At 35.9% G+C, this 57,671-nt stretch carries 50 protein-coding genes (1 of these 50 only partly in view); 32 read left to right on the top strand and 18 right to left on the bottom strand.

Going from position 1 to position 57,671, the window contains the following annotated elements; translation table 11 throughout:
- Positions 1-235, bottom strand: the 5' portion of a protein-coding gene (locus KM149_RS09455; RefSeq protein WP_050331488.1) for an NAD(P)/FAD-dependent oxidoreductase. 830 nt of this gene lie to the left of the window's left edge; only the first 235 of its 1,065 coding nucleotides appear in the window; its start codon is at positions 233-235; the stop codon falls past the left edge of the window.
- Positions 236-516: 281 nt separating this feature from the next.
- On the opposite strand from KM149_RS09455, the gene KM149_RS09450 reads away from it, so the two are divergent.
- The 7 genes from KM149_RS09450 (at position 517) to KM149_RS09420 (ending at position 7,283) form a co-directional block, all read left to right on the top strand.
- On the top strand, positions 517-753 hold the full coding sequence (locus KM149_RS09450; protein ID WP_016424600.1) for a YuzB family protein: 237 nt from the start codon (positions 517-519) through the stop codon (positions 751-753).
- A 13-nt stretch (positions 754-766) separates the two neighbouring features.
- Positions 767-1,126: a HesB/IscA family protein gene (locus KM149_RS09445; protein WP_016424601.1), complete on the top strand. Its 360-nt coding sequence runs from the start codon at positions 767-769 to the stop codon at positions 1,124-1,126.
- Between the two features lie 205 nt (positions 1,127-1,331).
- The gene (locus KM149_RS09440) at positions 1,332-1,574 is read left to right on the top strand and encodes a DUF3923 family protein (protein WP_214972519.1); all 243 of its coding nucleotides are present in this window, start codon (positions 1,332-1,334) and stop codon (positions 1,572-1,574) included.
- Positions 1,575-2,101: 527 nt separating this feature from the next.
- The gene (locus KM149_RS09435; protein WP_214972522.1) at positions 2,102-3,304 is read left to right on the top strand and encodes an NAD(P)/FAD-dependent oxidoreductase; all 1,203 of its coding nucleotides are present in this window, start codon (positions 2,102-2,104) and stop codon (positions 3,302-3,304) included.
- A 356-nt stretch (positions 3,305-3,660) separates the two neighbouring features.
- The gene (locus KM149_RS09430; RefSeq protein WP_082704420.1) at positions 3,661-5,154 is read left to right on the top strand and encodes a M17 family metallopeptidase; all 1,494 of its coding nucleotides are present in this window, start codon (positions 3,661-3,663) and stop codon (positions 5,152-5,154) included.
- 404 nt (positions 5,155-5,558) lie between these two features.
- A complete protein-coding gene (locus KM149_RS09425; protein WP_103356173.1) occupies positions 5,559-6,872 on the top strand; it encodes a Na+/H+ antiporter family protein in 1,314 nt (437 codons plus the stop codon).
- 24 nt (positions 6,873-6,896) lie between these two features.
- Positions 6,897-7,283 carry a PaaI family thioesterase gene (locus KM149_RS09420; RefSeq protein ID WP_050331484.1) on the top strand — a complete coding sequence of 129 codons (387 nt, stop codon included), beginning with the start codon at positions 6,897-6,899 and terminating at the stop codon, positions 7,281-7,283.
- Positions 7,284-7,480: 197 nt separating this feature from the next.
- Here the strand turns inward: KM149_RS09420 and KM149_RS09415 are convergent, their stop codons facing one another.
- The 8 genes from KM149_RS09415 to kapB form a co-directional block, all read right to left on the bottom strand.
- On the bottom strand, positions 7,481-7,837 hold the full coding sequence (locus KM149_RS09415) for a Na+/H+ antiporter subunit G1 (protein ID WP_016424606.1): 357 nt from the start codon (positions 7,835-7,837) through the stop codon (positions 7,481-7,483).
- Positions 7,815-8,108 (bottom strand): Na(+)/H(+) antiporter subunit F1, encoded by a 294-nt coding sequence (locus KM149_RS09410; protein WP_016424607.1) that lies wholly within the window; start codon positions 8,106-8,108, stop codon positions 7,815-7,817. Before KM149_RS09410 ends, KM149_RS09415 begins: the two co-directional genes overlap by 23 nt.
- Positions 8,108-8,587, bottom strand: a complete 480-nt coding sequence (locus tag KM149_RS09405; RefSeq protein ID WP_050331482.1) for a Na+/H+ antiporter subunit E — start codon at positions 8,585-8,587, stop codon at positions 8,108-8,110. The genes KM149_RS09410 and KM149_RS09405 overlap by 1 nt, the downstream gene beginning before the upstream one ends.
- Before the next feature lies 1 nt (position 8,588).
- Positions 8,589-10,088 carry a Na+/H+ antiporter subunit D gene (locus KM149_RS09400; RefSeq protein WP_050331481.1) on the bottom strand — a complete coding sequence of 500 codons (1,500 nt, stop codon included), beginning with the start codon at positions 10,086-10,088 and terminating at the stop codon, positions 8,589-8,591.
- Positions 10,078-10,425 (bottom strand): Na+/H+ antiporter Mnh1 subunit C, encoded by a 348-nt coding sequence (gene mnhC1, locus KM149_RS09395; protein WP_016424610.1) that lies wholly within the window; start codon positions 10,423-10,425, stop codon positions 10,078-10,080. Before mnhC1 ends, KM149_RS09400 begins: the two co-directional genes overlap by 11 nt.
- Positions 10,425-10,853 carry a Na(+)/H(+) antiporter subunit B gene (locus KM149_RS09390; protein WP_037559074.1) on the bottom strand — a complete coding sequence of 143 codons (429 nt, stop codon included), beginning with the start codon at positions 10,851-10,853 and terminating at the stop codon, positions 10,425-10,427. Before KM149_RS09390 ends, mnhC1 begins: the two co-directional genes overlap by 1 nt.
- The gene (locus KM149_RS09385) at positions 10,834-13,251 is read right to left on the bottom strand and encodes a Na+/H+ antiporter subunit A (RefSeq protein ID WP_241415323.1); all 2,418 of its coding nucleotides are present in this window, start codon (positions 13,249-13,251) and stop codon (positions 10,834-10,836) included. Before KM149_RS09385 ends, KM149_RS09390 begins: the two co-directional genes overlap by 20 nt.
- A 128-nt stretch (positions 13,252-13,379) precedes the next feature.
- A complete protein-coding gene (gene kapB, locus KM149_RS09380) occupies positions 13,380-13,760 on the bottom strand; it encodes a sporulation phosphorelay system protein KapB (protein ID WP_214972527.1) in 381 nt (126 codons plus the stop codon).
- A gap of 72 nt (positions 13,761-13,832) precedes the next feature.
- Here kapB and KM149_RS09375 point away from each other — a divergent pair, with 72 nt between their 5' ends.
- The 4 genes from KM149_RS09375 (at position 13,833) to KM149_RS09360 (ending at position 16,345) form a co-directional block, all read left to right on the top strand.
- Positions 13,833-14,426, top strand: coding sequence for a peptidylprolyl isomerase (locus KM149_RS09375; protein ID WP_016424614.1), 594 nt, complete (start codon positions 13,833-13,835; stop codon positions 14,424-14,426).
- Between the two features lie 3 nt (positions 14,427-14,429).
- Positions 14,430-14,606 (top strand): hypothetical protein, encoded by a 177-nt coding sequence (locus KM149_RS09370; RefSeq protein ID WP_241415322.1) that lies wholly within the window; start codon positions 14,430-14,432, stop codon positions 14,604-14,606.
- A gap of 282 nt (positions 14,607-14,888) precedes the next feature.
- Positions 14,889-16,079 carry a formamidase gene (gene fmdA, locus KM149_RS09365; protein WP_214971826.1) on the top strand — a complete coding sequence of 397 codons (1,191 nt, stop codon included), beginning with the start codon at positions 14,889-14,891 and terminating at the stop codon, positions 16,077-16,079.
- Positions 16,079-16,345, top strand: a complete 267-nt coding sequence (locus KM149_RS09360; protein WP_050331477.1) for an FmdB family zinc ribbon protein — start codon at positions 16,079-16,081, stop codon at positions 16,343-16,345. Before fmdA ends, KM149_RS09360 begins: the two co-directional genes overlap by 1 nt.
- Before the next feature lie 71 nt (positions 16,346-16,416).
- Here the strand turns inward: KM149_RS09360 and KM149_RS09355 are convergent, their stop codons facing one another.
- Both KM149_RS09355 and ygs read right to left on the bottom strand, forming a co-directional pair.
- Positions 16,417-16,617, bottom strand: a complete 201-nt coding sequence (locus KM149_RS09355) for a cold-shock protein (protein WP_060830184.1) — start codon at positions 16,615-16,617, stop codon at positions 16,417-16,419.
- A gap of 363 nt (positions 16,618-16,980) precedes the next feature.
- Positions 16,981-17,370, bottom strand: coding sequence for a S1 domain-containing post-transcriptional regulator Ygs (ygs, locus tag KM149_RS09350; protein WP_016424619.1), 390 nt, complete (start codon positions 17,368-17,370; stop codon positions 16,981-16,983).
- Positions 17,371-17,797: 427 nt separating this feature from the next.
- Between ygs and pruA the strand changes: the two genes are divergently transcribed.
- From pruA to KM149_RS09335, 3 genes are all read left to right on the top strand, one after another.
- Positions 17,798-19,342: an L-glutamate gamma-semialdehyde dehydrogenase gene (pruA, locus tag KM149_RS09345; protein WP_016424620.1), complete on the top strand. Its 1,545-nt coding sequence runs from the start codon at positions 17,798-17,800 to the stop codon at positions 19,340-19,342.
- A gap of 174 nt (positions 19,343-19,516) precedes the next feature.
- Positions 19,517-20,716 carry an ornithine--oxo-acid transaminase gene (locus tag KM149_RS09340; protein WP_050331474.1) on the top strand — a complete coding sequence of 400 codons (1,200 nt, stop codon included), beginning with the start codon at positions 19,517-19,519 and terminating at the stop codon, positions 20,714-20,716.
- 109 nt (positions 20,717-20,825) lie between these two features.
- A complete protein-coding gene (locus KM149_RS09335; protein ID WP_016424622.1) occupies positions 20,826-22,070 on the top strand; it encodes a Glu/Leu/Phe/Val family dehydrogenase in 1,245 nt (414 codons plus the stop codon).
- 282 nt (positions 22,071-22,352) lie between these two features.
- Here the strand turns inward: KM149_RS09335 and KM149_RS09330 are convergent, their stop codons facing one another.
- The 3 genes from KM149_RS09330 to KM149_RS09320 all read right to left on the bottom strand — a co-directional run bounded on the left by KM149_RS09330 (position 22,353) and on the right by KM149_RS09320 (position 26,211).
- The gene (locus tag KM149_RS09330) at positions 22,353-23,321 is read right to left on the bottom strand and encodes a glycerophosphodiester phosphodiesterase (protein ID WP_241415321.1); all 969 of its coding nucleotides are present in this window, start codon (positions 23,319-23,321) and stop codon (positions 22,353-22,355) included.
- Between the two features lie 309 nt (positions 23,322-23,630).
- On the bottom strand, positions 23,631-25,016 hold the full coding sequence (argH, locus tag KM149_RS09325; RefSeq protein WP_182280566.1) for an argininosuccinate lyase: 1,386 nt from the start codon (positions 25,014-25,016) through the stop codon (positions 23,631-23,633).
- Complete coding sequence (locus KM149_RS09320) at positions 25,009-26,211, bottom strand: argininosuccinate synthase (RefSeq protein ID WP_050331471.1); 1,203 nt, start codon at positions 26,209-26,211, stop codon at positions 25,009-25,011. The genes argH and KM149_RS09320 overlap by 8 nt, the downstream gene beginning before the upstream one ends.
- A gap of 193 nt (positions 26,212-26,404) precedes the next feature.
- Between KM149_RS09320 and KM149_RS09315 the strand changes: the two genes are divergently transcribed.
- The 7 genes from KM149_RS09315 (at position 26,405) to KM149_RS09285 (ending at position 38,388) form a co-directional block, all read left to right on the top strand.
- Positions 26,405-27,736: a glucose-6-phosphate isomerase gene (locus KM149_RS09315; protein WP_165546121.1), complete on the top strand. Its 1,332-nt coding sequence runs from the start codon at positions 26,405-26,407 to the stop codon at positions 27,734-27,736.
- 367 nt (positions 27,737-28,103) lie between these two features.
- Positions 28,104-28,634 (top strand): signal peptidase I, encoded by a 531-nt coding sequence (gene lepB, locus KM149_RS09310; protein ID WP_165546122.1) that lies wholly within the window; start codon positions 28,104-28,106, stop codon positions 28,632-28,634.
- 3 nt (positions 28,635-28,637) lie between these two features.
- Complete coding sequence (gene lepB / locus KM149_RS09305) at positions 28,638-29,219, top strand: signal peptidase I (RefSeq protein ID WP_214971830.1); 582 nt, start codon at positions 28,638-28,640, stop codon at positions 29,217-29,219.
- 332 nt (positions 29,220-29,551) lie between these two features.
- Positions 29,552-33,010 carry a helicase-exonuclease AddAB subunit AddB gene (gene addB / locus KM149_RS09300; protein ID WP_214971833.1) on the top strand — a complete coding sequence of 1,153 codons (3,459 nt, stop codon included), beginning with the start codon at positions 29,552-29,554 and terminating at the stop codon, positions 33,008-33,010.
- Entirely contained in the window at positions 33,007-36,651 is a 3,645-nt protein-coding gene (addA, locus tag KM149_RS09295; protein WP_241415320.1) for a helicase-exonuclease AddAB subunit AddA, read from the top strand. Before addB ends, addA begins: the two co-directional genes overlap by 4 nt.
- A gap of 83 nt (positions 36,652-36,734) precedes the next feature.
- The gene (locus tag KM149_RS09290) at positions 36,735-37,646 is read left to right on the top strand and encodes a fumarylacetoacetate hydrolase family protein (protein WP_050331466.1); all 912 of its coding nucleotides are present in this window, start codon (positions 36,735-36,737) and stop codon (positions 37,644-37,646) included.
- Positions 37,647-37,998: 352 nt separating this feature from the next.
- Positions 37,999-38,388: a YisL family protein gene (locus tag KM149_RS09285; protein WP_016424632.1), complete on the top strand. Its 390-nt coding sequence runs from the start codon at positions 37,999-38,001 to the stop codon at positions 38,386-38,388.
- Between the two features lie 250 nt (positions 38,389-38,638).
- On the opposite strand, the gene KM149_RS09280 is transcribed toward KM149_RS09285, so the two are convergent.
- Entirely contained in the window at positions 38,639-39,964 is a 1,326-nt protein-coding gene (locus KM149_RS09280) for a CoA-disulfide reductase (protein WP_182280569.1), read from the bottom strand.
- A 39-nt stretch (positions 39,965-40,003) separates the two neighbouring features.
- Complete coding sequence (locus KM149_RS09275) at positions 40,004-40,825, bottom strand: Cof-type HAD-IIB family hydrolase (RefSeq protein WP_214971839.1); 822 nt, start codon at positions 40,823-40,825, stop codon at positions 40,004-40,006.
- A gap of 114 nt (positions 40,826-40,939) precedes the next feature.
- Between KM149_RS09275 and KM149_RS09270 the strand changes: the two genes are divergently transcribed.
- From KM149_RS09270 to KM149_RS09255, 4 genes are all read left to right on the top strand, one after another.
- Complete coding sequence (locus KM149_RS09270; protein WP_016424635.1) at positions 40,940-41,248, top strand: metal-sulfur cluster assembly factor; 309 nt, start codon at positions 40,940-40,942, stop codon at positions 41,246-41,248.
- A 772-nt stretch (positions 41,249-42,020) separates the two neighbouring features.
- Complete coding sequence (locus KM149_RS09265) at positions 42,021-43,859, top strand: acyltransferase family protein (RefSeq protein ID WP_165545907.1); 1,839 nt, start codon at positions 42,021-42,023, stop codon at positions 43,857-43,859.
- 296 nt (positions 43,860-44,155) lie between these two features.
- Positions 44,156-46,774 (top strand): ATP-dependent chaperone ClpB, encoded by a 2,619-nt coding sequence (gene clpB, locus KM149_RS09260; protein ID WP_214971841.1) that lies wholly within the window; start codon positions 44,156-44,158, stop codon positions 46,772-46,774.
- A gap of 228 nt (positions 46,775-47,002) precedes the next feature.
- A complete protein-coding gene (locus KM149_RS09255) occupies positions 47,003-47,899 on the top strand; it encodes a 5'-nucleotidase, lipoprotein e(P4) family (protein ID WP_214971843.1) in 897 nt (298 codons plus the stop codon).
- Between the two features lie 272 nt (positions 47,900-48,171).
- Here KM149_RS09255 and KM149_RS09250 read toward each other — a convergent pair whose 3' ends face one another.
- A complete protein-coding gene (locus tag KM149_RS09250) occupies positions 48,172-48,354 on the bottom strand; it encodes a DUF2929 family protein (RefSeq protein ID WP_050331461.1) in 183 nt (60 codons plus the stop codon).
- 149 nt (positions 48,355-48,503) lie between these two features.
- On the opposite strand from KM149_RS09250, the gene KM149_RS09245 reads away from it, so the two are divergent.
- Both KM149_RS09245 and fabF read left to right on the top strand, forming a co-directional pair.
- The gene (locus KM149_RS09245) at positions 48,504-49,445 is read left to right on the top strand and encodes a beta-ketoacyl-ACP synthase III (RefSeq protein ID WP_050331460.1); all 942 of its coding nucleotides are present in this window, start codon (positions 48,504-48,506) and stop codon (positions 49,443-49,445) included.
- Positions 49,446-49,462: 17 nt separating this feature from the next.
- On the top strand, positions 49,463-50,707 hold the full coding sequence (fabF, locus tag KM149_RS09240) for a beta-ketoacyl-ACP synthase II (RefSeq protein ID WP_060830170.1): 1,245 nt from the start codon (positions 49,463-49,465) through the stop codon (positions 50,705-50,707).
- A gap of 577 nt (positions 50,708-51,284) precedes the next feature.
- On the opposite strand, the gene KM149_RS09235 is transcribed toward fabF, so the two are convergent.
- The gene (locus KM149_RS09235) at positions 51,285-51,662 is read right to left on the bottom strand and encodes a DUF3899 domain-containing protein (RefSeq protein WP_214971845.1); all 378 of its coding nucleotides are present in this window, start codon (positions 51,660-51,662) and stop codon (positions 51,285-51,287) included.
- 248 nt (positions 51,663-51,910) lie between these two features.
- On the opposite strand from KM149_RS09235, the gene opp3b reads away from it, so the two are divergent.
- Genes opp3b through KM149_RS09210 form a run of 5 tightly spaced genes read left to right on the top strand, consistent with a single transcriptional unit; the run spans position 51,911 to position 57,611 of the window.
- A complete protein-coding gene (opp3b, locus tag KM149_RS09230) occupies positions 51,911-52,837 on the top strand; it encodes an oligopeptide ABC transporter permease (protein WP_214971847.1) in 927 nt (308 codons plus the stop codon).
- Positions 52,837-53,898, top strand: coding sequence for an oligopeptide ABC transporter permease (gene opp3C / locus KM149_RS09225; RefSeq protein ID WP_165545872.1), 1,062 nt, complete (start codon positions 52,837-52,839; stop codon positions 53,896-53,898). The genes opp3b and opp3C overlap by 1 nt, the downstream gene beginning before the upstream one ends.
- Before the next feature lie 14 nt (positions 53,899-53,912).
- Positions 53,913-54,986: an ABC transporter ATP-binding protein gene (locus KM149_RS09220; RefSeq protein WP_165545873.1), complete on the top strand. Its 1,074-nt coding sequence runs from the start codon at positions 53,913-53,915 to the stop codon at positions 54,984-54,986.
- Positions 54,986-55,927, top strand: a complete 942-nt coding sequence (locus KM149_RS09215) for an ABC transporter ATP-binding protein (RefSeq protein WP_165545874.1) — start codon at positions 54,986-54,988, stop codon at positions 55,925-55,927. The genes KM149_RS09220 and KM149_RS09215 overlap by 1 nt, the downstream gene beginning before the upstream one ends.
- 52 nt (positions 55,928-55,979) lie before the next feature.
- On the top strand, positions 55,980-57,611 hold the full coding sequence (locus KM149_RS09210; protein WP_165545908.1) for a peptide ABC transporter substrate-binding protein: 1,632 nt from the start codon (positions 55,980-55,982) through the stop codon (positions 57,609-57,611).
- Positions 57,612-57,671: the final 60 nt, after the last annotated feature.

The following is a 57,671-nucleotide window of genomic DNA, read 5'->3' as shown; positions in this document are numbered from 1 at the left end:
TATCTGTAATTTCGCCATAGACTGTATTGGTTCTGTCGTGATGTGGAAAATTAACACGTACCTCTTTGTCAGACTTTGATCCAGCTGCTAATGCATAGAACTCGGTTTTAAGTCCGTGGTAAGGCATGCGGTCGATTAACGTAATATGATAATCTTCTGGAAGCGCATCAGGTAGAATTTTAGACATGATACGCATATTACCGTAACCGCCACCTAACAAAACTAAATTCTTCATTTTTGAATACCCCTTTAGAGATGAAATTTACTATTCACACATTAAACATTTACCCCTTATGATCAATGCGGATAGTTGCATAAAATCCTACTTTCTTAATACTAATTATATCTTTTTTTCGAAAACCATACAAACATACTCAAAGTAAAATAATTGTAAAATTTCAATTATATATTGATTGTATTCAATAGAAACAGGATGAGGGAAGATGAGCGACTCCATAGAAGAAAAGGTTAAAGTTTGTTATAATGACATCACTAAAAAATAGAAGAGGGTGTAAAATGAATCCGATTGTCGAATTCTGTATTTCCAATATGGCAAGAGGCTCAGAATCAGTGTATCAAACGTTAGAGAACGATCCGAATGTTGACGTTCTTGATTATGGATGTTTACAAAATTGTGGCATTTGTTCATCTGGTCTTTATGCGCTCGTCAATGGAGATATGGTAGAGGGTGACACACCTGATGATTTATTACAGAATATATATGCACATATAGAAGAAACATGGATTTTTTAAGGGAGGCTTTGCTATGGCTACAGTAAATTTAACAGAAGCAGCAGCTTATGAAGTGAAAGATATGTTGGAACAAAATGATATGCCAGAAGGTTATTTAAAAGTTAAAGTTCAAGGGGGCGGTTGTACAGGCCTCACATATGGAATGACTGCTGAACCAGAACCAGGCGAAAATGATGAAGTTTTAGAATTTTTTGGGCTAAAAGTCCTTGTGGATAAAGCGGATGCCCCAATATTGAATGGCACAACAATCGACTTCAAACAATCATTAATGGGCGGTGGCTTCCAAATTGATAATCCGAATGCTATTGCTTCATGTGGCTGTGGAAGCTCATTCAGAACAGCACAAGTTGCAGGCACACCTGAGGATTGTTAATCAGGAGTTTTTGAGAATGTGATTATAGTAGTAGGTATCGAGTTTGTCTTTTAACAAATCCGATACCTACTTTTTTAGTTGTCATTTATAAATACTTATACTTTCGTTTATACTGTAGCTAAAAAGTCTCATTTAAGTGAGATTATGTATTGTACATTTGTGCACTTATAATATGTAATATAGGAAAACTAAAGGGGTTGGAACTATGAAAGCCTCATGGATAGCTTGGTGGGCGGTAAATGCTTTTTTGTTAATTATATTTTTTATAGGAAGTATTTTTATTTGGACAAGAGAAGTTGATGGGTCTGGTGCAATTCAAACCTTTGATACAAAATTAGTAGCATTTCTAGTTTTGTTAGTTGCTTTTTTGTTTCCGTTATTTATACAAATTACGTGGCTTATTATTAACATTGTAGTTATTTTAATTAATAAAAAAACTTTAAAATGAATATTAAGTTGTTCATGCATGATCAGTTTGTCAATATTTATAATGAAAATCCTGCTGACCATAACTTTTTCATTATATAAATCGTTTTTACTTTCTGATTTTAAGCTTTCTGGTAAGAAAAGGTTTTGTGGAAAAAAGTGAGTCATAGCTAATGTTAAACCACAACTTGATAATTTTCCGTGTTTTTGGTACTTATTACGAACAATTAAAATAACAAATGGTCAGGGCTAAAATTTTTGATGTTTCAGCGCTTTTAAGGATATCTCATACATACTAAAAAGGCCATTTGTATCGTTTATAATTGAATTTTTGACGAAAAGATATAGAAGATGAGAAAATAGAATAGTATATTAAACAACAAAGTCGGAAGCTGTTACAATCTTATGACATATTAACTTGAATTCAATTCTAAAAAACTATACACTTATTAATGACATTATTTTTACAATTGATATACTGTAAAATTTCGAGGGTATACAGTATATACAAATCATTAGATTATATTATGAAAGAATAGGTGAATACAAATGGCAGAAAGCAAAAAAGTACTCGTTTTAGGTGCTGGTTATGCTGGCTTACAAACTGTGGCTAAACTTCAAAAGCAATTATCTGAACAAGATGCACAAATCACATTAATCAACAAAAATGACTACCACTATGAGTCAACTTGGTTACATGAAGCTTCAGCTGGTACGATCAGCTATGAAGATGCATTATATCCAATTCAAAGCGTGTTGAAAAAACATGTTGATTTTGTGTGCGCTGAAGTGACTAAGATTGATCGCAATGCAAAAAAAGTTGAAACAACACATGGTATTTTTGAATATGATATTTTAGTCGTAGCATTAGGTTTTGAATCAGAAACTTTTGGCATTTCTGGTATGAAAGAACATGCTTTCCAAATCGAAAACGTGCATACGTCACGTCAAATTTCTCGCCATATTGAAGACCAATTTGCGAATTATGCCGCTTCAAAAACAAAAGACGATAAAGATTTAGCTATCCTTGTTGGAGGCGCTGGCTTTACAGGTATCGAATTTTTAGGTGAATTAACTGATCGTATTCCAGAATTAGCGAATAAATATGGTGTAGATTCAAGTAAGGTTAAAATGACTTGTGTTGAAGCCGCACCAAAAATGTTACCAATGTTCTCTGATGATCTTGTGAGCTATGCTGTGAGCTACTTAGAAGAACGTGGCGTTGAATTTAAAGTTGGTACACCGATTGTAGCAGCGAATGAAAAAGGATTCGTTGTAAAAGTAAACGATGAAGAACAACAACTTGAAGCGAATACAGTGGTATGGGCTGCAGGTGTAAGAGGTAGCCATTTAATGGAAAAATCATTCGAAGGTGTAAAACGTGGTCGCATCGTAACAAAACAAGATTTAACAATCGAAGGTTACGACGATATCTTTGTTATTGGTGATGTCTCTGCATTTATTCCTGAAGGCGAAGAACGTCCATTACCAACAACAGCACAACTTGCAATGCAACAAGGTGAAAAAACAGCAACAAACGTTGCTAAAATATTGAAAGGTGAATCTACTGAGCCATTTGTATACCATGATCGTGGTACAGTATGTTCATTAGGTCATCGTGACGGTGTAGGTGTTGTATTTGGTCGCGAAATCACTGGTAAAAAAGCTGCATTCTTAAAACGTGTGATTGATACACGTGCTATTTTCAAATTAGGTGGTATCGGATTAGCATACAAAAAAGGTAAATTTTAATAGATTGAGTTGAAATCAAACTGTTTAAATGCTAAAACAAACACAACTTACCTGTCTCTTTCATGGTATCAGTGGCTCATAGATATTTTTTCATCAGTCAGATTAAGTGATGCGCTAAGTTGCTAAGTTGTCATAAGCTTATCATCACCGGTAACGACACAATTATATTTAAAACAATGACAATGAATATATTGTTTGATGAAGCATAAAAAAGTATATGCAAATGAGAGCAGAAGTCCTTTGCCTATACAAAGACTAAAATAGTCAGCCACATGGGGGCGGGAGTTAGGAATCTTAATCAATGATAGGATTTCTTTTCCGCCCCCCTATTTACATACTTGAAAGGAGTGAATGTAGTGGGAACACAAAATACAGCGCATGCGACAGTTATTGTTGCAGGAATCCCAGAACATTTAAATCAATATTTTGATGAAGTAAAGCAAGAACAATCACTTTTTGATGCATTAAGTGATTTGAAAGCGAGTCATATTATCAGTTCTCAACGCGGTGAGGTTGCTTCAACTGCGGTATCGATTGATAATGAAGTACGCCATTTGATTACTGTTGGGTTAGGGAATATCAATCAAATGGAAGAAAAAGATTATTTAAAAATTTGGGGTAATTTATTCCAATACTTACAAAAGAAATCTATCTCTAAAATAGAGCTTAAAGCGAATACGTTTTTAGCAAAATCTTTAGAACCTAGTACCGTTTTTAATTTAATGGGAGTACAAAGCGAGCAATCAATTTATCAATTTGATGATTATAAATCTGATAAGAAACCTGCTTTCCGTATAAAAATGACATCGACTGATCAGTATTTGCAAGATGAAAAGAAAGCGATTGAAGCGGGTCAAAAATTAGGACGTGCCATTAATAAAGCGCGCGATTTAGGTAATATTCCGCCTAATATTATGACACCTCAATACTTAGCTGAAACAGTGGAACAATACTTTAAAGATTCGGCTGTTAAAGTCGACATTAAAGATGAGCAAGCTATTCAACAAGAAGGATTTGGTTTAGTTCATGCTGTCGGTAAAGGTTCAATTAATCCACCTAGAGTCATCACTTTAGAATATTATGGTGACCCTGACAATTCAGACCAAGTGGTCGCACTAGTCGGTAAAGGGATTACTTATGATTCAGGTGGTTATACCATTAAGACACGTACAACAATGCCGACGATGAAGTTTGACATGTGTGGTGCAGCAAATGTCATTGGTATGATTGAAGCGGCAAAAGAGCTTAAACTAAAAGTCAATATCGTCGCAGTCGTTGCAGCTGCAGAAAATATGGTAGCGAACAATGCAATGAAACCAGATGATGTATTTACTGCATTAAGTGGAGAAACGGTTGAAATTCCAAACACAGACGCAGAAGGGCGACTTGTTTTAGCGGATGCGACATTCTTTGTGAATCAATACCAACCACAAATCATTTTAGATTTTGCGACTTTAACAGGTGCAGCGATTGCAGCACTAGGTGAAGATAAAGCTGCAGTATTTAAAAAGAATGTTGATCCTAAAGCATTAGAAGAAGTACTTCAATCAGCACAACGATATGAAGAGCTTGTTTTTGAACTGCCTATTACTGAAACTGAACGTAAAAAGTTAAAATCTTCAGATGTTGCTGACTTAACGAACCATGTGAATTCACCAGGTGGCGCCTTATTTGCAGCTGCTTTTGTGACACACTTTAGTGGTGAAACACCACACTTACACTTCGATATTGCAGGGCCTGCGACAACCGAAAAAGCATCACATAGAGGACCTAAAGGACCAACAGGTTACATGATTCCAACTGTTGTGGATTGGTTAAAAACGAAATACGGAACAATTGATAGTGAATAAATCTAAGTAAAGATTATTGAGGAAAACGATTAGGTTTGAGACATGATGACCTGATGTATATTGGTACGTTATCAAACACGAGTCATCACGTATATCTTATCCGAAAAAGCTTTAATTCACATATTAATAGACATGAGAGCGAGAAGATATCTAAATATATAAGATATCTCTTCTTGCTCTCTTTGTTGTTTGAAATATTTATCACTGCTTAATCTTATAAATGACTGAAAAAGGCTTTACTTATAGATCAGCTATATTAAGTTTTAATGGCTTTTTGATTACGTAAAAGCTTTTTAGTGCTTAGCTCAGCCTTAAATTTTATAGTCGATTGACGAAATGTATAATAACTGTTAGTATATTAAACATACACTTTAACTCGATAATGAACTAAAGGAGATTTTGGAATGAATTCTGTTTTAATTGCAGTCGTCATTATGATTATACTTTGCTTATGCCGACTAAATGTTGTCATCAGTTTGTTTATCAGTGCGCTCATAGGTGGTTTGCTTGCAGGCTTACCATTGCATCATACGATTTCTACGTTCACTGATAATATTGTAGATGGCGCAGAAGTGGCGTTAAGTTATGCATTACTTGGTGGTTTTGCTGCCCTAATTTCATATAGTGGTATTACTGACTATCTTGTAAAAAAGATTATTCAATCGATTCGTGCAGAAGAAACGAAGGTATCCCGAATTAAGATAAAAGTCTTAATTATTGTGAGTTTACTGATGCTTAGTATTATGAGTCAGAATGTCATTCCAGTACATATTGCGTTTATTCCTATTGTTATTCCGCCTTTACTCAGCTTATTTAATGAGTTGAAAATGGATCGACGTTTAATTGCAATGATTATTGGTTTTGGTCTCTGTTTCCCATACGTGTTGTTGCCATTTGGTTTTGGTCACATCTTTCATGAAATCATTCAAAAAGGTTTTGAAAAAGCGCATCATCCAATTGCTTTTAACTCGATTTGGAAAGCGATGCTTATCCCAGCGTCTGGTTATATCATTGGTTTAATTGCTGCAATGATATATTATCGTAAACCTAGAATTTATAAAGAAATTAAAACTAATCAAGCAGAAGCAACTGTAGAACTTAAGCCATATGTGCTTGTTGTAACCATTGTCGCGATACTTGCAACGTTTACCGTTCAAACTTTGACGGATTCAATGATATTTGGAGCGTTAGCTGGTGTCCTTGTTTTCTTTGTTTCAGGACTATACTCATGGAAGAGTTTAGATGATCAATTTGTCGATGGTATTAAAATTATGGCCTATATTGGTGTGGTTATATTGACTGCTAATGGTTTTGCTGGGGTGATGAATGAAACAGGGGATATTCAAAAGTTGGTCAATAGTCTGACACTTATCGCAGGGGACAATAAATTTTTAAGTATTATTTTAATGTATATTATTGGACTTGTTGTGACGTTAGGTATCGGTTCATCTTTTGCGACGATACCGATTCTTGCAGCATTGTTTATTCCTTTCGGAGAATCTTTAGGGATGAGTACGATGGCATTGATTGCTTTAATTGGTACAGCAGGTGCATTAGGGGATTCAGGTTCACCTGCAAGTGATTCAACATTAGGACCGACAGCAGGATTAAATATAGATGGTCAGCACGACCATATCCGAGATACATGTATTCCTAACTTTGTTTTTTATAATGTGCCGTTGATTATTATGGGAACGATTGCTGCACTTATATTATAATAAACGAGAAAGGGGGACAATAAGATGACACATCTTATGGAACTATTAGAGATTAAAAAAGTGAGTGAATCACCAGGCTATGTTAAATTGTCTATGCCTGTATCCGATAAGGTAAAGCAGCCTTTCGGTTATCTACATGGTGGCGCGACAATGGCGTTAGGTGAAACGGCATGTTCAATAGGATCATTCAATTTATTAGAACCGAGTCAAGGTATCCCTGTAGGTTTAGAAATGAATACAAATCATATTAAATCTGCACGAGAAGGTATGATTTATGCTGAGGCACGTATTTTACATGAAGGGCGATCCACGCATGTTTGGGATATTCGTATGACGAATGAAGATGACGAACTGATATCAGTAATGCGCGGAACACTCGCAATTAAACCGATTAAACGGGAGTCAGTTTAGAGGTCTAAAATTTACAAATGTGAATTACATGCAAGTTAGGTCACATTTACATTCTTGCTGTATTGAAAATATGTGTATGCACTAATTACTTAATATCAATCAAAACCCGAGATGATTTCGTGATTTTCACGAAAAATCTCGGGCTTTTTAATGTCTTTAATATCCTCAATAGATAATCAAATTGAATCAATGAGGAACTATAACTTCGTACCTTTCATGTCATCTTTAACTTCATCTAGCTTTAAACGCTTTGAAGCAGGTGTCTTGAGATTATAAGCTGACTTCAAGACTAAATGACTTGAGAGCGGACCAGTTAAAAATACGAATGCGATACCGATTAAGAGTTGAAAATTAACGTAACCTTCTTTACCGATAAAATAAATAAAAGTTCCTGTTAACAAAAGCATCGTACCTAAAGTTGCTGCTTTACCCGCTGCATGTGCACGTGAATAAACATCGTCAAGTCTTAACATCCCAATCGCAGCCAATGCACTAAATAATGCACCAATGATGACAAGTATCAATCCTATACTAATCACGATTGTCTCTGTCATGTTCAATCACCTGACCTTTATCCATAAATTTCGCGAAAACAGCAGTGCCTAGAAAAGCGAGAATACCAATTAATAAAATCGCAACAATCATATAATGTGTATCGAGTATGATTGAAAACAGGCCGACGATAGCCATTAACTGTATACCGATCGCATCTAACGCTACAACGCGATCAGGTAAAGTTGGACCCAAAATTACACGGACAAGGATGGCTAAAATCGAAAGGACGACAATAACTAATGCGATAATAATAAAAACATCAAAGTTCATTACGATTCACCCACCTCTCTCACTGCTTTTTCAAGAGAGCCTTTAATACTTGCCACTTCTTCTTCTTTTGTAGAGAAGTTTAAACAGTGAATATATAAGCGTTTCATATCATCATTTACTCCGATAACAACCGTACCTGGAGTTAATGTAATGAGATTGGAAAGTAACGCGACTTGCCATTTATGTTGTAAATCTGTCTCATAGACAAAGAAAGCAGATTCATTTTTAATGCGCGGTTGAAGAATAATACGCAATACGTCGATATTTGCTTTAATTAATTCGATTAAGAAAACAAAGACAAGTTTAATGATTTTGTATAGCGTAATGATATAAAATCGGCCGGGCAAGATTTTACGCATCAAATAAACTAATAGTAACGCAAAAAGGTAGCCTAGGACGAAAGAATTCATCGTATAACTATCTGATAAAAACAACCAAAATATTGCTAAAATCAAATTAATCACTATTTGTACTGCCATATTACTTCACCCCCAATACGCTATGAATGTATGTGTCAGGTTGATAGAACGACTTAGCTGCTTCTGCGACAATAGGGTATAATTGTCCAGCACCTAAACCGAAAGCAACAGCAATGACAACGGATAGGATACCGACGGCTAGTAATCCACGGTGATGCAGTCTTGGATTATAGACATAGCCATAACTCTTTCCGAAGAATCCTTTTAAGAAGATATTCATCACGGAATAGAGCACGACAAGACTTGAAAGTAAGACAATGATACCTGAGGCATAAAAGCCTTCTTCAAAAGCAGCACGTACGATATAAAGCTTTCCATAGAAACCACTAAATGGTGGGATTCCAGCTAAACTCAGTGCAGCAATAAAGAAAGTCCATCCTAAAACAGGATAATGGTGGATTAATCCGCCAAAGTTTCTTAAATCAGTTGTCTTCGTAATTTTATACATAATACCGATTAAAAAGAATAATGCTGCTTTGATTAACATATCGTGCAGTGTGTAGTAAATGGCACCGATAATGCCAGACTTGGTCATCATAGCGACACCAACGAGAATAACACCTACAGCAATCATAATATTATATAAAATAATACGTTTGGTATCTCTAAAACCGACAGCCCCTACACAACCAAAAATAATGGTTAATAGGGCTAAAGCTAACACTGTGTAATGTGAAAATGTAAGTGTATCATGGAAAAATAGACTCATTACACGTGTCAATGCGTAAACACCGACTTTTGTTAATAGGGCACCGAAAAATGCGATGATCGCAAATGGTGGTGCATAATACGCACCAGGTAACCATACATACATAGGGAAAGCGCCCGCTTTAGTAGCAAATACAAATATAAAAAGAATGAATGCAATGCTGAGTAAGCCTGGATGATCTTTACCTACAACAGATAGCTTTTGACTAATATCGGCTAAATTTAACGTTCCGACAATTGAATACAAGATACCAACTGCGATAACGAAAAATGCAGATGAAACCACGTTGACAAGAAGATACTTAACACTTTCTTGAAGTTGGATTTTTGTCCCACCAATCACCATTAAACCGTAAGAAGCCATTAAGAATACTTCAAAAAATACGAATAAGTTAAAAATATCACCTGTGATAAATGCCCCGTTGATTCCAGTGAGCATCATCATGACAGTGAAATAGTAATAATACGTTTCACGATGTAAACCAATCGATTGGTATGAGAATAGTATAATCATCATCGTGATAATTGTACTCGTTGTAACGAGTAAAGCACTATATAAGTCTAAAACAAAAACAATACTATATGGGGCTTTCCAAGAACCTAATTCTAAAATAATCGGATGACCGGCTTGCCATACATGAGTTAAATTGAGGATTGAAAAGCCTAATGTCACTAATGTCCCGATTAATGCAATATAGCGTTTAATAAAAGGGCGGAGGCCACTAAAAATTAAGAGTATCGCGGTAATAATAGGGACCACTAAAACCGCTACGAGTAAATTCTCAGTTATCATCTTCTTGTGGCACTCCTTTCATTCTTTCAACGTTATCCGTACCTAATTCTTTATAACTTCTAAAAGCTAATACTAAGAAAAAGGCTGTCACTGCAAAAGAAATAACAATTGCAGTTAAGATGAGGGCCTGCGGAATGGGATCAACATAATCTGTAACCCCTTTTTCATAAATCGGTACATTTCCGTTTTTAAGCCCACCCATTGTTAACATAAATAGGTTTGCAGCATGTGAGAGCAATGTCGTACCAATGATAATTCTAATTAAACTTTTAGAAAGAATGAGATAGACACTGATTGAAGTCAGTATGCCACAAACAATAATCAATACAATTTCCATTACTCATTCTCTCCAATCGTTAAAATTATAGTGAGTACAGTGCCTACTACTACAAACAATACACCTGTATCAAAAATAACAGCTGTATGAACATGCATAGGTTGTAACAATGGTAAAGGAATTTCGAAAGCACGATGAGTAAAAAAGTTTTTACCATATGTCCAACTTAACATTGGTGCACCGACACAAAATGTTAAGCCTAGTGCTATAAGCTTTTTAAAGTCCCATGGAAACACTTTACGTAAAGTCTTAACGTCAAATGCCACAGCAATAATAACGAGCGCACTTGAAACGAGAAGTCCTCCAATAAAGCCGCCTCCAGGTGTGTAATGTCCGGCTAAGAAAAGTGAGAAGCCAAACATCATAATCAAGAAAAAGATAATCAGTGATGAATATTGTGCAATGAGATCATTTTTCTGTCTGTTCAATCTTCTCAACCCTTTCGTATCCATTTTTGTGTTTCGCACGTAATTTAATTAATGTATAAATCCCCATACCAGCAATACCGAGCACAGAAGATTCAAATAATGTATCGGTACCACGGAAGTCTACAAGTATAACGTTGACCATGTTCTTACCTTGTGCCAAGTCATACACATGCGCTTTATAAAAAGCACTAATAGATTCAAAATGACGATTACCGTATGCAATCAAGCCAAGGATAGTGACCACAACACCGACCCCAATAGAGATAATTGCATTACCGACTTTGTATCTCACTGACTCATTGTAGCGACTCATATTAGGTAAGTGATAGAAACAAAGTAAGAAGAGTGCTGTTGAAATCGTTTCAACTACAAATTGTGTTAATGCTAAGTCTGGTGCATTAAAGAAAATAAAGAATATCGCCATAGAATAACCGACAGCACTTAACATAATGATGCTAAAGAGTCGTGATCTAGCAAAGATAATCATGACTGCAGCAATAACAATCGTCACCACTGAAATAAACTCGTAAGGTCTAATAGGTGAGACTTTCACAAAATCAAAAGAAAATGGTAACGATACGAGTGTGATGAAAGTCAAGAGAATCATTGTTGAAAAAATAATGACTAGGTTATTACGGTTGAAGCCTGTCATATAAGTGCGTGTAATTTGAGTCGCATAATATGGTGTATAACGACCTGTTTGATCGTACCAGTGGTTTAATGTGAACCATTTAGGTATACGTCTCAACATAGGTGCCCAAGAGTTGAATGTGAGTAATAAGCCAGCGCCGACAATATAAATCACTAGCGTTGATAGAAATGCTGGTGTGAAGCCATGCCATAAGTGGAATGTGGCTTCAACTTTATCAACATTGGCAATAGATTGAACAGCGGGTTCAACTAATGGAGAAGACACAACACTTGGGAATAAACCAAACAATATCACTAATGTAGATAAAATAATTGGTGGAATATTCATCAGAATAGGTGCTTCATGTGCTTTATTAGGCAATGCATCAGGATGATGTTGTCCTAAAAAGATTTCAGAAATAAATATGAATGAATAAACAAAAGTAAAAATACTTCCGACGACTGCCACAATTGGAATTAAAATACCAATTGTATTCAAACTAAATAGTGATGCATGTGTAACACCAATCATTGCTTCTAAAAATTGCTCTTTAGATAAGAAACCGTTAAATGGTGGTACACCAGCCATACTTAAAGAAGTAATGATGGAAAGCGTAAAGGAAATAGGCATAATCGTCATTAAGCCGCCCAATTTACGCGTATCTCTCGTACCAGTTGCATGATCGACGGCACCTGTAATCATAAATAAAGCACCTTTAAAAGTTGCATGGTTGATTAAATGAAAAATCGCCGCACTGTAAGCGACAATGTACAACTTACTGTCGGCACCTTCAAAGTGATAGCTCACGGCACCCACCCCGAGCATCGCCATAATCATACCTAATTGGGAAACAGTCGAAAATGCCAAAATCCCTTTAAGATCTTGTTGCTTAGTCGCATTCAGTGATGCCCAAAATAAGGTCACTAAACCGAATAGCGTCACAGTCCATATCCAACCTTGTGACACAGCAAAAATCGGTGTTAAGCGAGCTACAAGATAAATTCCTGCTTTTACCATTGTTGCCGAGTGAAGATAAGCGCTGACTGGTGTCGGTGCTTCCATCGCATCCGGTAACCAAATATAAAATGGAAACTGTGCAGATTTAGTCATTGCACCTATAATGACAAAAATCATTGCCAATATAAAAATAGGAGATGACTGAACTTGATCGACATGCGCGATGATTTCACGAATACGCCATGTGCCTGAAGCAAGGTAAAGTAAAATAAAGCCCCCCAATAATGAAAGACCGCCAAAAACGGTAATCATCATAGACTTCATTGCACCATATAATGATCTTTCTTTATGTCTCCAGAATGAAATTAATAGGAAACTTGAAAATGATGTTAATTCCCAAAAGAAATAAAGTATGAGTAAATTGTCAGAAAGGACGACGCCTAACATCGCACTCATAAACATTAATAAATAGCAATAGAAGTTACCCAGTTGTTCAGACTGGCTTAAATAACTAATTGAATATAGTACAACAAGACTCCCTATGCCAGTAATGAGCAAACTGAATAATAAGCCAAGGCCATCGACATAAACATCAAAGTTCATTCCGATTTGTGGCATCCAAGCAACTGATCGTTCAGTAAATTGCCCGGACATTGTTGGTTTAATATATGAAAAAAAGTAAACAAACAATACTACCGGTATAGGTAATACAAACCAACCTAGATGAATTCGTTTATAGAAACGATATAAGATTGGAATGAGTATTGCGAATATTAACGGTAAAAGGACCGCAATATGTAACCAACTCATAGATTGACCTCCTTTAAAAAAACTACGATAAGAATATTATACATGATTATGAAACTTGTGAAAAACATGGCAGACCAATGGTTGGCTTGATTTTCATATCCTTTTAAATAAGAAGAAACCCGTCTATATTAAACAAAATTTGTTTTATACTGACGTGAATAATCGTTCTTTAAACGTGTTAAACAATCTAAAGATGCATGCTCATAAGCGGTATCCAATTCACTGAGTTGCGTTTCCAAGTTAGTGATTGCACGTTGTAATGTTACGGTGTAGTCTTCAACCTCTCCGTCAAAAGGTTTCAATCGACTTTGAGGTGTGTATCTTTTTTCGTACAAACTTAAAGCTTTACGCTCGTGGAAAAATACACCTTCCACTTCATTCGGATGATGAAGGTCACCTTGTTTAGGATGTTTAATAACTTGTAATACTTGAACTAAACATTGGTCTGAGCCTTCTTCAACAATTTCTACAACATAAACCCCCGTTTTGTGAGCAAATCGGTAAAGCATGATAATTCCATCCTCTCTCAAATATGTTAAAATGATACGTATATATCAGTTTATCACGAATGGAGTATGAAAATGACTAACTATCCACAATTGACAAAAGAAATACAAGAAAACGAAATTAAAGTTGTAATGCATACAAACAAAGGAGATATGACATTAAAACTATTTCCAGACATTGCACCTAAAACAGTGAAAAACTTCATTGAATTAGCACAAAAAGGCTATTACGATGGTATCACTTTCCACCGTGTCATTAATGACTTTATGATTCAAGGTGGAGACCCTACTGGAACAGGTATGGGTGGCGAAAGTATTTATGGTGGACCATTTGAAGATGAGTTCTCTATGAATGCATTTAACCTTTATGGTGCATTATCAATGGCGAATGCCGGACCAGGTACAAACGGCTCTCAATTTTTCATTGTACAAATGAAAGAACTTCCAGCTCAAATGGCGAGTCAACTTGAAGATGGCGGTTGGCCAAAAGAAATTGCTGAAGCCTATAAAGAAAAAGGAGGTACACCTTGGTTGGATCAAAAACATACTGTTTTTGGACAGCTTGTTGAAGGTGAAGCGACTTTAGAAGATATCGCAAATGTAAAAGTGGGTGCACAAGACAAACCTGTTTATGATGTTGTGATTGAATCTATTGATGTTGAAGAATAATTCATGAATAGGGATCATCATGCGGTAAATAATGATTTGAATATTCGATTTTATCATAATTTAGCGGATTTAAACACTTCACAATTTGATGGCCCAACAATGGTAGACGCAGAAGTTAACGAAATGATGGTTGCAGTACATCAAATGGGCGAGGCAGAACTCGTTGCAAAAGCGTTTTGACAGATTTATTAACTTTCTTTTGTTGAAACGTTCCTGTATGATGTTTGTTTGGTGAATCGACAGCAGCAGTCAACATGAAAATAGAATGTAGTATTTCATAAAGAATAGTAAAGTCGGTAAAAATCGAAAGTGGTTTTTATCGACTTTTCTTTGTTGAGCAAATAGTGTGTATAGAATGTGATTTAATTCAATGGCTAAAATAGTGTACTTTTTAATTTTTATGGTAAAATAACCTTAAATGATGGAAGATTCTGTCATATTCAATCAATGGAGGGATTTGTCATGCCGAAAAAGCTATTTAGTATTGATTTGAGTAAGAAAATGGATCAACAAGCACAACCTGGACACAATCGTTGGCACCCAGATATTCCAGCAGCGTTTTCAGTTGAGCCAGGTGAAGCGTTTCGTATGGAATGTTTAGACTGGACAGATGGGCAAATTTCAAATAATGATGATCCTAGTGATATTAAATATGTGAATCTTAACCGTGTTCATGTTTTAAGTGGTCCCGTTTATGTAAACAATGTCGAGCCAGGTGATTTGTTAGTCGTTGATATCTTGGATGTGGGTGCCTTCCCAGAACACGAATGGGGATTTAACGGTATTTTTGACAAGACAAATGGGGGCAGTTTTTTAGTCGATCATTATCCGAATGCACAGAAATCGATTTGGGACTTCCAAGGTATTTTTGCTTCAAGCAGACACGTACCTGGTGTTGAATTTGCAGGTGTTATTCATCCTGGTTTAATTGGTGTTGCACCTTCTCACGACATGCTAGCAGAGTGGAATAAAAGAGAACGAGCGCTTGTGGATACTGACCCGAGTCGGGAGCCACCGCTTGCGAATTTACCGACTGAAGATGCGGTGGTACTTGGCACTTTAAAAGGGAAGGACTTTGATCGCATTGCTAAAGAAGGGGCGCGTACAGTACCACCACGTGAAAACGGTGGGAATTGTGATATTAAAAACTTATCGAAAGGTTCGAGAATATATTTTCCAGTATACGTTAAAGGTGCAAAATTATCAGTAGGTGACTTGCATTTTTCACAAGGAGACGGTGAAATTACATTTTGTGGCGGTATCGAGATGCCTGGATGGATTGATTTAAGAGTGAATGTGATTAAAGGGGGCATGGAAAAGTATCAAATTAAGAAGAATCCAGTGTTTAACCCAAGCCCTGTGCTACCGAACTACTCGGACTATATAGTGTTTGAAGGCATTTCGGTCAATGAATTTTCAGGAAAGCAAACATATTTAGATGCTAATACAGCTTATCGCAACGCTTGCTTGAATGCGATCGAATTTTTAAAAACACGTGGCTTTACAGGTGAGCAAGCATATATGTTACTCGGGTCAGCGCCCGTGCAAGGAACTGTTGCAGGCATTGTTGACGTTCCGAATGCATGCTGTACGATAGCCATACCACGAGAAATTTTTAAACCAGGCGTCTTGCCAGAGAAGGATGAATTCTAATGCCAAATTATTCCTATACATGTACGAACTGTGGTACGTTTACGATTCGGCAACACATTTCAGAGCAGCATGAAACTGCGCCATGTCCGTCGTGTCGGCAAATCGCAAAGCGAGAATTTGTCGTCTTTCAAACGTACAAAATAAATGCCAATGTTAAACAACGTATTGAAAAAGGTCAACAACCGCGTCTTGTCAAAAAAGAAGATTTGCCTAAAAAAATAACTCAATCACCACAAGTTACACGACCATGGATGGCAGGACATTAAAAATAATATGAAATAACACAAAAAAGAGACGGGAAGTCACTCCCCGTCTCTTCTATATATAAAGGTTTAAATTACATTTTAACAACGTTCGCCGCTTGTGCGCCACGTTCGCCTTCAACGATATCAAAGTCAACACTTTGACCTTCTTCTAAAGTTTTGTAACCATCTCCAACGATTGCTGAGAAGTGTACAAATACGTCGTCTCCATTTTCTCTTTCAATGAAGCCGAAACCTTTTTCTGAGTTAAACCATTTTACTGTACCGTTATTCATAAAGAATACCTCCAAGTGCTTTTGCACAAATATTTGCAATAAATTGATTGATTAAAAAAGAGGATATTCTAAAAAATACACTACAATTAAATTCAAGATCTTTTATTACGTGGTATTAACTATACACGTGGTTATCAATAAAGTAAAGCTTTTATTTTTTTAAATTTAAAAATAGAGGTTAAGAAAGCAAGTATATCTAAGGAAAAGGCTTTAAAAATGGAAGTACATACACCACATAGATTTGAAGAGATGAGCACCTCTGTATAGCAACTAGTGGTATAAGTGGGGAATGGTTTTTATGAATCAAACCGGTAAAAAAATAGAAAACCGATATACAAGTCTCGCTTATACATCGGTTTTTGATTATTTTGATTCATATTGCATTCTTTTTTTTGACTGTTTCACCCAATAAGGCAAGCGTTCTTCTAAAGTCTGAAACCCATATTTCTCAGTTTCCTGAATTTCATCCAATACTGAATATTTTCCTTTTCTACGCTCATAATTTTTAAAGTAATCATTATCTTTAAGTGATAAATTTAGCTTTCCATTACTATCAATGGAAATGATTTTTGCTTTCACAATTTGACCAGGTGATAAAAGCTTTTTTAAATTATGCACATAATCATCCATAATTTCGGATATATGAATAAGTCCTTCAGTACTGTCAGGGGTCTCAACGAAAGCGCCGTAGGGTTGTATACCAGTCACACGCACTTTGACATGTTGTCCAACACGATACTGTCTTTTCAACATTCATAACCCCTTATTGAATTGATATTAACAGTTTAATCATAGCATACATTTTTCTAATATCCTAACTATTCGGTGCAAGACTGACTCTTTCTAGTCATTTCATACGCATCTCTGTCTTCAATAATAAAATATTGAACGATATTTGATGTGTGTTATGCCATATTCGTGAAGCTTTGTAAGAGGACTGGAGTTGTATATCGGATAGTTGCAAACGACGTTTCATCCACGCTATAATGCAAGTGAATGAAAGCGCTTAACATTTACTTAAAAACATCTCTCTGTTCATTGAAAGGTGTGTTTTTAAAGTGAGATTAAGTGATCGTTTTTTTATGAATGGTTTGGTTAAAGATTTTCTTTTACAAACAGATACTTCATATGTCATGATATATGTAAGGGCTTTCTAAAATAAACAAAGGAGGATTTTTGAATGATTCCATATCAACATGAACCATTTACAGATTTCACTAAAGAAGAAAATCGTGAGGCATATTTTCGAGCATTAGAAAAGGTGGAAAGTGAACTTGGTAAAGAGTATCCATTAATCATTGGAGGAGAACGTGTTTTTACAGAAGAAAAAACACGTGTTTACAACCCTTCTAATCGCGAAGAAACAATCGGTTACGTGTCTAAAGCTTCACAAGCGCATGCAGAAAAAGCATTAGAAGCAGCAAAAGAAGCGTTCAAAACTTGGAGAACTGTAGACCCTAAAGTGCGTGCAAATATTTTATTCAGAGCTGCAGAGATTACACGTAAACGTAAACACGAATTTTCTGCATTACTTTCTAAAGAGGGCGGTAAGCCTTGGAAAGAAGCGGATGCAGATACAGCAGAAGCGATTGACTTCATGGAATACTATGGTCGACAAATGCTTGAATTAAAAGATGGCAAGCATGTTCATAGTCGTCCAGGTGAATACAATCAATTTGATTATTTACCAGTGGGTGTCAGTGTCGTGATTTCGCCATGGAATTTTGCATATGCTATTATGGCGGGGACAACTTCAGCGCCAATTGTAACAGGAAATACCGTATTGCTGAAGCCTTCATCCAATACACCTATTATCTCCTATAAATTTATGGAAGTTCTTGAAGAAGCAGGTTTACCAAAAGGGGTAGTTAACTGGATTCCTGGTTCATCAAGTGAGATTGGAGATTTCTTGATTGAAAATAAAGATGTGGGCTTGATTTCATTCACAGGTTCTAAAAATGTAGGTAAAGAAATTATTCAAAAAGCAGCTGTGATACAAGAAGGACAAAATCATATTAAACGTGTAATTGCTGAAATGGGTGGTAAAGACGCCATTGTAGTTGATAACGAAGCCGACTTACAAATTGCGACAGATGCTATTGTTTATTCTGCGTTTGGCTTCTCAGGTCAAAAATGTTCAGCATGTTCTCGTGTCATTGCACATCAAGATATTTACGATGAGCTGTTAGAACGTGTTAAAGAAGCAGCAGAAAAGATTAAAGTAGGTAATGCTGCAGAACCAGACACTTATGTTGGACCTGTTATCGATCAAAAATCATTAGATAAAATTAAAAAATATATCGAAATTGGTAAAGAAGAAGGACGTATCGTAACAGGCGGTAATACAGATGAAGAAAAAGGTAATTTTGTTTATCCAACGATTATTGCTGATTTAGATCCTAATTCACGTATCATGCAAGAAGAAATTTTTGGACCTGTCGTTGGTTTTACAAAAGTAAAAGATTTTGATGAGGCTATTCAAGTTGCCAATGATACAGAATATGGCTTAACAGGTGGTGTCATTTCAAATAACCGTATGAAACTAGAGCAAGCACGACGTGACTTCATGGTTGGTAACTTGTACTTTAACCGTGGTTGTACAGGTGCGGTTGTCGGCTATCAACCGTTTGGCGGCTTTAAAATGTCAGGAACAGATTCTAAAGCAGGCGGACCAGATTATTTAGTCTTACACATGCAAGGTCGTTCAGTTTCAGAACATCTCTAACATTTAATTAAATAACAATGGTATGAAATCTAAAGAGGTTCATATCAACTGTAGGGTAAATCATTAAGAAAGACGTTCAAACCTTAGATATGAAAAGGCCATGAATGACATTTATCGATTTACCCTATACTTTCATATAAAAAATTTCAGAATTGCAGAAAAGGGGGAGACGGCATGAATACAAAATCTGAAAAAATTATCGAAAAAACAAATCATTATGGTGCACACAACTATCTTCCTTTACCTATCGTGATCTCAGAAGCTGAAGGGGTTTGGGTTAAAGATCCTGAAGGTCATCGCTATATGGACATGCTAGCCGCATATTCAGCAGTGAATCAAGGACATAGACATCCTAAAATTATTCAAGCAGTAAAAGAACAAGCCGATAAAGTTACACTTGTGTCACGCGCATTTCACAGTGATAATTTAGGAGAATGGTATGAAAAAATATGCCAATTATCAGGTAAAGAAAAGGCATTACCTATGAATACCGGTGCAGAAGCAGTTGAAACCGCATTAAAAGCTGCACGACGTTGGGCTTATGAAGTCAAAGGGATTAAGCCAAATGAAGCGGAGATTATTGCGATGGAAGGGAATTTCCATGGTAGAACAATGGCGCCAGTTTCTTTATCATCAGAAAAAGAATATCAGCGCGGGTATGGCCCGCTTTTAGAAGGTTTCCAAAATGTTGAATTTGGAAATATTGCACAATTAAAAGCCGCGATCAATGAAAATACGGCAGCTGTATTAATTGAACCTATTCAAGGGGAAGCGGGTATTAATATTCCACCTGAAGGCTATTTAAAAGAAGTGAGAGCCTTATGTGATGAGCATAACGTTCTTTTTATTGCTGATGAAATTCAAGCAGGTTTAGGGCGAACTGGTAAATTGTTTGCGACAGACTGGGACAATGTTAAACCAGATATTTATATTTTAGGTAAAGCATTAGGAGGCGGTGTTTTACCAATTTCGGTTGTATTAGCTGATAGCGAAGTATTGGATGTCTTTACACCAGGCTCACACGGTTCTACTTTTGGAGGCAATCCTTTAGCTTGTGCGGCTTCAATTGCTGCGCTAGATGTAATTATTGATGAAGACTTACCAGGTCGTTCACTAGAATTGGGAGAATACTTTAAAAAGGCATTACTTGAAATCAATCATCCAGCGATTAAAGAGGTGCGAGGACGTGGTTTGTTTATAGGTATAGAACTGCATGAAAATGCACGTCCGTATTGTGAAAGACTTAAAGAAGAGGGGCTGTTATGTAAGGAAACGCATGATACAGTGATTCGATTTGCACCGCCATTAGTAATTACAAAGGAAGAATTGGACTATGCCATTGAAAAAGTGAAAAAAGTGTTTTCTGAGGGATAAAGTGACTCCTAAACATGTAGAGTGAAAAGAACTTTAAAATAAAATTGCTTGTGTTACAATACTCATGTAAACGAAAACATTATAGTAGGAAAAAGAGGCGAAATGGATCATGGCTGAAAAAAATAATTTAGTGACGTCAACGCAAGGTATCATAAAAGAAGCAATGCACAAACTGGGTTTTGATGATGGCATGTACGAATTAATTAAAGAACCTTTACGTTTTTTAACTGTCCGTATTCCAGTAAAAATGGATGACGGTACAGTAAAAACTTTTACGGGTTATCGCGCACAACATAACGATGCTGTAGGACCTACTAAAGGGGGCGTACGCTTTCATCCTGATGTAGATGAAGAGGAAGTAAAGGCATTATCAATGTGGATGACATTGAAATGTGGCATTGTAGATTTACCATATGGTGGGGGTAAAGGTGGTATTGTCTGCGACCCACGTCAAATGAGTATTCATGAGGTAGAACGACTATCACGTGGCTATGTTCGTGCGATTTCACAAATTGTTGGACCGACAAAAGATATTCCAGCGCCAGATGTATTTACAAATTCACAAATCATGGCGTGGATGATGGACGAATACAGTCAAATGGATGCCTTTAACTCTCCAGGATTTATCACTGGGAAACCTATTGTTTTAGGGGGATCTCAAGGTCGAGATCGTTCAACAGCATTAGGTGTTGTTATCGCGATTGAAGAGGCTGCAAAACGTCGTGGTAAAACAATCAAAGATTCACGTATTGTCATTCAAGGTTTTGGTAATGCAGGTAGCTTCTTAGCGAAATTCTTGTATGATCAAGGTGCTAAAATTGTAGGTATTTCTGATGCGTATGGTGCATTACACGATCCAGAAGGTTTGGACATTGATTATTTATTAGACCGTCGTGATAGCTTTGGTACGGTGACAAACTTGTTTGAAGATACAATTTCTAATAAAGAGTTGTTTGAATTAGATTGTGATATTTTAGTGCCTGCAGCAATTGCAAATCAAATCACATCTGATAACGCGGCTGATATTAAAGCTGAAATCGTTGTAGAAGCGGCAAATGGTCCAACAACACCATCTGCAACTAAAATATTGACAGATCGTGGTGTATTACTTGTACCTGATGTATTAGCGAGTGCTGGCGGCGTGACGGTTTCTTATTTTGAGTGGGTACAAAATAATACAGGTTACTACTGGACTGAAGAAGAAGTTAACGAAAAATTACGTGAAAAATTAGTGAATGCATTCGATACGATTTATAACTTATCTCAAAATCGTAAAATTGATATGCGTTTGGCAGCCTATATTGTAGGAATTAAACGTACCGCTGAAGCTGCACGTTACCGTGGTTGGGCATAAGACTAGGCGCATCAATTCATGATTTAAAACTGGACTGAAATTCGTATTAAGCATGATATTTTCAATTTCAAAAAAGTAAATAATCATGCAGCATTCATTGTGTTGTATTTGACGTCAATAAAGTTTGAAAAAAACCCTGAACATAGAGCCGCCAATCTCTAAATGTTCAGGGGTTTTTTCGGTTTCTCGTTTTTAAAAAATAAGTATAAAGTCTATAACGATGACGACAGCTTTTGTTAGAGAATCTGACTTAGCTATTTTTTGAGTGATGAAAGGCCTAACTTATGATGAAGGCTTAACTTGTTTCACGCTAGTCGATTGATTCACAGCACGATAGACATCTGGATAGTTCGTAAAGAGTCCTGTCACACCGTAATAATTTAAGCGTTGCATCGTTTGACGATCATTGACAGTGTATGGATGGATGTAAAAACCTTTTTGACGTAAAGCTTTTGTATTTTGAGGATTTAAATCTCTATAATCAGGACCAAGACCTACTGAATAACTCCGCCATGTGTGTACATGTCGTTGATAATGATGTTTCAGTTGTCCTCTATTCAATAGTTGAATCAGCGGGACATTTGGATTGAGGCGATGTATTTTTTTCAAACTTTCTGATGAAAAAGACTGTATAACAACTTTTCCATTACGTAATTGGCATTGATGGTCTAGACCATATTCATGCAATTTTTTTAGAAGTTTTTCTTCCATACCAGTATAAACGTTAGGTGACTTTGTTTCGATATAGTAATTGGCATGGTGACCATATCGTTTAAATATTTCATCTAAAGTAGGCACCTTTTGGCCGACATATTGCGGGTTTTGTAATTTAGGATGTGCTTTATTAAACCAACTGCCTGCATCTAATTTTTTTAGCGCTTTAAGTGTATACTGATTAACGCGTCCTTTACCGTTGGTTGTTCTATTGACCGTTTCATCATGCATCGCAACAAGATGACCGTCTTTTGTCATTTGTAGGTCAATCTCAAGGTAATCAGCGCCCATTTCTTTGATGCTTTTATCATAAGACGCAAAGGTATGTTCAGGTGCATAGCCACTCGCACCACGATGGCCGATATTGACATGAGGTTTGTTTAAAACATTATGTAATGATGGAGACAATGGGGTTGCTTTCGCTTGATGAGGCGTCTCTTGTGGTGATGTGCTTGCTTCAGCAGTATAGGAAGCTGATCCTAAAAGCATTGCTGACATTAAAGTGGTAGTGGCGACATACGTCGTTATTTTTTTCATAAATACCCTCCTTACGCTATGTGTATAATTCCAAGTTAAAGGAGTGGGGAAGAAAACACAATACTTTTAATTGAAAATTTAAAAAATTTAAAAATAATTAATATCATCATTATAAAATGAAAAAGTGTAAAATTTATCTTTTTATACTTTGTCTTAGACGTTCTTGCACCGTCTCAAACAAAATTGGAAGAGCTTATATAAATTAAGAATAGGTTACATAGCTTTTTTAGAAACCTGAAATGTTGACGTTACGTTTGTTACATAAAAAACCAATGAGATCGCAATAGAAGAGACCTCATTGGCATATTTTTATTGCTTTTGAGTTAAACACTGATGAGCAACTTTGAGTTGATGCTTAACAGCTTCTTGGCCTGTAGAGCCATAGCTTGTTCTTCTTTTTACCGCTTCATCTGGCTGTAAGTATTGATAAATATCAGATTCAATGCTTTCGTGGTGCGATTGATAAATATCGAGTGGTACATCTAATAAATACATCTTATTTTGAATACACCACAATACAATTTTTCCAACAATCGCATGCGCATCTCTGAAAGGGATACCTTTGACAACGAGATAGTCAGCTAATTCAGTGGCATTTGAGAAGTCTTGTTTTACAGTGGTGTTTAAGCGCTCCTCATTCACTGTCATAGTCGATAGCATACCTTCAAAAATACGTAACGACCCTTTTAATGTAAGCATTGCATCAAATAAACCTTCTTTATCTTCTTGCATGTCTTTATTATAAGCAAGAGGCAAGCCTTTTAATGTTACCAACATACTTACAAGGTGACCCGTTGTACGTCCAACTTTACCGCGAATCAATTCAGCCATATCTGGATTTTTCTTTTGTGGCATAATGGATGACCCAGTAGAAAAAGCATCAGATAAAGTAATAAATTGAGCTTCTTCAGAAGACCAGAAAATGATTTCTTCAGCTAAACGTGATAAATGGACCATAGTTAAGTTAATGTGATGCAAAGTCTCGACAATATAGTCTCGGTCACTCACCGCATCGATGCTATTTTCATACAGAGATTTAAAGTTCAGCAGTTCTTGTGTTTCATGACGATCAATCGGATAAGTTGTACCACTTAATGCAGCAGCGCCTAAAGGTGAAATATCAATGCGTTTAAGTGCATCTTGAAAGCGTGATTGGTCTCTTTCAAGCATCCAAAAATATGTCATGATATGATGTGCGAAAGAAATAGGTTGTGCACGTTGTAAATGTGTATAACCGGGCATGATGGTATCAACATGCTTTTCAGCTAGTTCCAAAATCGTCTGTTGAAATGAGTGAATCATGTCGATGATGATTTGTACTTCTTTTTTAGTATACAAGTGCATATCGGTTGCAACTTGATCATTTCTACTACGACCTGTATGTAGTTTACCACCTGTAGCACCGATACGTTGAATTAATTCATGTTCTATATTTAAATGAATATCTTCTAATGACTCTTGAAATTCTATTTTTCCATTATGAAAGTCTAGCTGAATCGACTTTAATGCACGCACAATTTCCTGGCTTTCTTCTGTTGTAATAATTTTTTGATGAGCAAGCATTGTTGCATGTGCAATACTTCCTTGGATGTCTTCATCAATTAACGTTTGATCGAAGTGAATGGATGCATTAAACGCATCGACCCATGCTTCTGGTTTTTCTTCAAATCTACCGCCCCAGGCTTTTTCACTCATGCGCATACCCCCCGTGAAGCATTGCGTTAACTTGAGTAGGTAATCCGTAAAGTTCAATAAACCCTTCAGCTGAAGCTTGGTTGAATGCATCTTCTTTTGTATAAGTTGCAAGTTTTTCATTATATAATGTGTATTCAGATTTTCTACCATTCACAATCGCATGACCTTTGTATAATTTCACACGTACCTCACCAGTAACATATTTTTGTGTATGGTCGATAAATGATTTAAGTGCGTCAGTTAAAGGTGAGAACCACAGCCCATTATACACTTGTTCAGCAAGTTGCTTTTCAATAATAGGTTTAAAGTGTGCAACATCTTTAGTTAAAGTAATGGTTTCTAAACTTTTATGTGCATTAAGAATAACTGTCGCGCCAGGCGTTTCATATACTTCACGAGATTTAATGCCTACAAGACGGTTTTCAATATGGTCAATTCTTCCAATACCGTGCTTTCCAGCTAAATCATTTAAATGCAAGATTAAATCATCAAGAACATAACTTTTTCCGTTAACATGAGTTGGAAGCCCTTCTTTGAAAGTAATCAATATTTCTTCAGGTGTGTCTGGCGTATCTTCGAGCTCTTTTGTTAAATCATATGCATCTTTAGGAGGCGCAACGTAAGGGTCCTCTAAAACACCACATTCATTACTACGTCCCCATAAATTTTGATCAATAGAGTAAGGTGATTCTTTTCCAATTGGTACTGGAATTTGATGTTTTTTAGCATAATCAATTTCTTCTTCACGGCTCCATCCCCACTCGCGGACAGGTGCTATTACTTTTAAAGTAGGATCTAAAGCTTTAATAGCAACTTCAAAACGAACTTGATCGTTTCCTTTACCTGTACAACCATGTGCGATTGCACTCGCATCAGTTGCGTGTGCGATTTCAACTAATTTTTTTGAAATAAGAGGACGAGACAATGCAGATACAAGTGGGTACGTTTGTTCATACATTAAATTTCCTTTAATCGCATAACTTACATATTCTTCTGCAAATTCTTTTGTTGCGTCGATGATATGTGATTCAGTCGCTCCCATGTCTAAAGCTTTTTGATATACAAGGTCTAAGTCTTTGCCTTCGCCGACATCTAAACAGCATGCGACGACTTCATAGCCTTGCTCAATAAGCCATTGAACCGCGACACTCGTATCTAATCCCCCTGAATATGCTAAAACAACTTTCTTCTTCATAAACGTTCACCTCTGTGTTGAATTTAATATTTGTTAAAACCACTATAACACAAATGATTTAATATGCAAATATCTAAATAAATATACATTTAGTATTTTTTGACTTTTGTTGTCCCAGTTGTAACACAATTGAATTTGTTCACATAACTTAGTAAAATAAAACCGAGTTTAGTAAATATAGGAGGTAAAATGCATGACACATATCCAATTAGATTACCAAAAAGCTTTAAAGTTTTTTGATCAACATGAGTTAGAGCAACAACAAGATGCTGTTAAGTTAATTCACCGTACAATTCATGAAGGTACGGGTGCGGGAAGTGATTTTTTAGGTTGGGTTGACTTGCCTGTTAATTACGATAAAGAAGAATTTTCACGTATTAAAGAAGCAGCTAAACAAGTACAATCACATTCTGATGTCCTTGTAGTAATTGGTATCGGGGGTTCTTATTTAGGTGCACGTTCAGCCATCGAAATGTTGACACCAGCATTTAGAAAAGACACATCATACCCAGAAATTATCTTTGCAGGTAACCATCTTTCTTCATCATATATTCAATCGTTAATCGATTATTTAGCAGATAAAGATTTCTCAGTGAATGTCATTTCTAAATCTGGTACAACAACTGAACCAGCTGTTGCTTTCCGTATCTTCAAAAATTTATTAGAAGAAAAATATGGAAAAGAAGAAGCAGTTAAACGTATTTTTGCGACAACTGATAAAGAAAAAGGTGCGTTAAAACAATTAGCTACAAATGAAGGATACGAGTCATTTGTAGTACCTGATGATGTTGGCGGTCGTTTCTCTGTTTTAACAGCAGTAGGTTTATTACCAATTGCTGTAGCAGGCATTGATATTGATGCAATGATGGGCGGCGCAGCGAAAGCACGTGAAGAGTTATCTTCTGATGACTTGTCATCAAATATTGCATATCAATACGCTTCAATACGAAATATTTTATATGCAAAAGGTTATACGACTGAAATGTTGATTAACTATGAGCCTTCATTGCAATACTTTAATGAATGGTGGAAACAACTATTTGGTGAATCTGAAGGTAAAGACTTGAAAGGTATTTATCCTTCAAGCGCAAACTTTACAACAGACCTACATTCTTTAGGACAATATGTTCAAGAAGGACGTCGTTTCTTATTTGAAACGGTATTAAAAGTTCAAACACCAGAACACAATATTACAATTGAAGAAGATGCAGAAGACTTAGATGGCTTGAATTATCTTGCTGGTAAAACAGTGGATGAAGTTAATACAAAAGCATTCGAAGGTACACTTCTTGCACATACTGATGGTGGCGTTCCTAACTTGGTTGTTACTTTACCAAAATTAGACGCAGAAACTTATGGCTATGTGGTTTACTTCTTTGAATTAGCGGTTGCGATGAGCGGCTATCAATTGGGTGTAAATCCATTTAACCAACCAGGTGTGGAAGCATACAAACAAAATATGTTTGCACTTTTAGGTAAACCTGGTTACGAAGATAAGAAAAAAGATTTAGAAGCACGTTTATAAATAAAAATGCTTTGTTGCCGAAGTAAAGTCGGTAAATCAAGCATATGAAGAAATAGACTTTGAGCGGATGAACAACGCATATGGTGATAATTCATTTTTGATTCGTTCGTAATCTGCTTTCAATGGGGATGGGATGTTGAAATCTAATGGTAATTTAGATTTCGCACTCGTCCCTAAATTTTTGGGTCAATAATGAAGGTGTATCGATTTTAAAGAGATGACTTCAGACTTGAGTAGGATGACAGTGTTCGATTTTAAAGATATCATTGTAAAACTATTTTGCGTATGTAAAAATGTACGTAAATATGCTTTTTTATGATAAGATAAACTTTGTTGCAGTGAATGATGTACGATAGGATGTGCGAAATTGAAGTTTCTAATTAGAACTGTTTTTGCTGGTCTACTGGCATGGGGTATTTTAGCGTTGTTAATATTATTTGTCGCAATTCCTTATCAAGTTAAAACGCATGCTATGCAACCCACACTTCATCCTAATGATCGACTGATTGTTAACAAAATTGCTACGAGATTTAATGATATCAAGCATGCTGATATCGTTGTCTATAAAAATAAAAATCAATATCATATAGGTAGAGTGATTGGTAAACCTGGACAATCTGTTGTGTATCACAACGGCCAATTACAACTGGATAATACGCCCATTGCTGAGCCTTATCTTCGTCATCATTATCAAGCATCGTGGTCTTTAAGGTCACTACCGCATGCGGAAAGTGATATTATTCCTCCCTATACTTACTTGATTCTTAATGATGACCGCGGTCAACAAAATGACTCTAGAAAGATAGGGTTGATTAACAAGTCCGACATTGAAGGGAAAGTATTTATGCGTTATTATCCTTTTGATAATATTACGATTAATTTGAAACAAGAGGTGTAAACTTTGAAAAAAGAAACAGTTGAATGGTTGATTTCTATAGGTTTAGCTTTATTGATTGTAGGTTTATTATATGCATTTGTCATTAAACCATATAATGTTAAAGGGGACTCCATGGACCCTACATTAAAAGATGGCGAACGTGTTATCGTTAATAAAATTGGTAAAACATTCGGTCATTTAGAAGACGGCAATGTTATTGTTTTCCATGCTGACGAGAAAAGTGATTATGTCAAAAGAATTATTGGTAAGCCAGGAGATCATGTCGTATATAAAGATGATCAACTTTATTTAAATGGTAAAAAAGTAAAAGAGCCCTATTTAGACTATAATTTAAAACATAAAACATATGACCAAATTACAGGATCATTTGATTCTAAAGACTTACCAGGTAGTAATGGTCAAAAAGAGATACCTAAAGGGAAATATTTAGTTCTGGGTGATAACCGCGAAGTCAGCAAAGATAGCCGTGCGTTTGGTTTAATTGATGAAGATCAAATTGTAGGGAAAGTTGCCATTAGATTTTGGCCATTTAGTGAATTTAAAATTAACTTTAATCCCGATCACACAGACACACAAAATGGATAAAGCATAAATTATTTAAAAAGTAGGATGGCAAAAGTCATTCTGCTTTTTTTATTGAATCATAGCCAGCACAGTTGAAAGAATTGAGAAAATGACCTATATTCGCTTATTCAAAATTTGAGACAATGTTAAAAGGACAAACTATTTTGCGCGTTGGATTTAATAGAGATGGAGTAGAAGATAATGCTATAATGAGTCGTATACTCAACGATCAAGGTCTAGGCCTTGAGATTTTAAAGCGTACAAGCGAACGATTAGTTTGAACCTATTTTACAGAAGTAAAAATGAATGTTTGAACGTGTAATTAATCAGACACGGATAAGAGGGGGGATTCGATGTTTAGAACATTCATCGGACGTGCAGGTACAGGGAAAAGTACTGAAATGTTAAATGAAATCAAACAGAAAATGAAAGAGCAACCATTAGGGCACCCTATTATCATCATTACACCTATGCAAGGGACCTATTTATATGAGCAGTCATTAGTCAGCGATACTGAACTTATGGGAAGTCTCCGAACAGAAGTGTTGCATTTTGAGAGATTGAGTCATCGTGTATTTCAAGAATTGGGGGGTGTACATGAGAAAAAATTATCTTCTATTGCCATAGAAATGATGATTTATGATATTTTGCAAGCGTATCAACAACAACTGAAATTATACCGTTCTCAAGTTAAATACTTAGGTTTTAGTACGAAAGTACGAGAGCAAATTCAAGATTTCGAAAAATATGCAGTCACGCCAGAAATTGTTATGGAAATGGCTCAAGACCAACAATTGGAGCCACGTACGCGTGATAAACTTCACGACATCGGTCTTATTTTTAATCAACTGAAAGCGCGGATGTCATCGGAATATATTTCGAGTGAAGCTTTAATGACACGATTTGTTGATCTCATTCCGAATTCAAATTGGCTAAAAGAAGCGGAAATATATATCGATGGATTTCACAACTTTTCCACACAAGAATATCAAGTGATTAAAGCACTTGTTCGACATACACGCGCTGTTACAGTTTTACTGACGACGAATGGTGATGAAGACAGGTTTAGTATGTTCCGTAAACCCTCTGAATCACTGCAACATTTAGAAGAAATTGCGCAGGACACACATCAACCCCTACAACGCCAATTTTTCAATCAGCCGATGCGATTTAAAACGGACATGTTAAAAACACTCGAATCACAATTTGATGCGCTTCAACCGTTAGAACATCCATTCGCAGATGGCAGCGTCGAAATACGAGAAGCAGCAACGACGCGCGATGAGGTGAATGACATTGCGCGTACAATCATAAGAGATGTAAGAGAAAAACAGTATCGCTATAAAGATATAGCGATACTGTATCGTGATCCGTCTTACGTTTATTTGATGGAATCGATATTGCCTCAATTCGATATACCTTTTAATATCGATGTGAAAAAATCAATGACGCACCATCCTATTATGGAAATGTTACGTGCATTAGCAGAAGTCATTCAAACAGAGTGGCAGTTTGAGCCGTTAATGCGCTTGTTAAAAACGAATATTCTGACTGAATCCATTCCGCATAGTCGATATTTAATTGATATTCTAGAAAATTTTGCGATTGAAAGAGGCATTTATGGCAAACGTTGGATTGATCCAAAATATTTTGAGCTAGAGCAATTTCGTAAAATGGGGCTTCGTAGACATGACAAAATGACACATGAAGAAGCTGAAACGTTTCAACGTGTAATCGATTTAAAAAACAATGTCTTTAATAAACTTTTGAAGTTTCAAGAAAAGTTATCACAAGGGAAAAATGCGAGAGAATTTGCGACTTATTTTTATGAAACCTTAGAAGACTTCGAAGTACCTAACCAACTCATGACGCAACGTGATAGGTTAGATCAGCAAGATAAACATGAATCTGCAGAAGAAATTGATCAAATTTGGAACGGCTTTATTCGTGTTCTTGATGATATTGTGACAGTCTTTGATACACGTGAGATGACTTTGAATCGATTTTTAGAAGTTTTAGACGTTGGGCTGAATGAACTTGAATTTTCTATGATTCCACAGACGATTGACCAAGTGACTATTGGTTCAATGGATCTTGCTAAAGTGGATAATAAAAAGCATGTTTATTTAATTGGGATGAACGATGGTATTATGCCTCAACCCATCAATGGGACCAGTTTAATTTCTGATGAAGAGAAAAAAGATTTCGAATTATATGCTGGGATTCAGTTGAGCCCTACAGCAGATATCTTGCAAATGGACGAAGCATTTGTATGCTACCATGCAATGACGCGTGCATGTGAGCAAGTCACTTTTTCTTATAGTTTGATGGATACAAGTGGAGGAGACCGAGAAAAAAGCCCATTTTTAAGTGATATCTTTGCGATGTTTCCTCATTTAGAAACAACACCATTATCAAAAGTTCATGAGAGAGAAGCGTTAACTTTAGTTGAACACCCGCATCAGACAAAAGTTCATTTATTTGAAGCGCTGAAAACGTGGTTGGATGATGGTCTCGTGTCAGATATATGGTTTACGGTTTACCATGTGATGTCAAATTATGAACAATTAAATGAAGGACTTAGTCATTTAAAAACAGCGTTAAGCTACAATAACGATACGGTTCAACTAGATTCACAATTAACTTCACAATTGTATGGTCAATCTATCCATGCTAGTGTTTCGCGTTTTGAAGGTTATCAAAGTTGTCCTTTCAAGCATTATGCTTCACATGGATTAAGGCTAAATGAGCGATCAAAATATCAATTGCAAAGTTTTGATTTAGGTACGATTTTTCATGATGTTTTGCGATATATTGCAGAAAAGGTAGAAGGCCATTTCAATCAGTTGACGCAAAGTCAGATTGCACGTTTAACACAAGAAGCTTTAGATGAATTGCTTCCATTAGTGCAATTTAATTTATTGAATTCAACGTCGTACTATCGTTATTTATCGCAACGCATTGGCACAATCATTCAAGCGACCTTGATGGCTATGAAACATCAGACCGAGCATTCTCAATTCAGACCGATTGCATTTGAAAAGTCATTTCGTAAAACGCCAAAAAATAGCAATGAACTTCAAGCTGAGACGTTGAAAACAAAACAAGGTGTACCTATTTATATCAGAGGTCAGATTGATCGTATTGATACTTTTCATAAAAATAATAAAAGCTTTATCAATATTATTGACTATAAATCATCAAAAACAGCTGCTTCTTTGGACTTGGTAAAAGTATATTATGGCTTACAAATGCAAATGATGACTTATATGGATATTGCACTTCAAAATAAAGAGCGCTTAGGCTTAATAGATGAAGTAAAACCGGGTGGCTTTTTATATATGTTTGTGCACAAATTCAAAGATGAAAAACGTGCCTGGAATAATGTAAATGATGATCAAATAGAAGCTGAATTTTTAAAATCTTATCAACTCCAAGGGTTATTAAATCAAGATGCAGATGTAATTGATGCCTATGATAAAAGACTGACGAACAGTTTCAAATCAGATATTGTACCTTTAGGTATGAAAAAGGATGGTCAATTATATGCGACGAGCCGAGTTACGGATGAGGACACCATTTATAAATTGATTCATCATAATAAACGTAATTTTATAGATATTGCGAGTCGCATTATGGATGGTCATAATGAAGTCGCACCTATGCAATATCAAAAGAAACTACCATGTTCTTTTTGTCAGTATCAATCTGTCTGCCATGTGGATAGTATGATTGATAGCCCTAAATACCGACGTGTCGATGAAAAAATTGACCCCCTTGAAATACTAGCAGCAGAGGAGGATGAATCATGATTCCTAAAAAGCCAAATGATGTGCAATGGACAGATGCACAGTGGGAAAGTATCTATGCTAAAGGTCAAGATGTACTCGTTGCTGCTGCAGCGGGTTCCGGTAAAACCGCGGTACTGGTAGAACGTATTATTCAAAGGATTTTACGGGATCATATTGATGTGGATCGCCTCCTTGTTGTTACGTTTACGAACCTTAGTGCGCGAGAGATGAAACAACGTGTAGAAGCACGCATTCAGCAAGCTGCGATAGAGGATCCGACCAATCAGCATTTGAAGAATCAACGTGCTAAAATACATCAAGCTCAAATTTCAACGTTACACAGTTTTTGCTTGAAACTGATTCAACAACATTATGATGAATTGGAAATTGACCCAAATTTTCGAACAGCCAGTGAAGTAGAAAACGTTTTGCTACTAGAGGAAGTGATTGATCAAGTTTTCGAAACGCATTATACGCGGTTGGACCCTACATTTGTCACATTAGCAGAACATATTTCGACAGATCGAGATGACGCTGCATTAAGACAAATGGTTAAAAATCTCTATTATTTTAGTATTGCGAATCCAGATCCAATGGATTGGTTAGACCGTCTGGAACGGCCATATCTTGAAGCGCATTTACAACAACATTATTTAGATATTTTAAATAAGTATATCTTGCTTTATTTAGAAGCGGCTCAAAATGCAATTGAAGAAGCCTACCAACAACTTGAAATGATTGGTGATTACCCAAAACACACTGATTTTATTGATCAGCATCGCCAATTTATTCGTCAAATACGTTTAGATGATCAGCTAAATAAGAAGTTGATTTTTGAATATCAGTTCGGGCGTATGCCAACTAAGCCTAAAGCAGTTCGAGAAGATGAATCTTTAAATGAAGCGTATGATATTTTTAAAAGTAACTATGATCAATTTAAAGACTATTTGAGCCAAGTCCAAACTTTATTTGTAGGCCGTGAAGATGACACATTATTAAAAGAATTAAAGGATTTAGCACCGCGTGTTAAATATTTATCTGTACTGACACAAGATGTGATTCATGCTTTTCGTGAGGCGAAAAAGGCGCGTAATATTTTGGATTTCTCTGATTATGAACATTATGCTTTAGAAATTTTGCTTAATGAAGATGGCACGCCATCTGAAATCGCTGAAATTTATCGACAACGTTTTGATGAAATCTTGGTGGATGAATATCAAGATACCAACCGTGTCCAAGAAAAAATTATTGCGAGTATTAAGCGTGGCAATGAATCAAATGGTAATTTGTTTATGGTCGGTGATGTAAAACAATCCATTTATAAATTTAGACAGGCCGATCCAAGTCTTTTTATCGAAAAGTATCAAAGATTCAATCAGCAGGATCAATCAAGTGGTTGGCGTATCGATTTATCTCAAAACTTCCGCTCACGTTCAGAAGTCTTAGCAACGACAAATTATCTTTTTGAACATATGATGGACACGGAAGTAGGAGAGATAGAATACGATACAGCTGCTAAATTGTATTACGGTGCACCATATGATGAAGTCGATATGCCAGTACAGTTCAATATTTTTATGGTAGATGAAAATATTGAACACACCGCGAGCGAACAAGAAGCGTATGGGATTGCTGAACAAGTTGAAGCAATACTTAAAACTAAAAAAGTTTATGACATGAAAACAGGTTCATATCGACCTGCGCAGTATAAAGACATTGTGATATTAGAAAGAAGTTATAGCAATGCACGTAATATTCAGCAAGTGTTTAAAGATAAAGATATACCTTTATTTGTTAATAGTAAGCAAGGATATTTTGAACAAACTGAAATTCGACTGATGTTATCCTTCTTGAGAACAATCGATAATCCTTTGCAAGATATTTATTTAGTCGGTTTAATGCGTTCGGTCATATACCAGTTCACAGAGGATGAGCTTGCGAAAATTAGAGTCGTGGCACCGAAAGAAGACTACTTTTATCAGTCCATTCAACAGTATTTACAATACGAAGATGCAGAACCTATGCTTGTAGGTAAATTAGAGCGTTTTTTAAGTGATTTAGAAGCGTATCAATCATTTAGTTTGAGTCACCCAGTTTATCAATTGATTGATAAATTATACAATGACCATTACATCATTCAGTATTTCAGTGGTTTGATTGGTGGCAAAGGAAGACGTGCCAATTTACATGGCTTGTTTAATAAAGCGGTAGAATTCGAAAATTCAAGCTTTCGAGGTTTGTTCCAATTTATTCGCTTCATTGATCAAATGATTGAGCGAGGTAAAGACTTCGGGGAAGAAAATGTCATCGGCCCAAACGACAATGTCGTGCGCATGATGACAATCCATAGCAGTAAAGGGCTCGAATTCCCATTTGTAATTTATTCTGGTTTGACACGAGAATTTAATACGAATGATTTAGGTAAACCTGTTGTATTGAATCAACATGAAGGGTTAGGTTTGCAATATTATGATGAGTCTAAAGGACTTTTTTATCCATCTTTGATATCTATGAGCATTGATTTAATCAATAAAAAAGAGCTAATCTCGGAAGAAATGCGGTTAATCTATGTCGCGTTAACACGTGCTAAAGAGCAATTGTTTTTAATTGGAACAGCCAAGCAAGAAAAGCATTTGCAAAAGTTGGCGACTTCTCCGATTACAAATGGTAAATTAACCGCTATTGATCGTTTTAATGCGAAAAATCCATTTTCTCTCATCTACAGTGTGTTGAGTAAATATCAAAATAAGGCTTTACTAAAACATCAAAGATTTGAGTCTGACAATGAAACTTTAGATGCTTCTATTGAACCTAAAGTGATACAACAACACATTTTAGCAGAGGAAATACTTCCTGTTGATGCGGAATCAGCTCAACAATTTAATCATTCGTTAGAAGCATTAGAGACAAAACTAGCCCAAGAACCATCTAATGAAGCAATACAACTGCAAATAGAGCAACAACTTTTATTTTCTTATCCTTATCAAGAAGCGATATTAAAAGCATCGAAGCAGTCGGTTTCAGAATTAAAACGACAATTAGAAACTGAACAGGCAGATACGAATTATGAAAGGGTTAGACAATACCGATTGGGTGTTGCAACTTATGAGCGTCCTCAGTTTTTACAAGAGGAAAAACAAACGGCAGCAGAATTTGGGACTTTGATGCATACAGTTATGCAACACCTTCCGTTTAAAAAAGAAGGTTTGTCAGAAGTGGATTTAAATCATTATCTTGACAGCCTTGTTGAGCAATCCATTATCGACCATGAATCGCGACGTTTGGTCAAAGCAAATGATATTCAAACCTTTATTAATAGTAAGCTGTATCGCCGTATTGCAGAGAGTGATGAAGTTTATACTGAAATTCCATTCGTTGTGAATCAAGCACATGTTGAATCAAAAGCAAATCAAGAGGAGCCTTCAATCATTCAAGGTATGATTGACCTTGTTTTTAAAGAAAGCGGACAATACTATTTTGTTGATTATAAAACAGATGCATTAATGAAGAGAAAAGGGATGTCAGACGAAGCATTCGGAGAGAGTTTAAAAAATAAGTATCGTGTACAGATGACTTATTATCAACGTGCATTAGAGACATTATTAAAAAGTCCAGTGTCGGGCTCTCTGTATTTCTTTCAATATGGTGAATTAAAGATTTAACTTGATTAACCTTTAAAAATTTGTGATTTGTCTAAATTTTTCGTTATAATATCACTAAGATATACGTTAGGAGCTGATGATGAATGAAATTCTTATCATTCAAACATAAAGATGAAACTTCATACGGAGTGAAAGTAAAAAGAGAAGAAGCAGCATGGGATTTAAAGAAAGTATTCGCTGATTTTGCGGAAGGTGACTTTCACCCAAAAACACTACTTGAAGGTTTACAACAAAACCAAACATTAGACTTTCAAGAACAAGTGCGTAAAGCAGTTGTTGCTGCAGAAGATAGTGGTAAAGGTGAAGAATATAAAGTACAGTTTGAAGATATTGAATTTTTACCTCCAGTCACACCGACTAATAATGTGATCGCATTTGGTCGTAATTATAAAGCACATGCAGAAGAGTTAGATCATGAAGTCGATCGTTTATATGTATTTACGAAAGCAGCTTCTTCATTAACTGGTGATGAAAGTACGATCCCTCATCATAAAGATATTACTGATGCATTAGATTATGAAGGTGAGTTAGGTGTCGTTATCGGTAAATCAGGTGAAAAAATCCCTAAAGGTTTAGCTTTAGATTATGTTTATGGCTATACAATTATTAATGATATTACAGATCGTACAGCGCAAAAAGCACATGATCAAGCCTTCTTGTCAAAAAGTTTAACAGGTGGCTGCCCAATGGGTCCTTATATTGTTACAAAAGATGAGATGCCTACACCTGAGAATGTGAACATCGTTACGAAAGTCAATAACGAGATTCGTCAAGATGGCAACACTTCTCAAATGATTCTTAAAATTGATGAATTAATTGAAGAGATTTCTAAATATGTAGCGCTTCACCCTGGAGATATCATTGCGACAGGTACGCCTTCAGGTGTTGGTGCGGGGATGAATCCACCGAAATTTTTACAACCAGGTGATGAAGTGAAAGTTACAATCGATAATATCGGTACATTAACTAATTTCATTGCTAAACAAGAAGATTAAAAATCTAATAGCGTTTATGCAGCGTTGAAACTGTAAAATAACGTTAAAAATTATATGCCTTTCAACGACACACTAGCGCTATTTAAGTCACTTATGTTAGAGCGGGATGACAAAGTCAAATCGACTTTTGTCTCGCTCTTTTTGTGTTTAAATAGCCGATTTTTCTCATATGCTCGTACAGCGCATCGCCTCCTGTTTATTTGTATTTTGTTTTAAATCGTTTTAATATAAAAGATGAAATGTTTTATTTTGCCTAAGGTTTGAAATTGATAAAATAGGCAATTTAAAATGTATAGAAGCAATCTATAGGTTGATATGGGGAAGATTGTTTAATTAAGGAGGTTACATGGATATGGTTTTAGTTAATTTGCATATTATTAGCTGGATTATTTTATTGATTTTATTCTTTGCGGCTTATGAAAACTATTCGAGTAAACAAGGGCCAACACCTTTATTTAAATCGTTACATATGGCTACACGTTTATTTATGGTGTTTGTATTGATTACTGGTTTTTGGCTTTTAATTAAGGCATTTACTACAGCAGGCGCAAGTCATATGTTATTAACTTTAAAAATGATAGGCGGCATTGCTGTTGTCGGATTAATGGAAGTGACGATTGCTCGTAAGAAAAAACAAACGCCAAGTCGTGGTTTGTTTATTGCGACATGGATTGTAGCAGTGATTACGATTATTTTAGGTGCTATTTTACCATGGGGTCCGATTACGGCACTTTTTAAATAATAAGAAACTTAAAAGATTAAACAAAAGACGCGATGGATCGTTATATGCCAACCGCGTCTTTTTTGCTTAATCGCAAGGTTTATACAAGTATAGAGCTAAAGATTTCTGGATTGCGCCTGCGCTTATTTTAAGCTTTGTACAATCCACATTATCTTTGTCAAAGCAGGCCAACAAAATTAAATTGATTGCATTGTCCTACTCTGTGCTTCAAACGACAAATTGTGAATCTATTTCGCTTTTTATTAACTTATTAAAGATTTCTTGCTTTATAGCCAATCATATTGATTAAATCTTTAGGATGACTGAAAGGTGGGGCATACGCAACTTCAAATTCCGTCAATTCATCGACAGTCATACGATGCATCATGGCCATCGTGAGCACATCGATACGCTTATCGACACCCATTTCTCCGACAGCTGCTGCTCTCAAGAGTTGACGTGTATTTTTATCGAAATAAACACGAAGATGAATGCGTGCATTACGAGGATAATAGTTTGCACATGCAGGGCTATTCACTTCGACCATTTCATAATCATAATTTTTAAGTTCTCTTGGTGAAAGGCCTGTACTTGCTAAAGTATAGTCAAAGAATTTAACGATACTTGCACCGAGATACCCTTTAAAAGCAATCGCATCATTACCTGCAACTTGTTCAGCTATAATACTAGCGCCTCTATGTGCACCCCAAGCTAATGGCACATGTGCAGGTTGTTCAACATGACGGTAGAAACTCGTAATAATATCCCCAAGCGCGTAAATGTTTGGAATATTTGTTTGGAAATGTTCATTAACTGGAATATAACCTCTCGCATCAAGTTGAACACCTGAATCTTGAATGAATTCAGAGTTCGGTGTCACGCCTACGCCTGTAATGATTAAATCATAATCTTCTACTGCACCAGAAGTAAATGTGACTGTTTTTCCTGAAATAGCTTTAATTTCTTCATTCAAACGATAAGGAATGTTTCGTACTTCTAATGCATCAAATAGAACTTGGTTCATATCTTGATCCATTAATTTATTAACCGCTTCGGAACGGTGGATGAGTGTAGGTTGTAAGCCACGCTCATACAAGTTTTCAAGCACTTCTAGACTAACATAACCCGCACCTACAATAAGGACACGCTGAACGTTATTCTGTTCAATGAAAGAATCAATTTTATCTGTATCTTCCATATTACGTAATGTAAAGAGGTGAGGCGCTTCGAAGTTAAGGCGACTCGCGCGTGCACCTGGACTTAAAACAAGAATATCGTAGTCATCTTCAAAAATTTCACCCGTTAAATGATTTTTAACTTGAATTTTATTAGATGCACTATTAATTTGAATGACTTCATGATGCACTTTTACCGTTATATCTTTGCTTTCTTTAAATTGTTCCGGATTAGTTGCTAACAATTTAGAACGGGACTCGACAATATTTCCGAGGTAATAAGGTAAACCACAATTCGCGAAGCTCATATCGCGGTCTTTTTCATATACTGTGATGCTACTTTCTCTGTCTAAACGTCGTATTTGGCTTGCACATGTAGCGCCACCAGCGACAGCTCCGACAACAATGATTTTTTTGGACATCTTTTTTTCTCCTTTGTGTCTTTTTATTGAATTCAATTTTTATTCTTTCGAAATATTCAAATTAAAAAATTCATTTAAATATAAACCTATACCATCTTCATTATTAGATAGAGTTGTTTCTTTTGCAACATGTTTTAATTCTTCTATTGCATTTCCCATTGCGACACCGTGATTAGCATACTTTATCATTTCGATATCATTGTCCTCGTCACCAAATGCGATAATCTGTTCGTGATCGATTTGAAGACAATCTTTAACGTAATCAATACCGACAGCTTTACTAATTCCTTTTTTAACAATTTCAATCACTGGGAAAGGGGCACCCCAACGACGATGTTCAATATTTTCAGCGTAAAAGCGTGTGAGCATTTGTTTAATACGTGGAATCATCATTTCCTCTGCTTCAATGAGTAAGCTTGTTGGATCTTCATTTAAATTTTCTCTTAAATCTCCCACTTTTGTGACGGGGTTTCCCATACTAAAGCCTTCAAAAAGGCGATGATCAGGTTGATCTATAAATACACAGTCTTTAACTTCAGCAATTATATTTTGAATTTCCATTTTTTTAAGTGATTCGATGATACTTGTTGCAATTCCTTCATCCAAACGATGATGTTGCGTTTGGAATTGGGGGTCATGCGGGTGATGTACAAAGGCACCATTAAAATTCACTACAGGTGTATTGAGGCCAAGTTGTTCATAATATAAGCGACTGGCTCTGTAAGGTCTACCTGTAGCAATCATAATTGCGTGTCCCTGTTGTTGAAGCGTTTTTAGAACACGGAAAGTGTAGGGTGATATTTCTTTTTGGTCATTTAATAATGTCCCATCTAAATCTAAACAAATTAAAAATTGCTTCATTCATAATTCTCCTTAATACCAAGTTTCAATGTATCAATATCATAGCATTTTATTGTCGAAAAGTGGGGATTTTGATATATTGTTACTAGTAATAAGATTAAAGAGGTGATACGGATGGAAGAGGCACTTAAAGATAGTATACTTGGTGCATTAGAAAATGTAATAGATCCTGAATTAGGTATAGATGTCGTTAACTTAGGACTTGTTTATAAAGTGGATTTAGATGATGATGGATTGTGTACTGTTGAGATGACATTAACTTCAATTGGTTGTCCACTTGGACCGCAAATTGTAGATCAAGTGAAAACAGTATTAGCAGAACTTCCAGAAATTCAAGATACAGAAGTGAATATTGTTTGGAATCCACCATGGAGCAAAGACATGATGTCACGTTACGCAAAAATTGCACTAGGTGTAAGCTAAGCACGTTTTAAGGTGAAACATCATTATAAAGACTTCTGGATATAAAGCCATAGGTAACTATGCCTTCCTGGACGTTCTTGCATAGGAGCTGAAGTCTCAACTCAATTTGACTTAATTGAAGTACAAACTACGATGAAGCCAAATTGGATTTTGGGTGTAATACAGAAATCTCATGTAATCTTCTTGTTAATTATGATAATCATGTTGTAATCATGAAGATAAAGAGGTCAATTTTATGAGACGATGAAAGCTTTTTAGAAAATCAAAACCGCAAAAATTATAGAGAAGCATCGAAGTGAATGTATTTTCAAATAAATATCGTTTATTTCGATATGGATATATTTTAAATCCTAAACGTTTATAAAGTGGATAAATCAATTCACCGTTAATTTAGTTTTTGTCGCTATTAATTAAACGTTGCGAAAGTGATTTATTTATAACTATAACAGTGAGTTATAACATGCATAAACGAAGTATTGTTGAAGAGACGCCTGAGGAAACAGGACGAGCCAAAGACTACAGGCTAAGGCTATCCCCTCGGAAAGCGAAGTCATACAATACGAAGTTTTATCATAAAAAGGAAGCGCTCAGATGATTTTCTATTAAAAATCATCTGAGCGCTATTTATTTTGCGGTTGATGTGCAAACCTCTGTTGGCATATAAATTTTTTAATTTTGAAGACTAAATTAGAATTGCGCGATTTGAAATAAGAGTATACAATAAATAATCAATACATAGTTTGTACAATATTACATTAATTTGGAAAGAATGATGCGTGTGTGGGATTTTGAACATAGAGGGAAACGTTATTTAAAATCACGATATATGCCAGGGTTAGACGGATTAAGAGCTGTGGCAGTCATCGCTATTATCATTTATCATCTCAATCCACAATGGTTACCAGGTGGTTTTTTAGGGGTAGATACATTTTTTGTTATCTCAGGTTATTTGATTACGAGTTTATTACTAACAGAATATTACAATACAGGCAAAATTGATTTAAAGTCATTTTGGTTGAGACGGTTTAAGCGACTCATTCCAGCGGTATTTTTTCTAATTATGAGTGTCTTACTGTTGACGCTCATTTTTGAGCCTTCAGAAATCAAACCGATTCGTTCAGATGCGATTGCTGCGGTTTTTTATGTTTCAAACTGGTGGTATATCATTCAGAATGTAGATTATTTTGAACAATTTGCGGTTGCCCCTTTTAAACATTTATGGTCACTCGCAATTGAGGAACAATTTTATCTCGTTTTTCCACTTGTCCTTTTAGGATTATTGACTTTCGTACGACGAACAAAATGGATTCGTATCACTTTTTATACATTACTCTTTATATCACTTGTGACAATGGCTGTGTTATATGTACCACAAGAAAATGTCGCACGTGTTTATTTTGGTACGGATACACGTCTACAAACTTTATTAATGGGGGTTATTCTTGCATGGATATGGCCACCTTTTAAGTTGAGTGCTAAAATCAATCAAACTTTAAAAAGTGTGATAGATGCCATTGGATTAATCGGCTTAGTGATTTTAATCTTATGTTTTAAAAATGTTGAAGAAGCAGGTAATTGGTTATATTATGGTGGCTTTTTTCTTATATCAGGTGTCACTTTATTCATCATTGCAAGTAGTGTACATCCTTCAGGCTATTTTGCTAAATTATTAGGCAATCGGGTTTTTACATATATTGGAAGTCGCTCATATAGTTTATACCTTTGGCACTATCCAATCATTGTATTTATTCATCACCAATTTGTACAAGGACAAATACCGACGTTTGTCTATTTAATCGAGCTTCTCCTAATGTTTGGCATGGCAGAATTTTCATATCGCTTCATTGAACAACCTTTCAGAAAAATGGGGTTCCATGCTTTTACTTTTAAACAACTTAGAAACTGGCGGTCACAAAAAGTTTTACGGACTTGGCTTGTACTTATTTTACTATTACCGAGTATGCTCGTTTTTGCTGGTGCATTTAATTCACTATCAAACCATAAAGCACAGCATGTTACTGAGGTCAATACTGAAGAGTTAGATAAACTTATTGTCAGACCATTACCTCTGCCACAACTTGAAATCAATGGTTTCACTGTTAAAGGAGATCATAGTCAGTATGCTTCATGGAAACCATTACTTATTGGTGATTCGGTTATGGTGGATATTGGGGATTACTTTAAATCTTATGTATCCAATGCAGATATTAATGGTAAGGTCGGCCGAAATCTCATTCAAGCGATTCCGTTAGTCAAAGAGAATTACAAGCAATATAAAAACAAAGATGATATTATCGTTTTAGAGTTAGGAACAAACGGAGACTTTACAGAAGACCAGCTTGATACACTATTAGACTTATTTGATAAAGCAGATATTTATGTTGTCAATACAAGAGTTCCGCGTTCTTATGAAGGACATGTCAATGATGTATTGAAAAAGGCAGCTAAAAAACGTGGAAACGTCACATTAGTCGATTGGTATCAAAAATCTGCAAATCATACAGAATATTTTGCACCAGACGGCATTCATTTAGAGCCACCGGGTGTGAGAGCATTAACGCATAGTATCATTCATGAAATAGAACAAAATCATCCTACAGATAAAAAATAGGATCGAAAAAAGGATGATAAAACAGAGTGCTGTAATACAGTCGCGATGAAACGCCTAGTTATCAGGTGGGTTTTGTCGCGACTTATTTTATAAGTAACTAGTATTAATGTTTTAAATTCAAAATATCAGGCAAATGCATAGATGTAGCATTCAAAGCACTGTAAATTTAATTTTTAAAAAGGTCAAAAAAAGTCAAACTAAGCATTGATTTTTTCGATAGTGAGGGTTATAATATAACTAAGGTCAAAGAAAGTCAAAGTCAACGTTGACCTATTTTAATAGAGGGGTGAGCCATTTTGGATATTAATCAAATGACACATGCAATTCAAAATGCACTTCAGAAAGCAATTGATTATGCGAAAACCTATCAATTAACCAATATAGAAGTAGAAGCTGTACTTAAAGCAGTTCTCGAAGAACCAGATAGTTTATTTAAAAGTGTATTAGAGCGTGCAAATATTAATATAGAAGAGTTAGAACGAGCTTTAGATAATAAATTGAAAAGTTATCCAACGATGAAAGGCGATCAAGTACAATATGGTCAGTATATTTCGCCACAAACGAATCAACTTTTTACAACTGCAGAAAATTATATGAAAACGTATGATGATCAATTTATATCAATGGAGCACATTTTGCTAGCAGCGATAGATATTGATGAAACGATGAAACGTTTTGTAGAACATAAAAAAGAAGTGATTGTCGAAATCATTAAAAAGATAAGAGGAGGGAATCATGTGACTACACAAAACCCTGAAGTCAACTATGAAGCATTATCAAAATATGGACGCGACTTAGTGGAAGAGGTACGTAAAGGTAACATGGATCCTGTTATTGGACGAGATGAAGAAATTCGTAACACAATCCGTATTTTGAGTCGTAAAACAAAAAATAATCCAGTATTAATCGGAGAACCTGGTGTAGGTAAAACAGCAATCGTTGAAGGGTTAGCACAACGAATTGTAAAAAAAGATGTTCCAGATTCATTGCTTGATAAAACGGTATTCGAGCTCGATTTAAGCGCACTTGTGGCTGGGGCAAAATACCGTGGTGAATTTGAAGAAAGATTAAAAGCAGTATTAAAAGAAGTCAAAGAATCAGACGGGCGTATTCTGTTATTTATAGATGAAATTCATATGCTGGTAGGTGCAGGAAAAACAGACGGTGCTATGGATGCAGGTAATATGCTTAAACCAATGTTAGCACGAGGAGAGTTGCACTGTATCGGTGCCACAACTTTGAATGAATATCGAGAATATATTGAGAAAGATTCAGCTTTAGAACGACGTTTTCAAAAAGTGAATGTTGCTGAGCCTAATATTGAAGATACGATTTCTATTTTACGTGGTTTAAAAGAACGTTATGAAGTGCATCATGGTGTACGTATTCAAGACCGTGCACTCGTTGCTGCTGCAGAGCTATCTGATCGTTATATTACGGATCGATTCTTGCCAGACAAAGCTATTGACCTTGTCGACCAAGCTTCAGCAACAATCAGAACTGAAATGGGCTCTAACCCTACTGAATTAGACCAAGCGAACCGTCGTGTGATGCAATTAGAAATTGAAGAAAACGCATTGAAAAAAGAGTCAGACGAAGCAAGTCGTATTCGTTTGAAAGAGTTACAAGAAGAACTCGCTGAAGAAAAAGAAAAACAAGCGGCTTTACAAGCGCGTGTTGAAAATGAAAAAGAAAAAATTGCTAAAGTACAAGAAAAACGGGCAGAACTTGATGAAAGTCGTAAAGCTTTAGAAGATGCAGAAAATAATTATGACTTGGAAAAAGCAGCGGTGTTACAACACGGTAAAATACCAGAACTTGAAAAAGAATTGAAAGCGCTCGAAGCTTCATTTCAAGAAGCACAAGGTGAAGATTCAGATCGCATTATACGTGAAGTTGTAACTGATGAAGAAATTGGAGAAATTGTAAGTCAATGGACAGGTATTCCAGTTTCAAAACTTGTTGAAACAGAACGTGAAAAATTATTGCACTTATCTGATATCCTTCATCGTCGAGTGGTAGGACAAGATCAAGCCGTTGATCTTGTATCAGATGCCGTTGTACGTGCGAGAGCAGGTATTAAAGATCCTAACCGACCAATTGGCTCATTCTTGTTCTTAGGACCTACGGGTGTTGGTAAAACAGAGCTTGCTAAAGCATTGGCTTCGTCATTGTTTGATTCAGAAAAGCATATGATTCGTATCGATATGAGTGAATACATGGAAAAACATTCTGTCTCAAGGTTAATTGGAGCGCCTCCGGGATACGTTGGACACGATGAAGGTGGACAATTAACTGAAGCGGTGAGACGGAACCCTTATTCAGTTATTTTGTTAGATGAGATAGAAAAAGCACATACGGATGTATTTAATGTGTTGCTTCAAATTTTAGATGAAGGTCGACTTACTGATTCTAAAGGTCGTAGTGTAGATTTCAAAAATGCAATCATCATTATGACAAGTAACATTGGTTCACAAATTTTATTAGAAAATGTAAAAGATACAGGTGTTATTACTGAAGAAACAGAAAAAGCAGTCACTAGCAGTTTGAATGCATATTTTAAACCAGAAATTTTAAACAGAATGGACGATATTGTGTTATTCAAACCGCTTTCTATTGATGATATGAAAATGATTGTTGATAAAATCCTCAACAATTTAAACATGCGCTTGATGGATCAACGCATCCAACTCGAAATGAGTGATGAAGCTGAAAAATGGATGGGTGAAGAAGCATACGAACCACAGTTTGGTGCGCGTCCATTAAAACGTTTTGTTCAAAGACATGTCGAAACACCTTTAGCAAGAATGATGATTAAAGATCATCTTCCAGAAGGTACAAAAGTGTATGGTTATTTAGAAAACAATGAAATACAATTTAAAGTAGAAAAACCGACGAATGAAGTAGAAGCATAAAGCGTCATCTAATATAACTGAAACGTAAGAGTAGGACTGAAAGCAATTTTATTTTCATGTCCTACTCTTATTTTTTTAATTGTGCACAGATGTATTATAAAAAATGTTAAAAATTTTATAGAAATATTGAGATTTACTATAAAAGCATATAATATATATGTGTGGATAAGATAATGACTTTTTATTTCTGTTTCGCACATAATACATAGGAAAAAGGTGACAAAATACATGAATAAATGGACAAAGACGACTGCAGCACTTTTAGCTTTAGGTATTGCTTCTTCAAGCGTACCTTATCAAGCGTATGCAGGAGGTGGCCAAGCGACTCAAGCACAACAAACGGCAACACAAGCAGAAACTCAAGCGACAAAAGAACTAGCACAACAAAATATGATGAGTGTTTCTTGGTATCAAAATTCTGCTGAAGCTAAAGCATTATATGCGCAAGGTTATAATACAGCTAAAGAAACATTGAGCAAAAAAATTAAAAATCATAAAGGTGGTAAAAAATTAGCCATCGTTCTTGATATTGATGAAACGGTACTTGATAATTCACCTTACCAAGCTGCAAGTGTTTTAAATGGTAAAACATTCCCAGAAGGTTGGCAAGAGTGGGTAAAAAGCGCACAAGCAAAACCAGTATATGGCGCTAAAGACTTCTTGAAATATGCGGACAAGCATGATGTAGAAATATTCTATGTCTCTGACCGTTCACATGAAAAAGATCTTGACGCTACGATTAAAAACTTGAAAAAAGAAAAATTACCACAAGCTGACAAAAAACATGTATTGTTGAAAAAAGAAGGCGAAAAGGGTAAAACAGAGCGTCGTGATAAAGTACGCACTGATTACAACTTAGTGATGTTATTTGGTGATAACTTGCTTGATTTTGATGAGCCAAAACAACCGACAGCAAAATCACGTGAAGAACTTGTAAGACAACACGAAGACGATTTTGGAAGCAAATACATTATTTTCCCTAACCCAATGTATGGTAGCTGGGAAGCAACATTGTACAACAATGACTACAGTATCAGCGCGAAACAAAAATTAGAAAAACGTAAACAATCACTTAAATATTTCGATCAAAAAACAAACAAAGTTAAAACAATTGATATGAAATAAGTATAGAAAAAAATAGCCATTAGAAATCGTGAATAAGATGATTTCATGGCTATTTTTATTCGGTTTATATTTAAACAAATTACGATTGTATGGTTGAGGTTAAACGATGGAGACTGAGTAATTCAACATACTTCATAATATTAAAGAGATAAAAACGAAGCCCGAGATGAATTCGTATAGAATACGAAAAACTCGGGCTTTATCGATGATTGAGAACGTTGGTCTCTTGCATAGTAAAGGCAAATTCAATGCCCTACTCAATAAGGTTATCGCTAATGCGAATCGTGGTTTGGTCTACCAGCGGCATCCAAGAGTGCAATAACAATAACCATAACTACAGCAAGAAAAATTGGTGTGATAAGGTTAATTGGCCCTCCACCATTAAGACTATTTAAAACAAAATTGACCATTTCTAAAAGTAAAATAGCCCAAATCAATGTGATGAAGTATTTCATTTTATATTGCCTCCATATGATTGATATTTTCATTATAATATTCTTGTAGTGATTTGTATAGCTATCCTAGCATCTCGCTTGTCTTTTTTTATCACATTGTGGTAAATTAATACCTGGTATTAAAAAATTTAAAAGAAGGTGTTCAAACCATGAATGTAGGTATTAAAGGATTTGGCGCTTATGCACCTGATCGAGTTGTTGATAATGCATATTTTGAATCGTACCTAGATACATCTGATGAATGGATTTCTCAAATGACTGGGATTAAAGAACGTAGATGGGCTAATGAAGATCAAGATACTTCTGATTTAGCTTACGAGGCAAGTGTGAGGGCGATTGAAGATGCAGGTATTAATGCGCAAGATATAGACATGGTTATTGTTGCAACATCTACAGGCGATCACCGATTCCCGACAGTAGCAAATATGTTACAACAACGTTTAGGATTAAATAAAGTTGCATCTATGGATCAATTAGCAGCTTGTTCTGGATTTATGTATGGTATTGTGACAGCACGTTCGTTCGTACTTTCTGGAGAATATCAAAATGTACTTGTTGTGGGTGCAGATAAACTCTCTAAAATTACAGATTTAAACGACCGTTCAACAGCTATTTTATTTGGTGACGGCGCTGGAGCAGTTATTATTGGCGAAGTATCCGGAAATCGTGGTATTCTGAGCTATGAGTTAGGCTCTGATGGCATTGGAGGAAAATACCTCTATCAAGACCAAGAGACGAATTTTATCCGTATGAATGGACGTGAAGTTTTTAAATTTGCTGTACGCGTAATGGGAGAATCCTCACAACGTGCAGTTGAAAAAGCACATCTGAATGCGGAAGATATTAATATGTTTATACCACATCAAGCAAACATTCGCATTATGGAATCAGCGCGTCAGCGTTTAGATTTGCCAAAAGAAAAAATGAGTGTCTCAGTTGATAAATACGGGAATACTTCTGCAGCGTCTATTCCGCTCAGTGTGAAGCAGGAATTAGAGAATGGACGTATTAAAGATGATGATATTGTTGTATTTGTTGGATTTGGTGGCGGACTCACTTGGGGTTCGATTGTACTCAGATGGGGTAAATAACAGAGGAGGAAATGAACATGACAAAAAAACATCGTGTTGTAGTTACAGGCCTTGGTGCCTTGTCACCTATTGGAAATGACGTCCCATCAATGTGGGACAGCGCCCTGAATGGCGTAAATGGTATCGATAAAATCACTAGAATTGATACAGAACCTTATCAAGTGCACATTGGTGGAGAACTAAAAGATTTTAACGTGGAAGATTTTATTCCTAAAAAAGAAGCACGAAAAATGGCACGTTTTACACAGTATGCCGTTGTAGCGGCACGCGAAGCATTACAAGACTCTGGTTTAACTATTGATGAAAAGAATGCAGATCGTGTAGGCGTTTGGATTGGTTCTGGCATCGGTGGTATGGAAACTTTTGAACAAGCCTATGATCAATTAAAAGCACGTGGTCCACGTCGTGTGAGTCCATTTTTTGTACCGATGTTAATTCCGGACATGGCTTCAGGTCAAGTTTCAATAGATACAGGTGCAAAAGGGCCTAATGGTGCTACTGTTACAGCCTGTGCGACAGCAACAAACTCTATCGGTGAAGCTTTTAAATTTATTGAACGTGGCGACGCTGATGCAATGATTGCTGGTGGAACAGAGGCACCAATTACACATATGGCTATTGCTGGATTTAGTGCGAGTCGTGCGTTAACAACGAATGACGATATTGAAACAGCTTGTCGACCTTTCCAAGAAGGCCGCGATGGCTTTGTAATGGGTGAAGGTGCAGGGATTCTAGTACTTGAGTCACTTGAGTCAGCACAAGCGCGTGGTGCTCGAATTTATGCTGAGCTTGTCGGTTATGGTGCTACTGGAGATGCATATCACATTACTGCACCGGGGCCAGAAGGTGAAGGTGGTTCTCGTGCAATGGAAGCAGCGATTCAAGATGCAGGCATTCAGCCTCAAGATATTCAATACTTGAATGCACATGGTACAAGTACGCCTGTTGGTGACTTATCTGAAATTCAAGCGGTTAAAAACACCTTTGGTGACGCTGCTAAATCACTGAAAATTAGTTCGACGAAATCAATGACGGGCCATCTTTTAGGTGCAACAGGTGGTATTGAAGCGATTTTCTCAATTTTATCAATTCGTGATGGTAAAATTGCGCCGACTATTCACGCTGTATCACCGGATGCTGAAATTGATTTAGATATTACGCCAAATGAAGCTGTAGATCATGAAATTGAATACGCGATGAGTAATAGCCTTGGCTTTGGCGGTCATAACGCAGTACTCATTTTCAAAAAATATAGCGAATAAAATAGAGAATTTAAATCAAAAAATGCGTTTACTCTCAAAATCATTGATGGGTGAACGCATTTTTTAATTTTCTCTCTTATTGGTGTCGTCTAATTTATGAATATAATAAGAAAATAATCAACAAGCAACATAAAATGATGCCGAATACTTATTCAAAGATGTTTTTTCTACAAATACAGTGTTCATATTATCTAATATATATAATAGAAGAAACACGTCAAAGAGCTATACTTACGTACGATATATTGTCAGCAATAATAAAATATAACAATTAAGAAAGATAATGTCCTTATGCTAATATATGTAAAGATTGGAAAAGTTATAGATATTTTCAAAATGATTGTATACGTTTATTTAAAAGGTTCAAAACGTTTCAAATAAATGTATCTGTAAAATATTAATCATTGATTAAAAGTAAACGGTTTTAAAGCAAAAGTATAAAATTGTTACATGAGATAAAACTGACTGCAGAATAAATGATCAATTTGAACTGAAATTTCCATCATAAAATAATTGAATAATCTGAAATCATCGTATTTCCTAGGAGAACACTCGCCTTAAATTTATTCATTTTTTATTATGCGAGATATGCGAGTACAATAGCGATGACAAAGTAAGCGACATGAATAAGAAGCGCAGGCATAATCCAAGGTGATACAAAGTATTCCGATTTTTTAGCATGCTTTGGATTAAAAAAAGCGTCATCTTCAAAGCGTGAGCGATTCTTTTTACGCTTCATTTGATAGCGAAACTTTCTAAATCCATAACTTGTGACGTCGAGTATGCCTTCTTGAATAATTAAGAATGTGAATAGTAATATCGAGACCATTATTGTTATGGTGAAAAAGATATTGATGAAGTGTGTCCATGTATGGCTAGATAAAAGCCATATAATTAAACTTGCAAGGGGTGTAAATAAGATATAAATTAAAGCATTTTTGTTTATACGTTTCATAGTTTCATTCCTTATTTAGTATTTACTGAAATCATTGTAACTTAATTCCCTTCAATATACACCTATAGATCTATTCTGAAAGTGTGAATATCATTATAAAGCACAATGAAAAGTCGAGTTTAATCTAAAAATTTTTATTGTGTTAAATCAAAATGTTATTGATTAAATTTTGCGAAAAGTCTATAATGACATTAATATTTCTGAAAATTTAGAAGGGAATGTTAATTTAGATTAGGGGGTTTACGCTGATGCTTAGATATACTTTGAAGCGTTTATTGTATATGGTCATTTCGTTGTTTATTATCATTACCATTACATTTTTCTTAATGAAGTTAATGCCAGGCTCACCATTTAATGACGAAAAGTTAAGCGATGAGCAAAAAACAATATTGAATGAAAAATATGGACTCAATGATCCATTACCTGTTCAATATGCAAACTATATGAAAAATGTTGTCAAAGGAGATTTTGGTAACTCGTTTCAATACGATAACCAACCGGTTTGGGATCTAATTAAACCGAGATTAGTACCTTCGTTGCAAATGGGGCTATTTGCAATGGTAATTGGTGTCATTGCAGGTGTTATTTTAGGGGTCGCAGCAGCCACCCGGCAAAATACGTGGATTGACTATTTAGCAACCTTTATCTCGGTTATTGCGATATCAGTGCCATCGTTTGTATTGGCAGTATTATTACAATATGTATTTGCTGTACGTTTGCAATGGTTTCCAGTTGCTGGATGGGAAGGTATTTCCACAGCAATATTACCGTCGTTAGCTTTATCAGCTGTTGTTTTAGCAACAGTAGCACGTTATATTCGAGCAGAAATGATAGAAGTGTTGAGTTCAGACTACATATTACTTGCCCGAGCAAAAGGGAATTCAACTGGTAGAGTTTTATTTGGCCATGCACTTAGAAATGCATTGATTCCAGTCATTACTATCCTTGTACCGATGTTAGCAGGTATTTTAACTGGGACATTAACAATTGAAAATATCTTTGGTGTACCTGGACTAGGGGACCAATTCGTTCGATCAATTACAACAAATGACTTCTCTGTCATCATGGCGATTACACTACTATTCAGTACATTGTTCATCGCATCAATCTTTATCGTTGATGTCTTGTACGGTTTAATTGATCCACGAATTCGTTTGCAAGGAGGTAAGAAATGATGTCAAATGAAGAACGCAATTTACCACAAGACGATCATTCAGGTGCGACAGTCGCTCAAACATCAGGCATAATGAGTGAAGACTTTGTTCGTACAGGTGCACCTGATGGCAGTGAGCAAGAGTTTCAAAGAGAAGGACGTACATTTTGGCAAGATGCTTGGGCACAACTCACTCGAAACAAATTAGCCGTTGTGGGTATGATTGGTCTGATTATCATTATTTTATTTGCCTTAATTGGTCCTTTATTAAATAGTCATGATTTTTCTGAACAAGATGTTCAACGTCGTAACTTACCACCTAAAATTGCTGTATTAGATAAAGTGCCATTTTTACCATTCAATGGTGAAGGTGTCGACGGTAACGCATACGATAAAGCACATGTTAAAGAAAATTTTTGGTTCGGTACAGATCAATTAGGGCGTGACTTATGGTCTCGTACTTGGCAAGGTGCGCAAGTTTCATTATTTATTGGTTTTGTAGCTGCCTTTTTAGATATTTTTATTGGTGTCATATACGGGGCGATTTCTGGTTATTTTGGAGGTCGTGTCGATGATATTATGCAACGGATTATCGAAATTATTTCATCTATTCCAACATTAATCGTTGTTATTTTATTCGTATTAATCTTTGAACCATCCATTTGGACAATTATTTTAGCGATGACCATTACGGGATGGATAGGAATGAGCCGTGTGGTACGTGGCGAATTCTTAAAATTGAAAAATCAAGAGTTTGTATTGGCGTCTCGTACACTTGGAACATCCGATTTCAGATTAATTTTTAAACATATTTTGCCTAATACATTAGGTGCAATTATTGTAACATCGATGTTTACAGTGCCGAATGCGATATTCTTCGAAGCGTTTTTAAGCTTTATTGGTATTGGGGTCCCTGCACCTAGAACTTCACTCGGTTCACTAGTAAATGAAGGGCGAGCAATGTTACTCATTCACCCGCATGAATTATTTATTCCGGCAATCATTTTAAGTTTATTAATCTTATTCTTCTATCTCTTTAGTGATGGATTACGTGATGCATTTGACCCTAAAATGCGTAAATAAAGGAGGAATTTACAATGTCTGAACGTGTATTAGAAATTAATGACTTGCATGTTTCCTTCGATATTGAAGCAGGGGAAGTGCAAGCGGTAAGAGGCGTTGACTTTTATTTAAATAAAGGAGAAACGTTGGCAATTGTAGGTGAATCAGGTTCAGGAAAATCTGTCTCTACTAAAGCTATTACAAAATTGTTCCAAGGAAAATCTGGAAGAATTAAAAATGGAAGTATTATTTTTAACGGTGAAGACCTCACACAAAAATCAGAAAAAGAATTAATGAAATTACGTGGGAAAGAGATTTCAATGATTTTCCAAGATCCTATGACATCTCTTAATCCAACTATGAAAATTGGTAAGCAAGTCATGGAGCCCATTATTAAACATATTGGCCTAAGTAAATCAGAAGCGAAAAAGCGTGCTATCGAATTATTAAAGTTAGTAGGTTTAAAGCGTGTGGAAGAACGCTTCAATGCATACCCGCATCAATTTTCAGGTGGTCAACGACAGCGTATCGTCATTGCATTGGCACTTGCTTGTGAACCTAAAGTGTTAATCGCGGATGAACCAACTACCGCATTAGATGTGACGATGCAGGCTCAAATTTTAGATTTGATGAAAGAATTACAACAAAAAATTGATACGTCTATCATCTTTATTACACACGATTTAGGGGTTGTTGCTAATGTTGCAGATCGTGTGGCTGTGATGTATGGCGGTCAAATGATTGAGACAGGGAATGTTGATGAAATATTCTATGATCCTAAACATCCTTATACATGGGGATTGCTTTCGTCAATGCCAGATTTAAAAACAGGGAACGACACAGAATTATTAGCGATTCCTGGCTCACCACCGGATCTGATTCATCCACCGAAAGGCGATGCATTTGCACCGAGAAGTGAATATGCTTTAGCGATTGACTTTAAAGAAGCGCCGCCATGGTTCAAAGTTTCGCCGACGCATTATGTTCGTTCTTGGTTGTTAGATGAACGTGCACCTCACGTTGAACCGCCAGAAATGGTAAAACGTAAGCAACGTCCAATGCCGAACAATTTTGATAAACCAGAACGTGTAGAAAGGGTGTCGTTTTAATGGCTGAAAAAGAAGTATTATTAGAAGTTAAAAATTTAAAACAGTATTTCAACCATGGCAAGCGTAATGAAGTACGTGCTGTTGAAGATATTTCTTTCAAAGTATTTAAAGGTGAAACGTTTGGCCTTGTAGGAGAGTCAGGTTCTGGTAAGTCAACAACAGGTAAAGCAATAATTAAATTAAATGATGTAACTGATGGCCAGGTGCTATACGAAGGGGTTAATATTCAAGATATTAAAAAGCATAAAGACTTACTTAAATTTAATAAGAAAATACAAATGATTTTCCAAGACCCTTATGCTTCACTCAATCCAAGACTTAAAGTCATGGATATCGTCGCTGAAGGGATAGATATTCATGGTTTAGCATCAGATCGAAAAGATCGCAAAAAGCGTGTTTATGATTTGTTAGAAACAGTAGGACTGCGAAAAAGTCATGCGAATCGTTATCCACATGAGTTCTCAGGAGGTCAACGTCAACGTATCGGTATCGCACGTGCATTAGCAGTTGAACCAGAATTCATCATCGCGGACGAGCCGATTTCAGCATTAGACGTATCGATTCAAGCACAAGTGGTCAACTTAATGCAAAAATTACAACGTGAACGTAACATCACATTTCTCTTTATTGCCCATGATTTGTCGATGGTAAAATATATTTCAGATCGTATTGCTGTTATGCATTTAGGGCGTATTGTCGAATTAGGGACTGCAGATGAGATATATAGTCATCCTATTCATCCATATACAAAATCACTGCTATCAGCTGTTCCGCAGCCTGATCCTGATAGTGAACGGACAAGAAAACGTGTTGAATATAAAGAAGATGCTTCTAAAAATGATCAACGTACGTTAAAAGAATTTACAGAAGGTCATTATGTTTTTGCAACAGATGAAGAATTTGAACAATACCGTGAAGCACACGGTTTAGTCGGCTTATAATGGCGGGAAGGGGGAATGACAATTGAATATTAAAAGCACATTGAAACTATTAATGACAGCTATTGCAGCAGTACTTGTGTTATCAGCTTGTGGGAATGCTGAAAGTGTTTATGATGGTGATGGACAAGTCTTTCGAAAAGTGATACCACAGGATATGACATCATTGGATACTGCTAAAGTTACAGATAGTGTTAGCTTTGATAAATTTAATCAAGTTTATGAAGGGCTTTACACTTTAGATGGTAAAGATGAAGCGGTACCTGGTGTTGCAAAAGGAGAACCGAAAATTACAAATGGCGGTAAGACTTGGACGATTAAGTTAAGAGAAAATGCGAAATGGTCCAATGGTGATCCGGTAACGGCACATGATTTCGTCTTTGCATGGCGTCGTGTTCTAGATCCAAATACAGCTTCTGAGTATGCTTATATTATGTATGATTTGAAAAATGCTGAAGAAATTAACATGAGCAAAAAGAAACCGAAAGAATTAGGTGTGAAAGCTTTAGATGACCATACATTACAGTTTGAGCTTACAAAATCAATACCATATTACAAAGAAATGTTAGCATTTGGTACGTTTATGCCACAAAATGAAAAAGTCGTTAAAAAGTATGGCGATCGATACGGTACGAAAGCAGATAAGGCAGTCTACAACGGGCCATTTAAAGTAAAAGATTGGGCAGTTGAAGACAAAATCTTATTAGTGAAAAATAATGATTATTGGGATAAAAAAGCCGTCAAACTTGATAAAGTGAATTATAAAATTTTAAAAGATGGTCAAGCTGGCGCTTCTTTATACGATACTGGTTCAGTTGATGATACAGGTATTTCATCTGAACAAGTCGATAAATATAAAGATTCGCCTGCATTAAAAAAACGCTTGCTCGCATCGACGTTCTATTTGAAGCTCAACCAAGATAAAGTACCAGCTTTTAAAAATAAAGATATGCGTATCGCTTTTTCACAAGCGATTGATAAAAAGGCTTATGTAGATTCAGTGCTTAATAATGGTTCTGCACCGAGTGATGCGTTTACAGCGAAAGCCACAGCAAAAACACCAGAAGGTAAAGATTTTGCGGATCAAATTAAATCACCGTTAGGCTATAATCCTAAACAAGCGAAAGTACACTATGACAAAGCGAAGAAAGCGCTCGGTCAAAAGGAATTTACGTTTACATTGAATACAGAGGATACGCCAGCATCTAAAATATCTGCAGAATTTATTAAAGCACAAATCGAAAAGAACTTGCCGGGTGTCACAGTGAAAATTCAGCAGTTACCGTTTAAACAACGTGTCGCACGTGAACAAAGTCAAAACTATGAAATTTCATTATCCGGTTGGGGACCAGACTACCCTGATGCCTTAACATTCTTAAACATTATGACTACGGGTAATGCATCGAATAAAACGGGATGGAGTAATAAAGACTACGATAAAATGGTGAAAGATGCAAACGGCGTATTATTGAAAGATGAAGAAAAACGTAATGAATCGTTAGTGAAAGCTGAAGAATTATTGTTAAACGAAGCGCCAATAGCGCCTATTTATCAAAAAGGGGAAGCGCACTTAACAAACCCTCAAGTTAAAAATCTTCAATATCATAATATCGGTGGCGATACGACATTGAAATATGTCTACATCGACAAAGATATTGATAGAAAAACAGGTAAGAAAAAAGATTAATAGAATAGAAAAAGACGTCTGACAGACTGTGCATGCAGTCTTTGTCAGACGTCTTTTTTT

It is taken from the genome of Staphylococcus coagulans (assembly GCF_022557135.1).
In the GTDB taxonomy this organism is placed as follows: Bacteria; Bacillota; Bacilli; order Staphylococcales; family Staphylococcaceae; genus Staphylococcus; species Staphylococcus coagulans.
This window is presented reverse-complemented; position numbering and strand designations above follow the sequence as displayed.

Excerpts from the sequence above, each read along its gene's own strand:
- KM149_RS09450 (WP_016424600.1), top strand. The coding sequence starts at position 517 with ATGAATCCGATTGTCGAATTCTGTATTTCCAATATGGCAAGAGGCTCA.
- KM149_RS09445 (WP_016424601.1), top strand. The coding sequence starts at position 767 with ATGGCTACAGTAAATTTAACAGAAGCAGCAGCTTATGAAGTGAAAGAT.
- KM149_RS09440 (WP_214972519.1), top strand. The coding sequence starts at position 1,332 with ATGAAAGCCTCATGGATAGCTTGGTGGGCGGTAAATGCTTTTTTGTTA.
- KM149_RS09435 (WP_214972522.1), top strand. The coding sequence starts at position 2,102 with ATGGCAGAAAGCAAAAAAGTACTCGTTTTAGGTGCTGGTTATGCTGGC.
- KM149_RS09425 (WP_103356173.1), top strand. The coding sequence starts at position 5,559 with ATGAATTCTGTTTTAATTGCAGTCGTCATTATGATTATACTTTGCTTA.
- KM149_RS09420 (WP_050331484.1), top strand. The coding sequence starts at position 6,897 with ATGACACATCTTATGGAACTATTAGAGATTAAAAAAGTGAGTGAATCA.
- KM149_RS09415 (WP_016424606.1), bottom strand. The coding sequence starts at position 7,837 with ATGACAGAGACAATCGTGATTAGTATAGGATTGATACTTGTCATCATT.
- KM149_RS09410 (WP_016424607.1), bottom strand. The coding sequence starts at position 8,108 with ATGAACTTTGATGTTTTTATTATTATCGCATTAGTTATTGTCGTCCTT.
- KM149_RS09405 (WP_050331482.1), bottom strand. The coding sequence starts at position 8,587 with ATGGCAGTACAAATAGTGATTAATTTGATTTTAGCAATATTTTGGTTG.
- KM149_RS09400 (WP_050331481.1), bottom strand. The coding sequence starts at position 10,088 with ATGATAACTGAGAATTTACTCGTAGCGGTTTTAGTGGTCCCTATTATT.
- mnhC1 (WP_016424610.1), bottom strand. The coding sequence starts at position 10,425 with ATGGAAATTGTATTGATTATTGTTTGTGGCATACTGACTTCAATCAGT.
- KM149_RS09385 (WP_241415323.1), bottom strand. The coding sequence starts at position 13,251 with ATGAGTTGGTTACATATTGCGGTCCTTTTACCGTTAATATTCGCAATA.
- kapB (WP_214972527.1), bottom strand. The coding sequence starts at position 13,760 with ATGCTTTACCGATTTGCTCACAAAACGGGGGTTTATGTTGTAGAAATT.
- KM149_RS09375 (WP_016424614.1), top strand. The coding sequence starts at position 13,833 with ATGACTAACTATCCACAATTGACAAAAGAAATACAAGAAAACGAAATT.
- KM149_RS09370 (WP_241415322.1), top strand. The coding sequence starts at position 14,430 with ATGAATAGGGATCATCATGCGGTAAATAATGATTTGAATATTCGATTT.
- fmdA (WP_214971826.1), top strand. The coding sequence starts at position 14,889 with ATGCCGAAAAAGCTATTTAGTATTGATTTGAGTAAGAAAATGGATCAA.
- KM149_RS09360 (WP_050331477.1), top strand. The coding sequence starts at position 16,079 with ATGCCAAATTATTCCTATACATGTACGAACTGTGGTACGTTTACGATT.
- KM149_RS09355 (WP_060830184.1), bottom strand. The coding sequence starts at position 16,617 with ATGAATAACGGTACAGTAAAATGGTTTAACTCAGAAAAAGGTTTCGGC.
- ygs (WP_016424619.1), bottom strand. The coding sequence starts at position 17,370 with ATGTTGAAAAGACAGTATCGTGTTGGACAACATGTCAAAGTGCGTGTG.
- pruA (WP_016424620.1), top strand. The coding sequence starts at position 17,798 with ATGATTCCATATCAACATGAACCATTTACAGATTTCACTAAAGAAGAA.
- KM149_RS09340 (WP_050331474.1), top strand. The coding sequence starts at position 19,517 with ATGAATACAAAATCTGAAAAAATTATCGAAAAAACAAATCATTATGGT.
- KM149_RS09335 (WP_016424622.1), top strand. The coding sequence starts at position 20,826 with ATGGCTGAAAAAAATAATTTAGTGACGTCAACGCAAGGTATCATAAAA.
- KM149_RS09330 (WP_241415321.1), bottom strand. The coding sequence starts at position 23,321 with ATGAAAAAAATAACGACGTATGTCGCCACTACCACTTTAATGTCAGCA.
- argH (WP_182280566.1), bottom strand. The coding sequence starts at position 25,016 with ATGAGTGAAAAAGCCTGGGGCGGTAGATTTGAAGAAAAACCAGAAGCA.
- KM149_RS09320 (WP_050331471.1), bottom strand. The coding sequence starts at position 26,211 with ATGAAGAAGAAAGTTGTTTTAGCATATTCAGGGGGATTAGATACGAGT.
- KM149_RS09315 (WP_165546121.1), top strand. The coding sequence starts at position 26,405 with ATGACACATATCCAATTAGATTACCAAAAAGCTTTAAAGTTTTTTGAT.
- addB (WP_214971833.1), top strand. The coding sequence starts at position 29,552 with ATGTTTAGAACATTCATCGGACGTGCAGGTACAGGGAAAAGTACTGAA.
- addA (WP_241415320.1), top strand. The coding sequence starts at position 33,007 with ATGATTCCTAAAAAGCCAAATGATGTGCAATGGACAGATGCACAGTGG.
- KM149_RS09290 (WP_050331466.1), top strand. The coding sequence starts at position 36,735 with ATGAAATTCTTATCATTCAAACATAAAGATGAAACTTCATACGGAGTG.
- KM149_RS09285 (WP_016424632.1), top strand. The coding sequence starts at position 37,999 with ATGGTTTTAGTTAATTTGCATATTATTAGCTGGATTATTTTATTGATT.
- KM149_RS09280 (WP_182280569.1), bottom strand. The coding sequence starts at position 39,964 with ATGTCCAAAAAAATCATTGTTGTCGGAGCTGTCGCTGGTGGCGCTACA.
- KM149_RS09275 (WP_214971839.1), bottom strand. The coding sequence starts at position 40,825 with ATGAAGCAATTTTTAATTTGTTTAGATTTAGATGGGACATTATTAAAT.
- KM149_RS09270 (WP_016424635.1), top strand. The coding sequence starts at position 40,940 with ATGGAAGAGGCACTTAAAGATAGTATACTTGGTGCATTAGAAAATGTA.
- KM149_RS09265 (WP_165545907.1), top strand. The coding sequence starts at position 42,021 with ATGCGTGTGTGGGATTTTGAACATAGAGGGAAACGTTATTTAAAATCA.
- KM149_RS09255 (WP_214971843.1), top strand. The coding sequence starts at position 47,003 with ATGAATAAATGGACAAAGACGACTGCAGCACTTTTAGCTTTAGGTATT.
- KM149_RS09250 (WP_050331461.1), bottom strand. The coding sequence starts at position 48,354 with ATGAAATACTTCATCACATTGATTTGGGCTATTTTACTTTTAGAAATG.
- KM149_RS09245 (WP_050331460.1), top strand. The coding sequence starts at position 48,504 with ATGAATGTAGGTATTAAAGGATTTGGCGCTTATGCACCTGATCGAGTT.
- fabF (WP_060830170.1), top strand. The coding sequence starts at position 49,463 with ATGACAAAAAAACATCGTGTTGTAGTTACAGGCCTTGGTGCCTTGTCA.
- KM149_RS09235 (WP_214971845.1), bottom strand. The coding sequence starts at position 51,662 with ATGAAACGTATAAACAAAAATGCTTTAATTTATATCTTATTTACACCC.
- opp3b (WP_214971847.1), top strand. The coding sequence starts at position 51,911 with ATGCTTAGATATACTTTGAAGCGTTTATTGTATATGGTCATTTCGTTG.
- opp3C (WP_165545872.1), top strand. The coding sequence starts at position 52,837 with ATGTCAAATGAAGAACGCAATTTACCACAAGACGATCATTCAGGTGCG.
- KM149_RS09220 (WP_165545873.1), top strand. The coding sequence starts at position 53,913 with ATGTCTGAACGTGTATTAGAAATTAATGACTTGCATGTTTCCTTCGAT.
- KM149_RS09215 (WP_165545874.1), top strand. The coding sequence starts at position 54,986 with ATGGCTGAAAAAGAAGTATTATTAGAAGTTAAAAATTTAAAACAGTAT.
- KM149_RS09210 (WP_165545908.1), top strand. The coding sequence starts at position 55,980 with ATGACAGCTATTGCAGCAGTACTTGTGTTATCAGCTTGTGGGAATGCT.